Source organism: Xenorhabdus vietnamensis, from assembly GCF_002127535.1.
In the GTDB taxonomy this organism is placed as follows: Bacteria; Pseudomonadota; Gammaproteobacteria; order Enterobacterales; family Enterobacteriaceae; genus Xenorhabdus; species Xenorhabdus vietnamensis.
Window position 1 is genome coordinate 58,924 of the sequence record NZ_MUBJ01000004.1, and the last position, 57,671, is coordinate 116,594.

The following is a 57,671-nucleotide window of genomic DNA, read 5'->3' on the forward strand; positions in this document are numbered from 1 at the left end:
TTTCATGTCACGTTGCCAGAAAAAGCCAGTGAACTCATTACCCGTCTGACTGATAATTTCCAGATTTTAAAACCCGCATCTTCAAGTTAATTGCGTATATATCTATTAAACTCCCTTGATTTTGGAATTTTTTTACAGGCTATTTTAATTATCCTACTAAGAGATTGAATCTTATAGGATATGGTGATCGACACAGGATATTATTTCAAGGATTGATAATGAAAAAAACAGATTCTTGATGTGGGAGTCATTGAACCCTCTGTTGACAAAGTAAAGTAGCCTTAATCTTCCTGAAAGTTTTATTCTTAGATCATCAGTTACGTTGTGCTATGGAAATAAAAATTGGAATATTATTTTTTAACATTTTGATTTTAAATAATATTATTGATATTTGGGGTGAAAATTGTTAATTGCAAATAAATTTTTCAGATCATGGGTATAAGTTATACCCATGATCTATGAATAATTATTAAGCGATAATACCACATTTCCGTTATCTTCGATTATTTACTTCTTTTTATTTATTTTTTTATGCATAAATGGTGCATAAATTGACAATAAATTCATTTTTATAAATTGTGAAAAACATCATAAAAGTAAATTCATTGTGATTTTATTGTATTGACTTTGTTAAAGCTCAAAGGGATTATGAGATTAATTACTAATCAATAAGGATAAAGAAGATCTTGCGATAATGTCATTGAAATGTATCAAACTAATGAGTTGATAATCTAAGTAGAACCATTAATTAAAAATTAAATTCAATGATATATAAATTTACTTTTCTTTTTATATCCTAATTATTTGAGGAATAACAAATGACGAACACGATTCAAAGAAATTGGTTTGACCAGTATATGGTTCCCTGTTTTTCACCAGCAAATTTTATTCCTGTCGTTGCCAAAGGCTCGCGTGTCTGGGATCAAAATAGTAAGGAATACATTGATTTTGCTGGTGGAATTGCTGTTAATTCATTAGGGCATGCTAATGATGAATTAAAGAATGCATTAAATTTTCAAATGGAAAACATCTGGCATATTGGTAATGGCTATACAAATGAGCCGGTTTTAAAACTGGCTAAATCTCTGGTTGAAAATACATTTGCAGATAAAGTTTTTTTCTGTAATTCCGGTGCGGAAGCGAATGAAGCTGCATTAAAAATTGCCAGAAAATATTCTCTTGATAAATATGGCAATCATAAGACCGAAATTATTTCATTTGAGAACTCCTTCCACGGCAGAACATTATTTACTGTGACTGTGGGTGGACAGCCTAAATACTCTCAAGACTTTGCTCCATTGCCACAGCAAATTACTCACCTGCCATTCAACGATATCGACGCTATCAAGGCTCACATATCAGAAAAAACCTGTGCTGTGATTGTTGAGCCGATCATCGGAGAAGGTGGTGTGATTCCTGCCGAGCCTGCATTTTTGAAAGCGCTCCGGGAATTATGTGATCAACATCAGGCATTGCTGATTTTTGACGAAATCCAAACTGGTGTCGGCCGGACTGGGTATTTGTATGCCTACGAGGAAACTGGCGTAGAACCAGATATTCTGACCAGTGCCAAGGGACTTGGTGGTGGATTCCCAATCGGTGCCATGTTAGTTAGGCAACATATTGCTGAAGCTTTCCAGCCGGGGACACACGGGACAACATTTGGTGGAAATCCGCTGGCAGCAGCCGTTGCCGGTAAAGTCATTGAGTTAGTGAATCAGCCGGAGTTTCTGGTGGGGGTGCAAGAACGCCACCATGAATTCATGGAGCGCATGTCTGAGCTTAATCAGCGTTATCAGGTATTCCATGAATTACGTGGAAAAGGGTTATTGCTGGGGGCTGAATTGGATAAGAAATATCAGGGCAAAGCGAAGATCCTGACTAATATCGCTGCGGAAGAGGGATTGATTGCCTTGATAGCTGGCCCCGATGTGTTGCGTTTTGCTCCTGCATTAAATATCGAACAGCAGGATATCAACGACGGTTTCATCCGCCTTGAAAACGCTCTCAAGCGATTTGTTCAGGAATAAAGCCTATTTGAGGTGATATCATGATGCTATTTAGATCCGTTCAACATAAAGATTTGGGGGATATCCTCAATCTTTCGTCCCGTGCTGGCGTTGGCCTGACGACATTACCAAATAATCAGGAATATCTGACGGCACGGATTTCACGCAGCATTGATTCTTTCAACGATGCTAGGGGACGAGCACAACAAGGATTTTTATTTACCTTGGAAGACACGGAAGAGCATCGTGTTGTTGGTGTCAGTGCGCTGGAAGTTGCTGTTGGGCTGGAAGAGCCTTTCTACAATTTCCGCGTACATAAATCAGTACGAGCTTCCCGCGAATTAGGGGTTTACAACACGTTTGAAACGCTGATTGTCGGTCAGGATTACACCGGATGCAGCGAATTGTGTACGTTGTTCCTTAACCCTGATTATCAAGGAGGAGGTAATGGCGTTTTTCTTTCCAGAAGCCGATTTTTATTCATTTCCGCATTCAGGCATCTTTTCCCAAAATCTATTTTTGCGGAAATGCGTGGAGTTGTGAATACACAAGGTGAATCTCCGTTTTGGAATGCTCTGGGGCAACACTTTTTCAACGTTTCTTTTGAGCAGGCGGATTATTTAACTGGAATTGGCACGAAAAATTTTATTGCAGAATTAATGCCATTCTACCCGATTTATGTCCCGCTATTATCTGAAGATGCCCGTCGGGTTATCGGTCAGGTGCATGAAAATACTATACCGGCCCGTACCATTTTAGAAAAAGAAGGATTCTCTTATAACGGCGCAGTCGATATTTTTGATGCTGGTGCCATCTTGGATGCGGAAATTGACAATGTACGTACGGTCAAAGCCAGCCGGCTTGTACATGTTAAAAAAATTACAGATTTTTCCCGTCCGCAGAATGGCATACAGTGCATTGTTTCTAATCTGCATTTCCAGAAATTCCGGGCGTTACTCTTGAATTTTTCCCATCCCGTGGAGGGTGATGAACTTTATCTGACCTCCGCAGAGATGGACACACTTCACGTGAATGATGGCGATCCGGTGCGTTTTGTTTCTCTTTTCTCTTAAGTGTTTTCACATCTTGGGTGTTTTCACAATTAAGTGTTTTCGCAATTAAGGGTTTTCATAATGAATCATCAAGCAAATTACATTGGCGGTGATTGGATAGCAGGGCAGGGTTTGCCTGTCACTAAATACTCTCCTGTTGATCAACAGGTTTTATGGCAGGCGAATGGGGCTTCTGCCCGTCAGGTGGATAATGCTTGCCAATCAGCCCGTAAGGCATTTCCAGAGTGGTCGAGACTGGCGGTTGAAAAACGTATTGCGATTATTCAAGCATTTGCTGAGTTACTAAAACAGGAAAAAGAAAATATCGCCCGTGTGATCAGTGAAGAAACCAGTAAGCCGCTGTGGGAAACACGGACAGAAGTCCAATCCATGATAGGTAAAATTGCCATCTCCATAGAAGCGTGGGAAGAGCGGACAGGATATTCTGAAATACCCATGCCAGATGGTAAGGCAATATTGCAGCATCGTCCTCATGGCGTCATGGCCATTTTCGGCCCCTATAATTTTCCGGGCCATTTGCCGAATGGGCATATTGTTCCTGCGTTGATCGCGGGTAATACATTAGTGTTCAAACCCAGTGAATTAACACCAATAACAGCCGAAAAAACCGTAGAGTTATGGATTAAGGCGGGGTTGCCGATAGGCGTTTTGAATCTGGTGCAGGGAGGCAAGGAAACTGGTGGAGCGTTGTTGGACAGCCGTGAAATTGATGGTGTGTTGTTTACTGGTAGTGCAGCAACGGGATTCCACTTCCATCGTGTACTGGCGGGTCAGCCAGAGAAAATGCTGGCGTTGGAAATGGGGGGGAATAATGCGCTGATTGTGGATGATTATGATGATATTGAAGCGGCAGTTTATACCATTATCCAATCCGCTTTTATCTCCGCAGGACAGCGCTGTACATGTGCCCGCAGATTGCTGGTGAAACAAGGAGAGAAAGGAGATGCCTTAATCCAACGATTGCTTGATGCCGCGGGTCAGATTGTCCAGGCACATTGGGATGCTGAGCCTCAGCCTTTTATGGGCGGTGTAATCTCTTTGGCGGCAACGGAAAGTTTGTTGGAAGCTCAGTCCAGATTACTGGCCTTAGGTGGAATCTCGTTGCTTACCTTAAACCAGCCCGAACCGCATTCAACGTTTATGACTCCCGGTATCATTGATATGACCAGCGTCAAAGACGTTCCTGATGAAGAATATTTTGGCCCTCTGCTGACTTTAACGCGCTATGCCACTTTCGACGAAGCCATCTCGATTGCGAATAACACACGGTTTGGGCTGGCTTCTGGGTTGATTTCTCCTGATTCCTCCTTGTTCAGGCGATTATTGCAGGAAGCGAGGGCAGGGATTGTGAATTGGAATAAGCCGCTTACGGGGGCATCCAGTAAAGCACCATTTGGTGGTATTGGAGCATCAGGGAATCATCGCCCTAGTGCTTATTATGCTGCAGATTATTGTGCATGGCCGATGGCATCCCTGACGGCTGACAATTTGATTCTGCCGGACACCCTAGCTCCGGGCCTTGATTTTTTCCAGTCTTAATTTTTCATTAATAAATAGGATGTCAGAGGTGATTATGTCGGGAATTGAAGCGAATTTTGATGGCCTGGTAGGAATGACCCACCATTATGCCGGGCTATCAATGGGAAATGAGGCCTCCATGAATCATCGGGGGCAGGAATCCAATCCCCGTAAAGCCGCACTTCAGGGATTGATGAAAATGAAGGCACTGTCTGATATGGGATTGGTGCAGGGGGTTCTGCCCCCGCAACAACGTCCTAATCTCCCGGTATTGCGGCAGCTGGGGTTTACGGGCAGTGACGAACAGGTACTCAATAAAGCAGCGCAATATTCCCCATTATTGCTGTCCAACCTCAGTTCTGCTTCTTCCATGTGGACTGCAAATGCAGCAACGGTTTCTCCTTCAGCAGATAGTGCGGATCAGCGTGTCCATTTTACGGTGGCAAATTTAAATAATAAGTTACATCGTTCTCTGGAAAGCATCACTACTTCACGTGCCCTGAAAGCGACTTTTCCTGATCAAAATTATTTCACCCATCATGATCCTCTGCCACAACATGCGGATTGGGGAGATGAAGGGGCAGCGAACCATAATCGTTTTTGCGGCGAATATGGCGAAGCAGGCGTACAGTTATTTGTCTATGGACGCAAAGCATTACAGGAAGGTATTGCGCCTGAGCGCTATCCAGCACGGCAGACGCTGGAGGCGAGTCAGGCTGTTGCCCGCCTGCATCAGCTTGAAAGTTCCAGAACCGTATTTGCCCAACAAAATCCTGTTGCCATTGATAGTGGTGTTTTTCACAACGATGTTATCGCAGTCAGCAATCGTAATGTGCTTTTCTACCATCAGCAGGCTTTCTTGAATCAGCGATCGGTATTGAGCGAGTTAGGGGAAAAAATGGCTCAGCTCGGGCATACCTTGACTGCGATTGAAGTTCCTACTGAGCAAATCAAAATTCAAGATGTGGTGGAATCTTACTTGTTTAACAGTCAATTATTAAGCCAGCCAGATGGCAGCATGATGTTGATTTTACCGGAAGAGTGCCGCCAAAATCACAATGTCTCAGCTTATTTACAAGAGTTGATTGCGCGAGGAAATTCCCCTATCAGTAAGCTCCATTTCTTTGATTTGCGGGAGAGTATGCGCAATGGCGGTGGGCCAGCTTGTTTGCGGCTCAGGGTTGTTTTGAACGAACAAGAATTGGCGGCAGTCAATCCTGCTACCTTAATGACACCAGAACTTTATCAACGCCTGACGGTATGGGTTGAGCGCCATTATCGTGATTCTTTGTATGCGGCTGATTTAGTTGATCCGCAACTGTTAAGCGAAGTCTATTCTGCCCTTGATGAACTGACGCAGATCCTCAAGCTTGGTTCGATATACGAGTTTCAGCGCTAATCAGGAGATAAAATGGATTTATTGGCCTTATTACTTGAAAATAAACTGTTTGAAAACAAAATCGAAAACAATTTGTGTTTTCCGCCAACAATTAAATCATCGTGGTTGGCGGAAGGCGTGTTGCAGCTATTACCACGATCACAAGAATTACCACTGCCACAAGAATTACAACAGTCACAACAATCATCTTCACAAGAGAAAACAGTGGATACGCTGATTATCTCAGCCGGAATTCATGGTAACGAAACAGCACCTGTGGAAATACTGATCCAGTTATTATCACAACTGGCGCAGGGACACTTACCGTTGCAGCATAATCTTCTGTTGATATTCGGCAACCTACCTGCCATGCGTGAAGGGCGGCGATATATTGATAATGATCTCAACCGCATGTTTGGCGGCCGTTACCAAAATTTTCCTTCGGGGAATGAATCGAAGCGCGCAATGGAATTGGAGTCTGTTATCCGTCAGTTTTTTAATGAACCAGCGGTTATGGCATCAACCAGACACAGACACCTTGATCTTCACACCGCCATTCGAGGTTCCTGCCATGAGCAATTTGCTTTACTGCCCTACCAGCCGCGTGAATATGCCGCTGATTTCTTACAATGGTTGGAAGATAGCGATATTGATGCTCTGGTATTTCATAATAAGGTAGGAGGTACGTTCAGTAACTTTACCAGTGAATATTTCAATGCAGACAGTTGCACGTTGGAAATAGGTCAAGTACTTCCTTTTGGACAAAACGAGTTGGCAAGGTTCAGTAATATTACTGCGGCCTTGCAGGATTTAATCGCTGGATTGTTTTCAATTAAACGAGAGAAACCAACACTTGAATGCTACCGTGTGGTTGATGCAATTATCAAACAACACGACAGTTTTCAGCTCAATATTCCGGAGGATACGAAAAATTTTACTCAGTTACCGGAAGGTTTTGAAATCGCCCGCCAGCAAAATCAATCTTGGAAAATCACGTCTCCCGCAAACTTTATTCTGTTTCCTAATGCTCATGTTGCTATTGGGCTGCGGGCAGGCTTGTTGTTGGCGAAAGTAACATAATCAATTCATAAAAAAACAAGCCGTAGAGGTTATTGATGACGAAACCATTAAAAACACCTGTGGAACAATCCACAGGTGCGCAGAAACTTCATCGTGGATTAGGTAAACGTCATATCCAGTTGATCGCAATTGGAGGTGCTATTGGTACGGGATTGTTTATGGGCACTGGGAAAACTATTGCCGTATCAGGGACTTCAATTATCCTGACTTATCTTTTGATTGGCTTTTTTGCCTTTATGGTAATGAGGGCAATGGGGGAGTTATTGCTCTCTAAACTGGATTATAGGACGTTTGCCGATTTTGTAGCTGATTATCTTGGGGATAAAGCCAGCTATTTTCTGGGATGGACCTATTGGATGAGCTGGGTTGTCAGTTGTATTGCTGATGTTGTGGTATGCGGCGGGTATATTCAGTATTGGTTCCCCGATAGTTGGCTCTGGCTAACGGCACTGTTTACCCTGGGGTTAATGTGCTTATGTAACTTTTTTTCAGTGCGGCTGTTTGGTGAGGCGGAATTCTGGTTTGCCATGATTAAAGTCGTAGCGATAGTTGCCTTGATTATCGTTGGTATTAGCATGGTTTTTGTGGGATGGACTTCACCGAATGGCGTGACAGCTTCTGTTCGTCATTTGACGGAACCTGAAGTATTCCTGCCTAATGGCGTATTCGGATTTCTGGCGGGTTTTCAGATTGCCATTTTCTCTTTTACAGGTATCGAGCTGATTGGCACTGTGACGGCTGAAACCAAAGAGCCAGAGAAAGTTTTACCGAAAGCGATCAACAGCATTCCTATTAGGGTAATCATTTTTTACGTACTTTCCATCATGTGCATTATTGCTGTTACTTCGTGGCCACATATTTCACCAGATGTCAGCCCATTTGTGACATTGTTTGCACTGGCCGGATTGCCGGCAGCAGCAGCGGTGATAAATTTTGTTGCGTTGACTTCGGCTATGTCTTCAGCGAACAGTGGGTTATATGCCTGCACCCGAATGCTTTATGGATTGTCGACGGAAAAATTGGCGCATAGTAAATTTGGGCAACTTTCTATAAAAAGCGCAGTACCTGTTTTCAGTTTGATGTTCTCGGTTTTTTGCATGGCAAGTGGTGTATTCTTGCTGTTTATCATCCCCAATGTAATGAAATTATTTACTATTGTGACTACAGTAGCAGCCATTATGGTTATTTACAGCTGGTGTATGATATTGCTTGCTTATCTGGCTTACCGAAAGAAACGGTCTGACCTGCATGAAAAATCCATCTATAAAATGCCGATGGGGATTCCCATGACTTGGTGTACTTTGATATTTTTTGCCTTCACGGTGGTGATTATGATATTTGATTATGACACCCGTATTGCATTATATGGTACGCCAGTGTGGTTTGTAATATTGGAATTTTTTTGGCGCAGAAGGAAAAGTCGGGAGAAAATGGCAAATTAATATATACCCTTTGTCTTTCAAGTTGCTTATTTGTTGGCTGTACTTACCCCGGTCACATAGTTATCTATGCTCCGGGGAATTCGTTCCCTTGCCGCCGCGACGCATCTTGAAATCCATTAGGTATAGTAAATAAAAAGGGATAAAAATAATCTATACAAGCTTAACTTGAAGATGCAGGTTTCAGTATTTGAAAATTATCATTTAATCGGCAAACGAGTTCTTGTATTATGAATTTCATTGTATTGCATCTAATACTGTTGAGAGCATATAAATTGCTTTACAACCTTAAGCGTAAATTTGTGCTGCAATAAAAAATTTCAACACATTAAATACACAACTAATTTTCATGTCATTGAGCATGGTTTGAGTTGAGACAGAAATCATGCATATTCAAGGACGAACGGTATATATTGATTTTTAGAACTGTTATTTTAATAAAGAGGCATGTGAAATATTTTATTTATTAATCCAATTTTATTCTAAATTATATCTATGACAATGCTTTTGTAATAACAATATATTGAATATATGACTGGATTTGTTCGCAATGCTATCGCAGCGCCCATACTTTATTAACTAAAAAAGCATGGGTGGCTGCATTATATACTATATGAATTTCAGGTTTGTTATGTTTTAAATAAAGAGGGCTGTAACCTGATTTTCATAATTATTCATTTAACCTGAATTGCTTGACTGTAATGTTTCGTGCAAATGAAGCCAGACCGGTGTATCTGGATGAAGGTTAAAGATAGCGGTTGACCAGCGCACAGTGGTCTCCTTGTTTGGCTCGGTCTGCTGTTCTCGATATAAAATCACAGCCCCATTCTCCCGCTCTTCCAAGACAGACAGTGAATCCACGACAATATGTAATCCCGGGCGGCTTGCACGTTGAGCAACAAAAAAACGGCTCAGAGACTCATGCTCAAGCGTTGTGCCTGTTATCGTGATCATTGAATAATCCTGGCTGAAACGGTCAAGGAGTGTCTGCACGTTTCCTTCACCTTTGCCAAGCCAGTTCTCAATGGCAATATGAGCCTCCAACACTTCATTAAAATAATGGTTCATTAGTTATTCTCTTCTGATAAAAGATTAAGTTTTACGTTCCGGTTGTTGATGTTCAAGCTGAGCAGGAGTGGGATAAGAGCACCGGCTGCTGCTGTATAAAATGTCCACATGTAAGCTTCCCGCAGGGCGAGATGGCTGATAAGCAGATTGAGTAACAAACTCAATAGTGCTACACCAAAGCAGAAGCTGAGCTGACGGTTTATGTTCCACAATGCACTTGCTTCGGGCATGGCTGTGGCTGATATCTCAAGGAAAGCACTACTCTGGGCGGTGCTGCTGCACAGACTCCCTCCCATCCCCATCAGTGCAAAAGCCATCACCAGCAGGTAGTTCTGCCCGTCGTGGGTCACCACCGAAAGTAACAGAATGCCGATCACCTGCAGCAGACAACCGGTCATGATGAGAGGTCGTGGTCCCAAACGGTTAAATGTTTTGCCTGTAACCGTGATCGCCAGAAACGAAGCCAGCGACCAAGGGATCATCAATGCCCCTGTCTCAGCGGCAGACATACCGAGAAATGTTTGCAGATAAATAACGCCAACCAGACTTACCCCCATAAACATGCCAGGCACGAACTGATAAACCAGCATTGAAAAGCGCATCAACGGATCAGAAAGGAGGTGAAAGCTGAAAAGTGGTGCAGGATGCCGACTACTGCGAATAATGAAAAAGGCCAATAAAATGGCACCTGATAAGAAAAATGCCGTGCCTTTTGCAGTGCCTCCTGCATCACTTATTTTTGTCATTCCCAGTAAAATGAGAAACAGGCTAGCACATCCGATTACAAGACCAGAGAGATCGAGTATTTTATTTTTTTCAGACGTAATCCCGTCCTGTAACCATATGAAAGCCAATATCAGTGTCAGCAGGGTTGGCGGCAGGCTGGCAAAGAAGACCCAACGCCAGTTGAGTGTTTGGACCAGCACGCCACCCACGGCAGGAGATAATGCCGGGGCCAGCAGCGCTACCAGCATAATGACAGATGAAAGTTTAGCCCGCTCATGTTTTGCATAAAGCTGCCATGTCAACGCCTGACCAACGGGTATCAACAGTCCACCGCCAATACCCTGCACGACCCGACAGAAAACCAGTTCCTCAAGTGAATGTGCAAATCCAGATGCCGCTGTTCCCAGTGCAAATAAGGCCAACGAAAGTAAGAATACCCGCCGGGCACCTGCACGCTGTGTCAACCACGCACTGAGAGGGATAATAAGCGTGAGCCCACATATGTAGCCATTACTGATCCATGCCAACTCAGCCACTGAAGCATGCATTTCCTTACCTATCGTGGGATAAGCAACATTGGAGATAAACATATTTACTAAGTCGAGGAAAAAGCCAAGAAGGTAAACAACCGCGACTTTATTACGATAATTCATACTCTCTTCCCTGTTAAAAACGAATAATATAATTCCGGTAATGGGAAGGATAAAGCGCTGCCGCAGTGATACACTGTCAAAAAATATTTGACAGTAAGCAGAGAATTTATGCTCAACTTACAGCGTGTAGCCATGTTTGTGGCCGTGGTAGAGGCGGGGAGTTTCACATCAGCAGCAGCCACGCTCAGACAAACGAAGGCAGTAGTCAGTTTTAACATCCAGCAACTGGAGGCGGAGCTTGGTGTGTCGTTGTTGTTGCGCACTACCCGACGTCTGGCACTGACGCAAGCGGGGGAGGCTTTTTACCTGCGTAGTGTTCATCTTCTGAAAGAGACAGAAGATATCGTGAACGATGTGCAATTCAGTCATCGAGGATTTGGTGGTGAGCTACGAATAACCAGTACACCGGAATATGGCACTACAATGATTATCCCTGCTTTAGTGGCATTCGGGCAGGCACACCCAGAGCTGAGTATTCGCCACGTTTCGTCTTCCTATCATGCCGATCTCATTTCAGAGCACTTCGATGTTGCTATTCGTCTTGGTAAACTGGCTGATTCCAGTTATCACGCAGCGCTAATAGATAACTTTTCAATACTCCCGGTAGCCGCGCCGAAATGGATTAAAAATAATCCAATAGATTCGCTTAATACATTGGGTAAGGCAGAATGGGTTATTCATACTCGTCTCCAGTCTCCTCTACGCTGGCAAGTAACGGGTCCGGAACAGCAGAAGATCGATTTTTCCATCACTGGGCCCGTCAGGTTCTCAACTGACAGTGCTTCTGCGCTGATGAGTTTTATACTGGAAGGTTGTGGTGTTGCATTGTTACCGGAGTGGCTCGTCCGACTCGCTCTGGCAAGCGGGGAACTACAGCACTTGCTGCCCGATTACCATTTCCCCTCGCAGGGCGTGTATGCAGTTTATCCCAATACGCGCCATATCTCTGCTAAGGTACGTGCTCTGATTGATTTTCTTCAGAGACGTTCAGGGTACATCATAAAAAAATAGCCCCATGCTATTGGCGTGGGGCATATTTTATGCAACCAGAAAATTATGCGTTTTCTTGCTGAGTTGCCTGAATTGCAGTCAGTGCAACGGTATAAACGATATCATCAACCAGTGCGCCACGGGACAGGTCGTTAACTGGCTTGCGCATACCTTGCAGCATTGGCCCGATGGAGACCAGATCCGCAGAGCGCTGTACCGCTTTATAAGTGGTGTTACCGGTGTTCAGATCCGGGAAGATAAACACGGTAGCCTGACCAGCAACTGGTGAGTTTGGCGCTTTGGATTTCGCCACGTCTGCCATGATTGCCGCGTCGTACTGTAATGGGCCATCAATGATCAGGTCTGGGCGTTTTTCTTGTGCCAGACGGGTTGCTTCACGAACTTTTTCAACATCACTGCCTGCACCAGAGTTACCGGTGGAGTAGGAGATCATCGCAACGCGAGGTTCGATACCAAACGCTTTTGCAGAATCTGCGGATTGGATAGCGATTTCAGACAGTTGTTCCGCGGTTGGATCTGGGTTGATCGCACAATCACCGTAAACCAAAACTTGCTCTGGCAACAACATAAAGAAGACAGAAGATACCAGTGAGCTGTTTGGTGCAGTTTTAATTAACTGCAATGGTGGACGAATGGTGTTGGCAGTGGTATGAACTGCACCGGAAACCAGACCGTCAACTTCGTTTTGCTCCAGCATCATTGTGCCCAGAACCACGTTGTCTTCCAGTTGTTCGCGGGCAACTACTTCGGTCATGCCTTTGCTCTTGCGCAGCTCAACCAGACGTGGAACATAACGTTCACGTACTGCCGCTGGATTAACGATCTCAATCCCTGCGCCCAGCTCAACACCTTGAGCAGCAGCCACACGACGGATTTCTTCTGGATCGCCCAGCAAGATACATTCTGCGATGCCGCGTTCAGCACAGATAGCTGCTGCTTTAACGGTACGGGGTTCATCCCCTTCTGGCAGGACAACACGCTTGCCTGCCTGACGAGCCAGCTCGGTCAGCTGATAGCGGAATGCTGGTGGAGACAGGAGATTTGGACGCTCTGATGTTGCTGCTAGAGAATCGATCCATTCGCTGCTAATGTGTTGTGCAACGTAGTTCTGTATTTTTTCGATGCGCTCATGGTCATCGGCCGGAACTTCCAGACTGAAACTTTGCAGGTTCAGGGAAGTCTGCCATGTATTGGTTTTCACAGTGAAAACTGGCAAACCCGTGTTGAATGCGCGTTCGCACAGTTCACGGATAGGCTCATCAATTGAGTAACCACCAGTCAGCAAAACAGCACCGACGTCAATACCATTCATGGCAGCCAGACACGCAGTGATCAGTACGTCAGGGCGGTCAGCAGAAGTCACTAGCAGAGAACCCGGACGGAAGTACTCAAGCATGTTAGGAATGCTGCGGGCGCAGAAAGTCACGGACTTGATGCGACGGGTTGCGATGGCACCTTCATTGATGATGTCAGCTTTCAGGTGCTTGGCCATATCAATCGCACGGGTAGCGATCAGATCGAAACTCCATGGAATGCAGCCGAGAATTGGCAATGGACTATTTTTGAAAATGGTTTTCGGATCGATGTGCGCAATAGTCGCTTTGGTTGATTCGTCAAAAATTTCAGACAAATCTGGGCGGGTGCGGCCTTGATCATCAACAGGTGCATTCAGTTTGTTGACAATAACACCGATAATGTTTTGGTTCTTGATACCGCCGTATTCAGCACGGCTCAGTTCGATACGCTCTTTCAGCTGCTCCGGGCTGTTGGTGCCCAATGCAGTCACGAATACGATTTCAGCATTCAGGGTCTTAGCGATTTCATAGTTCAGAGATTGGGCAAACGGATGCTTGCGGGTCGGAACCAGACCTTCAATCAGAACAACTTCTGCATCTTTGGTATTTTCGTGGTAGTGAGCCACGATCTCTTCCATCAACACGTCTTTTTTGTTAGTGGTCAGCAGTGATTCCACATGTGCCATATCCAGAGGTTCTGCAGCATGGATGCTGGAGTGTGAACGGATAATGGAGGTGGTTTGATCCTGAGAACCAGTATGGCGTGGTTGTGCGATAGGTTTGAAAACGCTCAGGCGAACGCCTTTTTGCTCCATGGAGCGAATAACACCCAGACTGACACTGGTTAAACCAACGCTGGTGCCAGTAGGGATTAACATAATTGTACGGGACACGGAAACCTCTTTAACGGTTGCTCGTCAGTCAATAAATGTGACTCAGTGCGATATATTCAATGCTATATGAATAGACGAAATGTGAACCATGAGCCAACGTAATATTTATTAAGGAAATATTAATCAATGTACTTATAGAACGTACTCATGAACACAGAGTCGCCAGCATTGCTGGCGGCTCTTGAAAATCATACGGCTTATGCAGTCAGGCGCGCCGAATCCTGAGCAATGACCAATTCTTCATTAGTTGGGATAACCAGAGCAGGACGGCTGTTATCTGTAGTGATAACGCCTGATTTGCCGAAGCGGGCAATAAGGTTACGTTCGTGATCATACTCGAAACCCAGCAGAGCGACTTTTTTCATGGTCAGTTCACGAACCAGTGAGGAGTTTTCACCGATGCCACCAGTGAAGATAATTGCATCCAGACGGCCTTCCATCAATGCGCTGTATGCGCCGATGTATTTAGCCAGACGGTGGCAGTAAACATCCATAGCGCGTTTAGCATCAGCTTTGGTTTCGTAGTTATCTTCTACGTAACGGCAATCGCTGGTGACTTCGGTCAGACCCTGGAAGCCAGACTCTTTGGTCAGCAGAGTGTTGATCTGAGCGACACTCATGCCCATTGCATCGTGCAGATGGAATACGATAGCGGGATCGATGTCACCACTGCGGGTACCCATGACCAGACCTTCCAGTGGAGTCAGGCCCATGGAGGTATCAACGCACTGACCGTTGACAATTGCAGAAACAGAACCACCGTTGCCCAAATGGCAGGTGATGACATTCAGCTCTTCAACTGACTTGTTCAGCATTTTGGCTGCTTCACGGGAAACGTAGAAATGGCTGGTACCATGTGCGCCGTAACGACGGATGCCATGTTCTTTGTACAGGTTGTAAGGCAGTGCGTACAGGTATGCTTCTTCAGGCATAGTCTGGTGGAATGCAGTGTCAAATACTGCAATGTTTTTCTCAACCAGATGAGGGAATGCTTTTTTCGCTTCTGCAATACCGATCAGGTGAGCAGGGTTGTGCAGTGGTGCGAATGGAATAGCCTCTTCAATACCTTTAATCACTTCATCGGTGATAACCACGGAAGAAGTGAACTTCTCACCACCGTGAACAATACGGTGACCGATAGCTGAAATCTGTGCAGAAAGTTCTGGTTTTTCAGCCAAAATAGTATTAACAATGAAGTTCAGCGCTTCGCTGTGTGCTGCGCCGGCACCTAAAGCAGCTTCGTTTTTCGCGCCATCCATTTTCCATTTAATACGAGCTTCAGGCAGGTTAAAGCATTCAGCCAAACCAGAAAGATATTCTTCACCATTAGCAGGGTCGATGATAGCGAATTTCAGGGAGGAGCTACCGCAATTAAGAACCAGTACCAGCTTACTTGACATGAAAATACCTATGATCTTGTTGTGATCTAATCTTAAAATGAGAACAATGTTAAAAAATAAAATAATTTATTAACAAACCGAATCCAATTGTTGCGAAAAAGGTCAAAATTCCTGTTTTGCTGCTGCAACAACATAAAAGTCTGTGTAGGATACAGTTTGCTAGCAATAAAGACAAAATATACTTAATAGTATTAATACTACAAAAAAGATTTTATCTTTTGTAGATATTTTTTAAAAACTATACCTTTAATTGATTGAGGTCATGATGAACACGACGCCACCTGTTAGCCAAGGTTGGTTCAAGCGAATGCAATTAGGGCAGCAATATCTGAAAATCTGGCCACTGGCAAAGCAGCTTTCGCCTATTTTTCCTGAAAATCGTGTGATTAAGGCAATTCGCTTTGGTATTCGTTTTATGCCGCCATTGGCGATTTTTACTTTGACATGGCAAATCGCTTTAGGTGGTCAATTGGGGCCATCGGTAGCGACAGCACTATTTGCCTGTAGTTTGCCGTTGCAGGGATTATGGTGGCTGGGAAAACGCGCGGCAACACCGTTACCGGAAAGATTGCTGAAATGGTTTTATGAAATTCGGGACAAATTTGCTCAGGCAGGGATTGCAATGGCACCTGTGGAAAGCGCACCGACTTATTTTTCACTGGCTGAGTTGCTTAAACGGGCATTTAAGCAATTGGATAACTCTTTCCTTGATGATATTTAAATCGTCGGAGTCCTGATTCTGGCGGTTGCTGAATCAATTAACTAATAAACCCCCGTTCAGATCAATAAATGGTTGTTTTGCACTACTCATAAAAAATGGGTGGTGCGATGATGTGGTTAAGATAGATCCCTTTCCTAAAGGAGTTCCACGATGGAAATGACCCATGCTCAACGTTTAATTCTCTCTAATCAATACAAACTCATGTCCATGCTGGAGCCTGAACATGCTGAACGTTATCGTCGTTACCAAACCATTATCGAGCGGGGTTTTGGTTTACAATTGCGTGAGTTAGATCGCGATTTAGGTGAGTTATCCGAAGAGACTTGTCGGGCTATCATTAATATTATGGAAATGTATCATGCGCTGCATATTTCATTAAGTAATCTTAAAGATAGACAGGAACTGGATGAGCGCCGCATGACATTTTTAGGCTTTGATGCGGCTACAGAACCGCATTATCTTGCTTATGTTCGTTTTATGGTGAATACAGAGGGGCGCTATACTCATTTTGATTCCGGCAGTCATGGCTTTAATGCCCAGACGCCGATGTGGGATAAGTATCAGCGTATGTTGGCGCTTTGGTTCTCTTGCCCTCGGCAATACCATCTGAGCGCCGTTGAGATTGGGCAGATTATTAACGCATAGCTGCGTTTGAAGGAGTCGGGTTTGGTACTGAAATGTAGAGGTTTTTTATTCGATTTGGATGGTACTCTGATTGATTCATTGCCTGCGGTTGAGCGAGCATGGATTCAGTTTGCCGATAAGATGGGTATCGATAGAGATGAAGTATTGAACTATGTTCATGGTACTCCAGCGATATTATCCCTGCGGCATTTTATGCCAGATGCCAGTGAAGAAGCGATCACCAGCACTTTCAAATGGATTGAAAAAATTGAAACAGAAGATACAGAAGGCATTACTGCTTTGCCCGGTGCCATTGCCCTGATTGATAAATTGAATGCACTGGACATTCCGTGGGCAATTGTGACATCGGGGACTGTTCCTCTTGCCTCTGCGCGCCACAAAGTGGCAGAGTTGCCAGAACCTGCGCATTGGGTGACGGCTGAGTCTGTCACAAATGGAAAACCAAACCCTGAACCTTATTTGCTGGGCGCTAAAAAATTGGGGCTATTGCCAGAGGAGTGTGTGGTTTTTGAAGATGCGATTGCAGGGATTCATGCCGGACTGGATGCAGGCTGTCAGGTTGTTGTTGTCCACGATTTGCCAGAGATGCCACGCCGTGATGAAGTCCATTTGACGATTAATAATCTGGAAGATATTGAGATTGTCAAATCTGGCGGTTATGTATCGATTTATATCCAATAACGTTTTATCCCTAATAACTTTTTATTCCCAATAGCCTTCAAGTTGCAGCATTGTTGGCTACAACTTGAAGTATGAAAAACATACACCACAAATCAGGGCGATTCTTGATCATAACGTGGGATTTTCCCTGAGAAAAATGGTCTACTTACTTTGTTAACGTTTGTACCCGTAGTCTTTTGATATATGCCCAAATCTGCTAATCGGCAGATTGGTATTGCAGATGAATCATATTTAAAAGATATCGTTGATAGAGGTCAGATTGAGTAGCGAATTGTTGTGGGTATTGACCCTGTTGTTGATAGCTATTGTGCTTTTTACCACCAATAAAGTCAGAATGGATGTTGTGGCTTTATTGGTGATCATTGCATTTGTCTTGAGTGGCACACTGACGTTAGGCGAAGCCAGTGTCGGTTTTAGTGATCCCAATGTGTTATTGATTGCCGCCTTATTTGTTATTGGTGAAGGACTGGTGAGAACCGGGGTTGCTTATCAAATGGGCGATTGGTTGGTTAGTGTTGCCGGTAACAGTGAAAGCAAAATGTTGGCTTGGTTAATGTTATCGGTTGCCGGGCTGGGCGCTTTTATGAGTTCAACTGGGGTTGTGGCAATATTTATTCCCGTTGTCTTGAGCGTCGCTGCCAGAATGAAAATCTCTCCGGGGCGATTGATGATGCCATTAGGGTTTGCAGGCTTGATCAGTGGCATGATGACTTTGGTGGCAACACCACCCAATATGGTCGTTAATAGTGAGCTGGTGCGCGAAGGTCTGCGGGGCTTTGATTTCTTCTCCATTACACCGATTGGCATTTTAGTATTGATAGCCGGTGTGGTTTACATGTTAGTTGCTCGCCGCTGGTTGGGGGGTAAAAACCACCAGACAGTGGACGAACGTTATCATCGGACATTCCGTGATCTGATACGCGACTATAAATTATCTGGCCGCGCTCGCCGTTTTTCTATCCGCCAGGGTTCACCCTTGATCGGACATACATTGGACGAATTGGGGCTGCGTGCCTGTTATGGTGCTAATGTCATTGGCATTGAGCGTTGGCGTAAATTTCGTCGGGTGATGGTTGCTGCAACTGGTGATATGGAATTACGGGATCAGGATGTCCTGTTGGTGGATATGTCGGATAGTGATGTTGATTTGCGGGAGTTTTGCAGTGAACAGCAACTAGAGCCGATGGTATTGCGTGGGGAATATTTTTCCGAGCAGTCCCGTGATGTCGGTATGGCTGAAGTTTCCGTGATCCCTGAGTCTGATCTCTTGGGGCAATCATTGCGTGGTATGAAATTTCGTACGCGTTATGGGCTGAATGTGGTGGGAATTCGTCGTGGCAGAAAAGCACTGGAAGGGAAGTTAGTGGATGAACCTTTGTTGCTTGGTGACACGCTGCTGGTGATTGGCGATTGGAAATTGATCCGTGCATTGAAAACGAAAACTCCTGATTTTATTGTGTTGAATCTGCCTATTGAAGTAGAAAGTGCAGCTCCCGCTGCTTCACAAGCGCCCCATGCCTTATTCTGCCTTGCTCTGATGGTTGCTATGATGTTGACCAATGAAATCCCGAATTTTATTGCTGCGTTAATTGCCTGTCTGCTAATGGGAAAATTCCGTTGTATTGATATGGAGAGTGCTTATCGTGCCATTCATTGGCCGAGTATTATTTTGATTGTCGGTATGATGCCTTTTGCGTTGGCATTGCAAAAAACGGGAGGAATTGATCTCATTGTTCGCGGTCTGATGGATATCGCAGGCAATATGGGGCCACGAGTGATGTTAATGTGCCTGTTTATACTTTGTGCTGCTATAGGTTTGTTTATCTCCAATACGGCGACAGCGGTGTTAATGGCACCGATTGCGATTGCGGCAGCGAATGAAATGGCTGTTTCTCCTTTGCCCTTTGCCATGATTATTGGTGTGGCTGTTTCCGCAGCATTTATGACACCCGTTTCATCTCCCGTTAATACCTTGGTGCTTGGGCCAGGCGGATATCGATTTGCCGATTTCCTGAAACTCGGCGTGCCTTTTACATTGATTGTTATGGGGATTAGTGTGGCAATTATTCCAATACTTTTCCCATTCTAATGTTTCTATCTGGCAGCTCCTGTATCAATATGGAGCTGCATTGTGGTTATAGATTAACATTGCTGAATTATGATGGCTGGATGATTACAATTGGGTGATCGTAGCTGAATAATTACAACCGTGACAAAGCATCACCTATAAACTTATTTCATCAAGTGAGAGGCTGAAGCTCGGTACGAATACATCCATGAAATAATCCATTTCTTCGCTGCGACGTTCTGTCAGTGTTTTATCCAATCGGTTTTTGGCTTGATTGAACTCAGTATTGCCTGCTGAGAGTTCTTCCAGACACTTCAAGTAAGCACATAACGCATCAGCTTGCTTGATAATACAGATTTCTTCTTCAGTATGATGATGTTCATCTAAGATAGAACGAAAGTCATCCTGTAGTTCAGGGGGTAGCATATGCAATAGCTTTTGCTGGGCTATTTTTTCTATCTTTTTATATTCATGGGCAATTTGGGGATTGTAATACTTAATAGGGGTTGGTAAATCCCCGGTAATAACTTCGCTGGCATCGTGATACATTGCCAGCAGAGCGATCCGTTCAGCATTGACATTACCATTGAATTTACGATTTTTGATTATTGCCAGAGCATGTGCGACAAAAGCAACCTGCAAGCTGTGTTCTGAAACATTTTCTGTACGCACATTTCGCATAAGAGGCCAACGGCTAATTAATTTTAGGCGGGATAATTGGGCGAAAAAATGACTCATAATTTCCTCTTGTAGCGGAATAACATGACTAATTGTGGGCGGAATGAAAGAGGAAGTAAACCTATTAAATATCAATTTAATCAAAAATATTCTTTCTATTTCCCAATTTATAACATAAAAATAAAGGAAATATTAATATATGAAAAATTCATTTCTGGAAATATAGAATGTGGGAAATAAGTTTTTGATACTAAAATAGTAACCTATCCCATTAGTTTATTAATACTCTCGGGATAGGTTTTGAAGAATGAATATTATGGTTATTGACGATAGTTACCGATAAAGCGGGCAAATTTTTCAATGGCCACTTGCAAGTCAGTGACATGCGGTAGTGTGACAATGCGGAAATGATCAGGATCTGGCCAATTAAATGCAGTCCCTTGAACCAGCAGAACTTTTTCTTGTAGTAAGAGGTCTAATACCATTTTTTGGTCATCATGAATATTGAAGCGTTTGGTGTCTATTTTCGGGAACATATATAGAGCACCCATTGGTTTCACACAGGAGATTCCAGGAATCTGGTTAATCAGTTCCCATGCACGGTTGCGCTGTTCATAGAGCCTGCCACCCGGAAAAATAAATTCACTAATACTTTGGTAGCCGCCTAATGCTGTTTGAATCGCATGCTGCATTGGCACATTGGCACAAAGGCGCATTGAGGCCAGCATTTCTAACCCTTCGATATAATCTTTGGCTTGCTTTTTAGGGCCGTTCAGTACCATCCAACCCTGACGGAAACCAGCTACACGATAGGTTTTGGACAGACCATTAAAGGTAACGGTAAAGAGATCGGGAGCTAATGATGCAATGGAATGATGCTGGGCATCATCGTACAGAATCTTGTCATAAATCTCGTCGGCAAAGATAATCAGATTATGCTGACGGGCAATTTCTACTATTTCCAGCAATAATTCTTTGCTATATACCGCACCGGTTGGGTTGTTCGGGTTAATAATAACGATACCACGAGTACGCGGGGTAATTTTACGGCGGATGTCATCTAAATCAGGAAACCAGCCTTGTTGCTCATCACATAAATAATGGACGGCATTACCACTGGAAAGTGAGACTGCCGCAGTCCAAAGAGGGTAGTCAGGGGCAGGAACCAGCATTTCATCCCCGGTATTCAACAGGGCCTGCATCGATTGAACAATCAGTTCAGAAACACCGTTGCCAATAAATATATCTTCAACGGTAATATCCAGCATATTTCTAGCTTGGTAATGCTGCATGATCGCTTTACGTGCGGAATATAACCCTTTTGAATCTGAATAACCCTGGGCTGTTGACAGATTACGGATGACATCGACTAATATTTCATCAGGCGCTTCGAATCCAAATGGCGCCGGATTTCCAATATTTAATTTCAGTACCTTATTACCTTCTTCTTCGAGTCGCTTAGCTTCTTTGAGGGTATTCCCCCGGATGTCGTAGCAGACATTATCTAATTTGCTGGATTTGTTAATGGAAAACATAGGGCGCCTTGACCTCTGACAAAATTGGATACTACCCGGCATAAAAAGTATGGTGATCAATGTACTCTTCTCGGTCTGTATTTTGAAGAGACTTTGATATCTTTGGTTAAAACGGTTGTTTAAAGAATAAATGAATAAGTTTGCTCTCTTATTTATTGTGTTTTCTTGGATTTTTATTTTGTTTATGGTTGTTATGTTGGATTTTTGTTTTTATTAAAGGCTTTTTTTTGGTTGACAAGGAAATGGCGAGATGACATTTTGGCAGGCGTTTTTTGACTCATACATTTATGTAAACTTCAAATTGTCAATAAAAGTAAGGAGGTTTGTATAATGTATTCTTATAATTTATCTTTAATTGACGTAAAATTAATTTAGGTTTTTATCACATGATACTTCGGCAACTTTTTATGGATTTTTATCCATAAAGTTCTCAGGCCTATTCAAAGGAAATGTTAATTCATTAAAAATACTAATATTATATAGCGGTATTAAGCATTGCTAATTCAGATTGCGTTATTCTTTGAAGCAAGTCAGAAAAAAGGTATTTATACTGGAAATTGATGATTATGTGATGTAAATAGAGTTTTCTCTCTGATTTATTTTTGGATTGCATAAATTTTGTTAAGAAAGGAGAAAATAAAACCCATAATGAGTCGATTAGAAAGAAAAAATGCAGTAAACCTTTGCCCTATTTAATAGAGTAGAGTAATGTCACAATCGGTATTATTTTATTTGATACTGTTGAAGTAAAAACACCAGGTTAGTTAATTGATAAAATTAGAACCAGAACATAAGAAGATACACAATGATAAATGCAAATCGTCAGATAATAAACCTCGATCTCGATCTGCTAAGAACTTTTGTTGCCGTTGCTGACTTAAATACTTTTGCAGCAGCAGCAGCAGCTGTTTCTAGAACGCAGTCAGCCGTGAGTCAGCAAATGCAGCGGTTGGAACAACTTGTGGGGAGAGAATTATTTGCTCGCCACGGCCGCAACAAGCTGCTGACAGAACATGGGCTTCAACTTCTTGGTTATGCACGTCAGATTCTTCGTGCTAATGACGATGCAACTGCATCATTGACTTACAATGATGCAGATGGTGAATTGAGAATAGGCGTATCAGACGACGCTGTTGATACATTACTTCCTTTCTTATTGAACCGTATTGCCTCTGTCTATCCACGCGTAGCGGTTGATGTGCGCATTAAGCGTGCTCAATTTATCGAAAGCATGTTGGATAACCATGAGATTGATTTGGCATTAACCACAGCAAAAATTAACCACCATCCTAAAACGATCTTACGTTCTTCGCCTGTTTTATGGCATTGCGCACCAGATTTCCAATTACAGACGAACGAGCTTGTTCCGTTGGTTGTGATGGATGAAACTAACCCTTTCCGTCAACTTGCTCTGGAAACGCTGGATATGGCAGGTATTTCATGGCGCATTGCATATGAAGCTGCCTCCTTGTCCGCTGTCCGTGCGGCTGTGAACGCAGAAGTAGGTATTACCGCTCGCCCTCTGGAAATGCATAATGCAGACCTTAGAATTTTAGGTGAAATTGAAGGTTTACCACGCCTGCCGGAAATCCAATTTTTCTTATATCGTAGCAGTAACGAGCAGAATGAATCTGTCTTAACTGTTTTTGATGCAATAGAAAATAAGAAAACACCTTATACCGTGACGTCAGTTGAATCCAATACATCTGATGAAACCAGCGAAATAGATGAATCTATTGACTCTATTAAACCTATCAAATCAACTGACGCAGTTGATGAAACTTTCGTTGAAGATATAGACGAGTAAATATTATGTGTTTATAGGCTAATATTTCCATTTTATTTGTGGAGATATTAGCCTGTTGTTAATTACTTATTAATAATCCTCTCAGGTTTTCATTCCTATTTCTGATATTTCCAATGAGAAATATACCCTATTAATTTTCCTATATCTTTCGAATTTTAGTTAAGAGAATGTTGCTTCGTTAACAAAATTTATTTTTCTAACTTGATAAAATAAATCTGTTTTCAGAAATAGCTTTCTTATCACACATCAATAGTTATTTTTAGAAACAATTTATTAATATTTGAATGAGTTGCGTTCAGGTGTTGAATGTTTTTCAATGAAATTGTGCACTTGATCATAAAAATACCCCAAGCAGTGCAGTGGAAAGACAGGTTTTTCCTGCGATAATGGTGTAGTAAAGTCGAGTTATCGGTTAAACTGATTATGTCTAGATTGTTTTTTTTATACGACTGACACGTTTTAGCGATATACCAGCACAATCTGTTAATCAATGGTTTGCTGTTTGTAAATAAATGAATGAATACTTTTGCCGTTATGGCAAAGATTGTTGAGAGGAATAAAAACCAAGACGATCCAAGCGATGAGTTATATTGATTAGCGCTGTTTCAGATTTGGTTGTTATCCCTTCCCATGAATCGATGTGGTGCAACACTGCCGGAAAAAAGAGCAGACACCTTGACACCACTTTTGATGAGTAAGCAACGAGTATGTCTACATCCACTGGAATTTTGGCCCATCACTGGGCATTTGCGGTTTTCCTAATAGGTGCTCTTGGTTTATGTGTGCTCATGTTACTGGGCGGATACTTCATGGGCGGCAGAGCGAAAGCCAGAGCAAAGCACGTACCTTATGAATCAGGTATTGATTCTGTCGGCAGTGCTCGTTTGCGTCTGTCGGCGAAATTTTATCTGGTTGCCATGTTCTTTGTTATCTTCGACGTTGAAGCCCTTTATTTGTATGCATGGGCCGTCTCAATCAAAGAGAGCGGTTGGCTAGGCTTTGCCGAAGCAAGCATTTTCATTTTGGTGTTATTGGCAGGCTTGGTTTATCTGGCGCGTATCGGAGCGTTGGATTGGACACCAGCACGTTCAAAACGTCATGTCAGTAAACCGAGTGCTGACACTTATACCAACAACAGTCATATGCAGTAATAGCGAGGCATAAAGATGGATTATACGCTCACCCGCATAGATCCGAACGGTGAGAATGACCGTTATCCCCTGCAAAAACAGGAAACTGTCAGCGATCCCCTAGAGCAGCACGTTCACCGTAGTGTCTATATGGGAAAATTGGAACATGCTCTGCATGATATGGTGAATTGGGGAAGGAAAAACTCCCTGTGGCCCTACAACTTCGGGCTTTCTTGCTGTTATGTGGAAATGGTGACGTCATTTACCGCTGTTCACGATGTTGCTCGTTTTGGTGCAGAGGTATTGCGAGCATCTCCCCGTCAGGCTGATTTCATGGTGATTTCTGGTACCTGCTTTGTCAAAATGGCTCCCGTCATTCAACGTTTGTACGATCAGATGCTGGAACCGAAGTGGGTCATTTCAATGGGAGCCTGTGCGAATTCCGGTGGTATGTACGATATTTACTCCGTAGTTCAAGGGGTTGATAAATTTATCCCCGTCGATGTTTATATTCCTGGCTGTCCCCCCCGCCCAGAAGCCTATATGCAGGCACTACTGTTGTTGCAGGAATCTATAGGCAAAGAACGACGCCCATTGTCATGGGTTGTTGGTGATCAGGGGGTTTACCGCGCAAATATGCAATCAGAAAGAGAACGGAAGCGCGGTGAACGTATTGCAGTGAAAAATCTGCGTACTCCAGACGAAATTTAAGGCTTTTAGCCATATAGCGTAACCAGAGCAATGTGTTGCGATCACAAAAACCCTGATCAAGCGTTGTGGTGAAGAATGATGACAGATCAGATAGCGCAAGAAAGCGCACGACCTGCTTGGGAAACACGAGATCATCTTAATGATCCTGTTGTGAGTGAGCTTAATCGTCAATTTGGCCCGGATGCCTTTACCATCCAGCCGACCCGTACCGGTATGCCTGTTGTTTGGGTCAAACGGGAAAAGCTATTGGAAGTAATAACATTCCTGAAAAAATTGCCCAAACCTTATGTCATGCTGTTTGACTTGCATGGTGTCGATGAGCGTCAGCGCTCTCACCGAGAAGGCTTACCTGCTGCTGACTTTTCGGTGTTTTATCACTTGATTTCCATTGAGCGTAACCGTGACATTATGTTGAAAGTTGCGCTCATTGAACAAGACCTGAATATCCCAACGATCACGTCAATTTTCCCGAATGCCAATTGGTATGAACGTGAAACGTGGGAAATGTTCGGTATTACATTCAATGGCCATCCGAATTTACGCCGTATCTTGATGCCACCGACATGGGAAGGCCACCCGTTGCGGAAGGAATATTCTGCGCGAGCCACGGAATTCGATCCTTTCATATTGACGAAGCAGAAAGAAGATCTGGAAATGGAAGCCCTGACTTTCAAACCAGAAGAGTGGGGCATGAAGCGCAGTACTGATAATGAAGACTTCATGTTCCTTAACCTCGGCCCAAACCATCCTTCTGCTCACGGTGCATTCCGCATTGTCCTGCAACTTGATGGTGAAGAAATCGTTGATTGCGTACCTGATATTGGTTACCACCATCGTGGTGCTGAAAAAATGGGTGAACGTCAGTCATGGCACAGTTATATCCCTTATACCGATCGTATCGAATATCTGGGGGGATGTGTTAACGAAATGCCTTATGTGCTGGCGGTTGAGAAGCTGGCAGGCATTGAAGTACCAGATCGCGTGAAGACAATTCGTGTCATGCTGTCTGAGCTGTTCCGTATTAATAGCCACCTGCTTTATATCAGCACCTTTATCCAAGACGTTGGTGCGATGACTCCCGTCTTTTTTGCATTTACTGATCGTCAAAAAGTTTACGATGTGGTTGAGGCGATCACTGGATTCCGTATGCATCCAGCGTGGTTCCGAATCGGTGGTGTTGCCCATGACTTACCACGCGGCTGGGAAAAACTTTTACGTGACTTGCTGGATTGGCTGCCGAAGCGTTTGAATTCTTATGTCAAAGCAGCATTAAAAAACAGTGTGCTTAAAGGGCGTTCTGTCGGAGTGGCGGCCTACAATGCTAAACAGGCTTTAGACTGGGGAGTTACCGGTGCAGGGCTGCGTGCAACCGGCATTGGCTTTGACGTGCGTAAATGGCGTCCTTATTCCGGTTATGAAAATTTCGATTTTGAAGTACCAACAGGCTACAACGGCGATTGCTATGACCGTGTCATGCTGAAAGTGGAAGAAATTCGTCAGAGTATGCGCATCCTTGAGCAGTGCCTCAACAATATGCCAGAAGGCCCATTCAAGGCTGATCATCCACTGACCACCCCACCACCGAGGGAACGGACTTTGCAGCACATCGAAACCATGATTAACCACTTCCTGCAAGTGTCATGGGGACCCGTCATGCCTGCCAATGAATCATTCCAGATGATCGAAGCGACTAAAGGTATCAACAGTTATTACCTGACCAGTGATGGTAGCACCATGAGCTATCGTACCCGTATCCGTACACCAAGTTTTGCTCACTTGCAGCAAATACCATCGGTAATCCGCGGTAGTCTGGTTTCTGACCTTATCGTCTATCTGGGCAGTATCGATTTTGTTATGTCTGATGTGGATCGCTAACGATGCAAAGTGAATTTAACGCAAACAAGCAAGTACGTCTTGATGTGGTTAACGTAACGGACGCTCAGACACCGAATGAATTTGTGCTGAGTGTGGAAGAACGTAATGCCATTGAGCAGGAAAAACACCACTACGAAGATCCGCGTGCTGCGTCAATCGAAGCACTGAAAATTGTACAAAAGCAGCGTGGTTGGGTGCCGGATGGTGCCATTTATGCCATTGCTGAAGTTTTGGGTATTCCAGCCAGTGATGTGGAAGGTGTGGCGACGTTTTACAGCCAGATTTACCGGCAGCCAGTAGGTCGTCACATTATCCGTTATTGTGACAGTGTTGTATGTCATATCACGGGCTATCAGGGCGTTCAGGCAGCGATAGAGTCTCACCTGAACATTCGTCCGGGGCAAACCACGACAGATGGACGCTTTACATTGTTGCCGACCTGCTGTTTGGGGAACTGTGACAAGGGGCCAACCATGATGATTGATGAGGACACTCACAGTTACGTGAAACCCGAAGAAATTGAAAAATTACTGGAGCAGTATCCATGACAACGCATTCAGGAGTGAAAGAAATTATCCGCGCAGCGGAAACTCATCCCCTGACATGGCGGTTGCGTGATGACCAGCAACCTGTCTGGCTGGATGAATACCGAAGCAAGAATGGTTACAAAGGAGCCGAAAAAGCACTGAAGGGCATGGCTCCTGATGAAATTACCGCGCTGGTTAAAGATGCTGGCTTAAAAGGTCGTGGTGGTGCGGGTTTCTCGACAGGCTTGAAATGGAGCCTGATGCCAAAAGACGAAAGCATGAATATCCGCTACTTGCTGTGTAATGCAGATGAGATGGAGCCGGGCACTTACAAAGACCGACTATTGATGGAGCAACTGCCTCATCTGTTGGTGGAAGGCATGCTCATCAGTGCTTTTGCGCTGAAAGCCTATCGTGGCTACATCTTTCTGCGTGGTGAGTATGTCGAAGCGGCTGTTCATCTGCGCAGGGCAATTGAAGAGGCTAAAGCTGCGGGGCTACTTGGCAAGAATATTTTGGGCAGTGGTTTTGATTTTGAACTGTTTGTTCATACCGGCGCGGGTCGTTATATCTGTGGTGAAGAAACCGCACTGATTAACTCTCTTGAAGGGCGCAGGGCAAACCCACGTTCAAAACCGCCATTTCCTGCGACTTCTGGTGTATGGGGAAAACCAACGTGCGTCAACAACGTTGAAACCCTGTGCAACGTTCCTGCAATTCTTGAACATGGAAAAGAGTGGTATATCGGTTTGAGTGAAGGCAAAAGTAAAGATGCTGGCACCAAACTGATGGGTTTTTCTGGCCGCGTCAAAAATCCGGGTGTTTGGGAACTGCCTTTTGGTACGACAGCCCGTGAAATTCTTGAAGATTATGCGGGGGGAATGCGTGATGGCCTGAAATTCAAGGCATGGCAGCCAGGAGGGGCAGGAACCGATTTCCTGACAGCAGATCATTTGGATCTGCCGATGGATTTTGAGCATATCGCCAAAGCGGGTAGTCGTTTGGGAACTGCACTGGCAATGGCAGTAGATCATGAAATCAATATAGTTTCCCTGACCCGCAATCTTGAAGAATTCTTCGCTCGTGAATCCTGTGGTTGGTGTACACCATGCCGTGATGGCTTGCCGTGGAGTGTCAAAATCCTCCGTGCTATTGAGAACGGTAAAGGCCAGCCCGGTGATATCGAGACTTTAGAACAACTCTGCCGTTTCCTCGGCCCCGGCAAAACTTTCTGTGCCCATGCCCCCGGAGCTGTAGAACCTTTGCAGAGTGCTATCAAATATTTCCGCGAAGAATTTGAAGCGGGAATTGCGACTAAAGACTATGGCAATACCAGCCTGATTGCGGGTATTCAACCAAATCTGCTTAAACAGCGCTGGTAAGGCTTGTTTGCAAACTTGGTCTGAAAAATTGTTTGCAGAAACAATATAGTTTGCAGAAACAATATAGTTTGTAAAAACAAAATAGTTTGCAAAAACAACGCTGAAGCAAAATTTTGATTAACGCCTGCCACGGCAGGCCATTGGGAAGCATGCTGACTATGGCTACGATACATGTAGACGGCAAAGAATATGATGTAAACGGGGCTGATAACCTGTTGCAAGCCTGTCTCTCATTGGGGCTTGATATACCTTATTTTTGCTGGCATCCAGCGCTGGGAAGCGTTGGCGCTTGCCGCCAGTGTGCGGTGAAGCAATATCAGAACGCGGAAGATACGCGTGGTCGTTTGGTGATGTCTTGTATGACGCCTGCGGCAGATGGCACGTATATTTCCATTGATGATGAAGAAGCAAAACAGTTCCGCGCAAGTGTTGTGGAATGGCTGATGACCAACCACCCTCATGATTGTCCGGTTTGTGAGGAAGGCGGAAACTGCCATTTGCAGGATATGACGGTAATGACCGGGCATTCATTCCGGAAATATCGTTTTACCAAACGCACTCACAAGAATCAGGAACTGGGGCCATTCATTGCTCATGAAATGAACCGCTGTATCGCTTGTTACCGTTGTGTCCGCTACTACAAAGATTATGCGGATGGAGCGGATTTTGGCGTTTATGGTGCTCATGACAACGTCTATTTTGGTCGTCCTGAAAGTGGCACATTGGAGAGTGAATTTTCCGGTAACCTTGTTGAAATCTGCCCGACAGGGGTATTTACCGACAAAACACATTCAGAACGCTATAACCGTAAATGGGACATGCAGTTTGCACCAAGTGTCTGCCAGCAGTGCAGCATCGGCTGTAACACTAGTCCCGGAGAACGCTACGGTGAGTTGCGTCGGATTGAAAACCGCTACAACGGTACTATCAACCACTATTTTATGTGTGACCGTGGACGCTTCGGTTATGGTTATGTCAATCGTGATGACCGTCCTCGCCAGCCGCAACAGTTGCGTGGTGATCAGTGGATTTCACTGAATGCTGAGCAGGTTATGCAAGGAGGTGCAGACATCTTGCGTCAGGCGAAGAATGCCATTGGTATCGGTTCGCCGCGTGCCAGCATTGAAAGTAACTTTGCCTTGCGGGAATTAGTTGGGGCGGAAAACTTCTACAGCGGCATTTCAGCGGAAGAACAACATCGCCTCGATATGATGTTGGAAATTCTCCAGCAAGGTGGTGTTTATACGCCATCTCTGCGTGAAATTGAAGGTTACGATGCCGTATTGATTTTAGGGGAAGATCTGACACAGACCGCTGCCCGCATGGCATTATCTGTACGTCAGGCTGTGAAGGGCAAGGCTCGTGAAATGGCGGCAGCCCAGAAAGTGGCTGATTGGCAAATTGCGGCTGTTATGAATATCGGTCAGCACGCCAAATATCCTCTGTTCTTGACCAGTGTTGATGATACTCGATTAGATGATGTTGCAGCATGGAATTACCGTGCCCCGGTTGATGATCAAGCGCGTCTGGGCTTTGCTGTCGCACATGCCCTGAACAGCATTGCACCTGCTGTCAATGATTTACCGGATGACTTGAAATCGAAAGTGGAGATTATTGCACAGGCACTGCGTGATGCGAAAAAACCATTGATTATCAGTGGCAGTAATCCGGGCAGTAACACTTTGATTCAGGCAGCCGCAAATATCGCATGGGCACTGAAAGACAAAGGAGCCAACGTCGGGCTTTCTTATGTTGCCGCGTATGCCAATAGCTTGGGTCTGGCGATGATGGAAGCACAGCCATTGGATGTTGCTTTGCAGCGCATTGCCAAAGGGGATTCAGATACCGCTATTGTGATGGAAAACGATCTTTATCGTCATGCACCAGCGGACAAAATTGACCGCGCGCTGGATAGCCTGAAAAACCTGATTGTGGTTGATCATCAACGCACGGCTATCATGGACAAGGCTCATTTGATTCTTTCGGCGTCTAGCTTTGCTGAAAGTGATGGCACATTGGTGAATCAGGAAGGTCGTGCTCAGCGCTATTTCCAAGTTTATGAACCTGCATTCTATGATAAATCCATTGTTATGTTAGAAAGCTGGCGTTGGATGCATTCTCTGTATACCACCTATACACAATGCCAGACTGACTGGACTCAGCTTGACCATGTAATCGAAGCCTGTGTAAAAGTCATGCCGCAGTTCAAAGACATCGTAAATGCAGCACCTGATGCCACATTCCGTATCCGTGGGCAAAAATTGGCTCGCTCACCTCATCGCTACAGCGGTCGTACCGCCATGCTGGCAGATGTCAGTGTTCATGAGCAGCGTCAACCGCAGGATATCGACACCGCATTTGCCTTCTCAATGGAAGGGAACAACAGCCCATATGCACCACGTCAGCAAATACCATTTGCATGGGCACCTGGCTGGAACTCGCCACAAGCGTGGAATAAATTCCAGGCTGAAGTCGGTGGCAAGCTGCGTTTCGGTGATCCTGGGGTTCGTTTGATTGAAACGGTTGATGGTGGATTGAACTATTTTGATGCTATCCCAACTGCATTCGCTGCACAGAAAAATCAATGGCACGTTGCGCCTTATTTCCATTTGTTTGGCAGTGATGAGCTGTCACAACGTTCAGATGTATTGCAGGAGCGTATGCCTGAGCCGTATGTGATGATCAATCATAGGGATGCGGAGCATCTGAATGTGAAAGAAGGGGCGGTGATGACATTTGATTGTGAAGGGCAGCAACTGCGTTTGGCAGTGCGCTTAAGTGGCAATCTGGCTCAAGGGCAAGTCGGCCTTCCTTTGGGAATGCCGGGTATACCACCGGTTCTGGCAGGCAAATCAGTCAATAACTTACGGGAGGTTGCATAATGAGTTGGTTGACTCCCGATGTGATTGAGATTCTGATTACTGTCCTGAAATCGGCCGTCATTCTGTTGGTTGTGGTTATCTGCGGGGCATTCATGAGCTTCTTTGAACGCCGCATTCTTGGCCTGTTCCAGAACCGTTACGGGCCAAACCGTGTGGGTTGGGGTGGTTCATTGCAGCTCGTCGCAGATATGATCAAAATGTTCTTTAAAGAAGATTGGGCACCACGTTTTTCTGACAGAGCCATTTTTACTTTGGCTCCTGTCATTGCATTCTGCTCACTGCTTCTGGCGTTTGCCATCGTGCCAATAAGTCCTACGTGGATGGTAGCAGACCTGAACATCGGCATTTTATTCTTCATGATGATGGCAGGATTGGCGGTTTACTCCGTGCTGTTTGCCGGATGGGCGAGTAACAACAAATATTCTCTGCTGGGCGCGATGCGCGCATCAGCACAGACATTGAGTTATGAAGTTTTCCTTGGTCTGTCCATGATGGGAGTCGTGGCACAAGCTGGCTCCTTCAACATGGTAGATATTGTCAACTCACAGCAACATGTGTGGAATATCATTCCTCAATTCTTTGGCTTCCTGACTTTTGCCATTGCAGGTGTTGCAGTGTGTCACCGTCATCCGTTTGACCAACCGGAAGCAGAGCAGGAATTGGCTGACGGTTATCACGTTGAATATTCCGGTATGAAATTCGGTTTGTTCTTTGTGGGGGAATATATCGCTGTCGTGACGGTATCAGCCTTAATCGTCACGTTGTTCTTTGGTGGCTGGAATGGGCCTCTCTTGCCTCCGTTCATTTGGTTTACGTTGAAGACAGCATTTTTCATGATGATGTTCATCTTGATCCGTGCTGCACTGCCGCGTCCTCGTTATGACCAGGTGATGTCGTTTGGCTGGAAAGTCTGTCTGCCGTTAACGTTACTCAATATGCTGGCGACTGCCGCAGTTATTTTATACAACGCTCAATAATAAAGGGGTGATTGAACCATGACATTGAAAGAGTTAGTGGTCGGTTTCGCCACCCAGGTACGCAGTATTTGGATGATAGGGCTTCATGCCTTCCATAAACGCGAAACAAAAATGTATCCGGAAGAGCCGGTTTATCTGCCACCCCGTTACCGTGGGCGCATCGTTTTGACGCGTGATCCTGACGGTGAAGAGCGTTGTGTTGCGTGTAACTTGTGTGCAGCGGTATGCCCAGTGGGATGTATCTCACTGCAAAAAGCAGAGCATAAAGATGGTCGCTGGTATCCTGAATTCTTCCGCGTCAATTTCTCACGTTGCATCTTCTGCGGCCTGTGTGAAGAAGCTTGCCCGACTACCGCTATTCAGTTGACTCCGGATTTTGAACTGGGTGAATTCAAGCGTCAGGATCTGGTGTACGAGAAAGAAGATCTGCTGATTTCAGGGCCGGGTAAATATCCTGATTATAACTTTTACCGTAAGACAGGTATGGCGATTGACGGCAAGGATAAAGGTGAAGCCGACAATGAAGCCAAACCTATCGACGTTAAAAGCTTGTTGCCATAAGGAGCGATATTCATGGAATTTACATTTTATGTCGCAGGGCTGGTTGCCATCCTCGCAACACTCAGAGTAATAACCCACACGAATCCAGTGCATGCACTGTTGTATCTGATTATTTCCTTGTTGGCACTGTCTGTCGTATTTTTTTCGATGGGTGCCTATTTTGCTGGTGCTCTGGAGATCATCGTTTATGCGGGCGCAATCATGGTGTTGTTTGTCTTCGTTGTGATGATGCTGAATTTAGGAAAGTCAGTTGTCGAGCAGGAGCGGCTATGGCTGCAACCCCGGGCTTGGATTGGCCCGTCAATCCTGTCTATCGTGCTGTTGATTGTGCTGGTTTATGCCATCAGTACTCTGCCATCCGCTGGAATCAGTGGTGAAGTGGTCAGTGCCAAAGAAGTCGGCATTAGCTTGTTTGGCCCTTATGTACTGGCTGTCGAGCTGGCATCTTTGCTGCTGTTGGGTGGATTGGTCGTGGCTTACCACATTGGCCGTGAAAATCGGCAAGGGGAAGTGATCAGCAATCGTGCGGAGGACCAACAATGATAGCGTTACACCACGGCCTCATTCTTGCGGCTATTCTGTTTATATTAGGCTTCACTTGCCTGATTATCCGCCGCAATCTGTTATTCATGCTGATCGGGCTGGAAATCATGATCAATGCTTCAGCGCTGGCATTTGTCGTTGCTGGTAGCTATTGGCTCCAGCCTGATGGCCAGGTAATGTACATTCTGGCCATTACTCTGGCAGCAGCCGAGGCGAGCATCGGTTTGGCACTGTTACTACAGTTGCACCGTCGTCGCCAAAATCTGAATATTGATACAGTCAGTGAGATGCGCGGATGAACTTACTCTACTTAACAATTCTGCTGCCACTGCTGGGATTTTTGCTATTGGCATTTTCCCGTGGCCGCTGGTCTGAAAACTTGTCAGCCACCATTGGAAGTGGTTCTGTTGGGCTGGCAGCATTGGTCACATTTTGGGTAGCGATTGACTTTCTTACTCAGGATGGGGCAGGGGGGCTGGTCTACAGCCAAACATTGTGGAACTGGATGGCTGTAGATAATTTCAGTATCCCCATTAATTTGGTACTGGACGGGTTGTCACTGACGATGCTGAGTGTTGTGACCGGCATTGGTTTCCTGATCCACATATACGCTTCTTGGTATATGCGCGGTGAAGAAGGATATTCCCGTTTCTTCGCCTATACCAACCTATTTATCGCCAGCATGGTGGTATTGGTACTGGCAGACAATATGTTGCTGATGTACCTCGGTTGGGAAGGGGTTGGTCTGTGCAGTTACCTGTTGATCGGTTTCTACTACAAAAATCCTGCCAATGGTGCAGCAGCAATGAAAGCCTTCATTGTGACCCGTGTTGGTGACGTATTCCTTGCCATTGGCATGTTTATCCTTTACGACCAGCTCGGTACGTTGAGCTTCCGCGAATTGGCGGTATTGGCTCCACAACATATCGAAGCCGGTTCTACTGCGATTACTTGGGCAACCCTGATGATTCTGGGGGGCGCTGTAGGTAAATCAGCTCAGTTACCTTTGCAAACATGGCTGGCGGATGCGATGGCAGGCCCAACGCCGGTTTCTGCTCTGATCCACGCCGCTACGATGGTTACCGCTGGTGTTTATCTGATTGCCCGCAGCCATGCGTTGTTCTTGATGGCACCAGATATTCTGCATTTGGTCGGGGTTATTGGTGCAGTCACCTTGCTGCTGGCAGGTTTTGCTGCGCTGGTACAGACAGATATCAAACGGGTGCTGGCTTACTCCACCATGAGCCAGATTGGTTACATGTTTCTGGCGTTGGGGGTACAGGCGTGGGATGCTGCTATCTTCCACCTTATGACCCATGCATTCTTCAAAGCATTATTGTTCTTGGCTTCTGGCTCGGTGATTCTGGCCTGTCATCATGAGCAAAACATCTTCAAAATGGGTGGGTTGAGCAAGCGGATTCCATTTGTTTATCTCTGCTTCATTGTGGGTGGTTCAGCATTGTCAGCATTGCCATTACTGACCGCAGGTTTCTACAGTAAAGATGAAATCTTGTGGGGCGCTTTGGCAAATGGTCATATGAACCTGATGTTGGCAGGGCTGGTTGGCGCATTGATGACTTCACTGTATACCTTCCGCATGATCTTTATCGTGTTTCACGGTGAAGAAAATACCAAGGCTCATCCAGTCAAGGGCATTACTCATACCTTGCCATTGTCAATATTGCTGGTGCTGTCCACTTTTGTTGGCGCGCTGATTGTGCCCCCTCTGGCGGGTGTTTTACCCGAAAGCAATGCAGGGCATGATGGCAAAGTGACATTGGAAATCATTTCTGGTGTGGTTGCCGTTGCCGGTATCTTGCTGGCGGCAGCGTTGTATCTGGGCAAACGTCGCGTGGTCAATGCCACTGCGAACAGCGCTCCGGGGCGTTTCTTCTCCACATGGTGGTTCCATGCATGGGGTTTTGATGCGCTGTATGACTGGGTATTTGTGAAACCATTCAAAGGTATCACCCGTCGGCTGCAAAACGATCCTTTGAACTCACTGATGAACATTCCAGCTATATTGTCACGTTGGGGCAATAAAGGGCTTCGTTGGAGTGAGAACGGACAAGTCCGTTGGTATGCTACCTCTCTGGGGTTGGGTGCAGTGCTGGTTTTAGCTCTGCTGCTTTTGGTTTAATTAAGGGACATATTGCGCCATGCTACTACCTTGGCTAATTCTTCTGCCCTTCATCGGAGGCCTGCTATGTTGGCAGGCAGAGCGCTTCGGCACCCGTATGCCGCGTTGGATAGCGCTTCTGGCGATGGGACTGACGCTGTTACTTTCCCTGCAACTGTGGTTGCAGGGTGGTTATACACTCACCAACCCACAGGGTATTCCACAGTGGCAATCAGAATTTTTTCTTCCGTGGATCCCTCGTTTTGGCATTAGCATTCATCTGGCATTGGATGGTTTATCATTGCTGATGGTGGTGCTGACGGCATTACTGGGTCTGATGGCGATCCTTTGTTCATGGAATGAAAACCAGCCATACCAAGGCTTCTTTCACCTGAACTTGTTGTGGATACTGGGTGGTGTGATGGGAGTTTTCCTTGCCATCGACCTGTTCTTATTCTTCTTCTTCTGGGAAGTGATGTTGGTACCGATGTACTTCCTGATTGCACTTTGGGGGCACAGAGGCTCGGAAGGTAAAACCCGTATCACTGCAGCAACGAAATTCTTCATCTATACTCAAGCCAGTGGTTTGGTGATGTTGATTTCAATTCTCGCATTAGCTTTCATTCATCATGATGCAACGGGTGAATGGACATTCAACTATGAAAAATTGTTGCATACCCCGATGTCATATACCGTTCAATACCTGCTGATGCTGGGCTTCTTTATTGCATTCGCCGTGAAAATGCCGGTTGTTCCTTTGCACGGCTGGTTGCCTGATGCACATAGTCAGGCACCAACGGCAGGTTCTGTTGACCTTGCGGGTATTTTGCTGAAAACAGCGGCATACGGTTTGTTGCGTTTCAGTTTGCCTTTGTTCCCGCAAGCCTCTGCGGAATTTGCTCCGATTGCAATGTGGCTGGGTGTCATTGGTATTTTTTACGGTGCGTGGATGGCATTCAGTCAGACCGATATCAAGCGCCTGATTGCTTATACCAGTGTTTCCCACATGGGTTTTGTTCTTATCGCCATTTATACGGGTAGCCAATTGGCTTATCAGGGAGCGGTGATTCAGATGATTGCGCATGGTTTGTCAGCCGCTGGGCTATTCATTCTGTGTGGTCAGCTATATGAACGTCTGCATACCCGAGATATGCGCCAAATGGGTGGGTTATGGTCAAGAATTCAACTCTTGCCTGCAATATCTTTGTTTTTTGCGGTAGCAACATTGGGTATGCCGGGAACCGGTAACTTTGTTGGTGAATTTATGATCCTGTTCGGCAGCTTCAGTAAATTTACCCTGATTACTACGGTATCTGTGTTCGGTTTAGTTTTTGCCTCCGTTTATGCGCTGTATTTGATGCAGAAGGCTTATTACGGTACGCCAAAAACTGATAAACCATTACAGCGGATGGATGGGCGTGAAATTTCCATTTTGCTGCTGTTGGTCGTCTTGTTGGTGATTTTGGGCTTTTATCCGCAGCCAATCCTTGATACCTCAGCCGCAGCAATGAGTAACATCCAGAATTGGTATTCAGCTTCACTTTTAACTACAAGGCCGTAATTCGCCATGACAATAACTACTGAACAATTGATCGCACTGTTGCCGCTATTGATCGTCGGGTTGACGGTGGTGGTTGTGATGCTGTCCATTGCGTGGCGACGCGATCATTTCACCAATGTCACCTTGACGGTGATTGGTTTAAACTTAGCCCTGCTCTCTCTCTATTTTGTAGGACTACAGGAGCCAATGGATGTCACACCATTGCTCCATGTGGATCGCTTTGCAATGTTCTATTCTGCCCTCGTGCTGATTGCGAGCCTTGCAACAACGACATTTGCCTACTTGTGGTTGGAAAATTATCCCGATAACAAAGAAGAGTTTTATCTTCTGGTGCTGATTGCGACGGTTGGGGGAATTCTGCTCTCTTCTGCCAACCACATGGCATCACTGTTTATCGGAATTGAATTAATCACTTTGCCACTGTTTGGTTTAGTGGGTTATGCGTATCGCCAAAAACGCTCGTTGGAAGCGAGCATCAAATATATGCTGCTGTCTGCGGCTGCATCTTCATTCCTGCTGTTTGGTATCGCGCTGCTGTATGCAGAATCCGGTGATTTGTCTTTCGCATCATTGGGTAAGAGTCTGAGTGACAGCAAACTGCATGAACCGTTGGTTTTGGCTGGTCTGGGCATGATGATCGTGGGGCTGGGCTTTAAACTTTCCCTTGTGCCTTTCCAATTGTGGACACCAGATGTTTATCAAGGTGCACCAGCTCCGGTATCAACCTTTTTGGCGACGGCAAGTAAAGTTGCTATCTTCGCAGTGGTTATGCGCTTATTCCTTGAGGCGCCAGTCACTGATAGCACAACTCTGCGTATTGCACTGACCGTGATTGCCATTGCATCTATCCTGTTTGGTAACCTGTTGGCATTGACACAAAGCAATATCAAACGTCTGCTGGGTTACTCATCCATTGCTCATCTGGGGTATTTGCTGGTGGTATTGATTGCCATCAAAGATCACACACTGGCAGAAGAGACAGCGGGGGTTTATCTGGTTGGTTATTTGCTTGCCAGTATCGGAGCGTTTGGTGTAGTCAGCCTGATGTCCAGTCCATACAGAGGGCCGGATGCTGATTCATTGTTCTCATATCGTGGCCTGTTCTGGCATAAACCGATATTGTCGGCAGTTATGACTATCATGATGTTGTCATTGGCGGGAATACCATTAACATTTGGTTTCATCGGTAAATTTTATGTCATCGCGACAGGTGTTGAGGCAAAATTGTGGTGGTTGACCGGAGCAGTTGTTGTTGGTAGTGCCATTGGCCTTTACTACTATCTGCGCGTGATGGTGAGCTTGTACCTGCCGGCACCGAAAGCCCTGAATCGAGATACACCACACAACTGGGCATTCACTTCAGGCGGGATTGTTGTACTACTTACCGCATTGCTGGTGTTGATACTAGGTGTTTGGCCACAACCATTGATCGATATTGTTCAACAGGCGAAAAGTGTCTTGTAAGGCAATAACTTAAAGAAACTATAAAAAACCCCGTCAACAGTGACGGGGTTTTTTATTATATTCTTATTAATAATTAATGACAGATAATTTTGATTTATATCTGGTTAACGGGTTCAGTAATAAATCACTATGAAAAATTAATTTCTGAAATTGATTTTTTTATTTTCTATTTCAACCTATTGCCTATCAAACATAATGGATTTTTCTATGAAATGAAATATGGTTGTCATAAAGGCGGATTTATTTCTCTGAAAAATATCATGTATTATGATGCTATTAATGTAGGTTTAAAACCCCGAGGTTGTCATTTTTGCATATTAGGCTAACGCTAAAATTATGGGCTTTTGCTGTGATTAGCATATTATAAAAAATATTTCGTGAGTCAAGGCCATTTTTACTAGATACTATTATCCAATAATTCGGATATTCTTTAAGGTTAAATGTAAAATATCTTGCATGATAAAAAGCAGCGATTGTACCTATATGGCCTCTTGTAAAGCCATTCCTATTCCTAGGAGGACATACCTGTTTTGCTGCCTGGGCCGTTCCGATAGAAAGAGTTATTAAAATGATTATAAAACTCAAGTTTTTTTTGTATTTCATGGCTTGTTACCTCTATTTTGAAATCATTAAGGGCTTGCATTTAGATTAAATTGAAATTTTTGTGTTTTATTCAATGAATGATTAACAAGATTTAAAAAATACTGATTTAGTAATGCCGATAGGGTTAAGATATTTAGTTAATATTAAAATCACAATGTTTTTTACTCTACGAAATACTTGATGTAAAGAACTTGGTATAAATTATCTGGATTGATGGAGTCGCTGAGAATAATTAACTACTCTTGCTTTCCGAAGAATATTACTATTCTGGAAAATTGTCTAGCCGACCACCAAGAATATAGGTTATTAAAGGAATTTAAAGGAGCTTATCTTTAACCGTATAAATATATTGACTTTTTTCTGATAAATTTGATTGTCAACATAACTCCTCCACTGCACATACATCTATATCCCTCTGTAAGTACAGTTATTTTTATTTTTATGTTAAGGTGGCTTTTCATGTGGGATGAGTGAATTTTGAACACAAAACGCCTGCAAAGTGTATGACCCTCTATTGGGATTATATGTAATTTTATGAAATCTCTACGAAATATTGCTTATTGGAGTAAATAGGAGATAGTGTCGGACACTAATTTTGAAGGATAATTATGAGTCAAGATAATACTGGTCAGTTAAAGACTAAAACTTCCATTAACCCACCAGTCTTCTTCTTCTCAGCGTTTTTAGTCATTGCACTGGTGACATTCGCTGGTTTGAAACCCGAACTTGCCGACCGATGGTTTAAGGCTTTGCAACAGGATATCTTTGTTAATGCCAGTTGGTTTTATATCCTTGCGGTTGCTTTAATTTTACTTTCGGTTACCTATCTGGGTTTATCCAGATACGGCAACATAAAACTGGGTCCTGACCATGCTGAACCAGATTTCAGTTATTTTTCCTGGTTTGCGATGCTTTTTTCTGCGGGTATGGGAATTGGACTTATGTTCTTTGGCGTAGCCGAACCAGTGATGCATTATTTGTTGCCTCCGGTGGGAACACCTGAAAGTATTACTGCGGCGAAACAAGCAATGAAGTTAACTTTCTTTCATTGGGGTCTTCACGCTTGGGCCATTTATGCCATTGTTGCTTTGATTCTGGCATTTTTCAGTTATCGGCATGGCTTGCCTCTAACCTTGCGTTCAGCACTGTATCCGATTATTGGCGATAAAATTTATGGGCCGATTGGTCATGCAGTGGATATATTCGCTGTCATTGGCACTGTATTCGGCGTTGCTACTTCTCTAGGATATGGCGTTCTTCAAGTAAATGCAGGCCTCAACCACTTATTTGGATTGCCGATCAATGAAACTGTACAGGTTGTATTGATCGTTGTTATTACCGCCTTAGCAACTATTTCTGTTGTTTCCGGTCTGGATAAAGGCATTCGTATCTTATCCGAATTGAATCTGGGTCTGGCATTTTTATTATTGATCTTGGTAGTTGTTTTGGGGCCAACCGTACTGTTGCTGAAATCCTTTGTGGAAAACACGGGAGGCTACCTTTCGGAAATTGTCAGTAAGACATTTAATCTTTATGCCTACGAACCAAAATCCAGTAACTGGCTGGGGGGATGGACATTACTCTATTGGGGATGGTGGTTATCGTGGTCTCCATTCGTTGGTATGTTTATCGCAAGGGTTTCTCGGGGTCGGACTATCAGGGAGTTTGTGACCGGTGTCTTATTCGTACCAAGCGGTTTTACTCTGATGTGGATGACGGCATTTGGTAATAGCGCCATTGACCTGATTTCTAATAAAGGGGCGAAAGAGCTGGGCAACACAGTACAGCAGGATGTTCCTCTGGCACTGTTTAATTTCTTGGAATATTTTCCATTTTCTACCATTCTTTCATTTATTGCGATGGCCATGGTCGTCATGTTTTTTGTCACTTCAGCGGATTCAGGCGCAATGGTAGTTGATACATTAGCTTCAGGTGGTGCCCAACATACACCAATCTGGCAACGGATCTTCTGGGCAGGGCTGATGGGTGTTGTTGCTATTGCACTGTTAGTTGCCGGTGGTTTGTCCGCTCTGCAAACAGTAACGATTGCCAGTGCGCTTCCTTTCTCCATCATCTTATTGATATCTATCTATGGATTGCTCAAGGCATTGCGGGTTGATGCATATAAGAAAGACAGCCAGCAAATGACCACGATTGCACCTACAGCCAGTCGAAATCCTATTCCGTGGCAGCGGAGATTGAGGAATATCGTCTATTATCCTAAGCGTTCGCAGGTGAAACGTTTTATGAACGAAGTCATCCAGCAGGCAATGGGAATGGTGGCTGAAGAATTGGAGAAACAAAACAAGATTGTTGTGATCACTGATGAAATGGATGACCGAATTCATTTGGAAGTAGATTTTGGCGACAACTTTAATTTTGTATACGAAGTTCGTTTAAGAAGTTATATACAGCCCACATTTGCTCTTGCTGGTTTGGAGGAGGATGATAGAAATGAAGAGCAAAAATATTACCGTGCGGAAGTTTATCTCAAAGAAGGTGGACAAGACTATGATCTGATGGGTTGGACTCAAGAACAGATCATCCACGATATTTTGGATCAATACGAGAAGCATATTCACTTCTTGCACTTGGTTCGTTAGCAAATGGCTCGTTAGAAAATAGTTTGTTAACAAAAAATCAAATCCTCAGTCCCCAGACTTACAATCTGGGGATTTTTTTATCTTATGATTAATTGATAGTGTGATTTACCCCGTATTATTGCGTTTTTCATCTTTTTCCATCGGTGTGTTTGCTTTGCAGTGACTATCCTTTTATTTATTGGTTTATTGCATAGAGGGGAATTGAATGCTGAAAACCTTACTGAATTATGACGTTATCCAATGGATGTACAGTGCAAAAGATTGGCGTGATGCTATCGCTATAGCATGTCAACCACTCATTGATGATGGTGCAATTGAGCAGAGTTATGTTGATGCAATTTATCATTCTCATGAAGAAATTGGTCCTTATTATGTGATTGGCCCAGGCATTGCGATACCACACGCAAGGCCGGAGCAGGGGGCTAATCGTCTTGCTCTAAGTTTAACGGTATTTCATCAAGGCGTGATATTTGGTTCTGAAAGCAATGACCCAATTAAGTTATTGATTGTATTTGCGACGACAAACAGCAATAGCCATATTGAAATGCTCGCTGAACTAGCTGAATTATTTGATGATCAACAAAAAATGAACCAATTGATGCATTCCGGCAGCCAAGACGAGATTTTTTCTATCGTTCAGGGTTATTAATCAAGTTTTCATTGCATGGTGGAATATTATGAAAATTACAGTCGTTTGCGGTAATGGTTTGGGTACAAGCTTAATAATGGAAATGAGTATCAAAAAAATTCTGCAAGAGTTAGGTGTAAAGGCCAGCGTAGAACATATCGATTTAGGATCAGCCAAGGGCACGATTAGCGATATTTTTGTTAGCACAAAAGACATCGCTGAACAGCTGATAATGCAGGATGTGAATGGAAAAATCATTGTATTGGAAAATATGCTGGATAAATCTGCAATGAAAGCGCGCTTATCTACGGCACTGGTTGAAATGGGTAAATTATAACTGGAGGCGGGCATGGATTTCTTTCGTTTCTTGATGAACGATGTATTAGCTGAGCCTGCTGTTTTAGTTGGGCTTATCGCTTTAATTGGCTTAATTGCCCAGAAAAAGACTGTAACGGAATGTATTACAGGAACAATAAAAACCATTTTGGGATTTATCATTTTGGGAGCAGGAGCGGGAGTCGTCGTTAATTCCTTGGGAGAATTTTCCACTATATTCCAACATGCTTTTGGGATTCAGGGAGTAATACCAAACAATGAAGCGATTGTATCGATTGCCCAGAAAAGTTTTGGCAGAGAAATGGCATTGATCATGTTCTTTGCCATGATTATTAATATCCTAATTGCCCGTTTAACACCGTGGAAATTTATTTTCCTGACAGGGCACCATACCTTATTTATGTCGATGCTGGTGGCGGTCATTCTATCAGTGGCCGGAATTGACGATATATTACTAGTGGTAATTGGTTCATTTGTCGTTGGTATCTCAATGGTATTTTTCCCCGCCATTGCCCATCCTTACATGAAAAAAATTACCGGTACTGATGATGTCGCACTTGGGCATTTCTCGACACTTTCTTATATTTTAGCGGGATTTGTCGGTAGCAAATTGGGGAATAAGGCATACTCTACAGAAGAAATGAACATACCGAAAAGTTTATTGTTTCTGCGTGATACACCTGTTGCCATTTCTTTTACTATGGCGATTATTTTCATTATCACCTGTTTGTTTGCTGACGACGACTTTGTCCTGCAAGTCAGTGGTGGAAAAAATAGCTTCATGTTTGCCGTGATACAATCCATCACATTTGCGGCGGGAGTTTATATTATCCTGCAAGGCGTCAGAATGGTGATTGCTGAGATCGTGCCTGCTTTTAAGGGAATTTCCGATAAATTAGTGCCGAATGCCAAACCAGCACTGGACTGCCCGGTGGTATTCCCTTATGCACCCAATGCGGTTCTGATTGGCTTTTTGAGCAGTTTTGTCGCCGGCATTATTGGCATGTTAATGCTTTACATGCTCAATATGACCATGATTATTCCCGGTGTAGTGCCTCATTTCTTTGTCGGCGCAACCGCAGGTGTTTTCGGCAATGCTATGGGTGGAAGAAAAGGCGCAATATTGGGTGCTTTTGCACAAGGGATGCTTATTACTTTTTTGCCTGTATTCCTGTTGCCAGTATTAGGAAGTATCGGTATCGCCAACACTACATTCAGCGATGCTGATTTTGGCGTAGTGGGTATTTTATTGGGAATTATTGTTCGTCACTGAATTTAGGGCAAGATGGTATTTATCATATTGATACTATGGCATTTATGAATCGTGACTAATGCATTGATGGAGATTTGATAGATATCTTAATATTTTGATGAAGTTATTGTCTCAAATAAATAGAACAATTGAGTATAATACCAGGGTGTCTTTTCGTTTTTAATAAAATAGCCGAGGGTTGAATGATTGAAGTATGGTGTTTATTGAAATATTTAGAAAATAATGATTTTGAATTAGATGAAAAATTCATGATTTTTTCGATGACATGGTAGGTTCTGTAAAATTGATAAAAGTATCTATAATTCAATATGAACTGTTATGAACCGATAAAATTAATATATTCTTCTGTATTCTTTTCATTAACGGTGATTACTTAGGTTGATACTTCTAGCCGACAGAGTGTACAATAAACAATCTTAAAATAAAGAAAGTCGAATAAATTATTTAGATGTTGAATTAAGCTGTTATCAGCTATTCCACTAGAAATTGAATTTAAAATGAGAGGAAATAAAATGGCAAAAGGAAATTTTCTGACAGTTGGAGATAAAACAACGTGTAACGGGGCTATTCTAACAGGAACCAGCAACATTAAATTTTACGGAAAGCAAGCAGCCATTGAAGGTTCGACTGTGACTTGTGGGAGATATTCAGGTAATTATGCCATTGTGGGTGGGGTTGGTTCTTTTTTGGATAAAGGAACAAAATTAGCAGGGACTTTGGATAGTCGAACTACTTGTCCTTGTAATGCTGGTCTTATCCATTCTATCCCTGATAGTTACCAAAAATAGACTTATTTTATGATAAATAAAAAAATAAATAAAATATATGTGGCTAGTCTCACTTTATGGTAACTATGTTAAATTATTAAAGGTTGAAATCAAAAATAATATAATGAGATTAAAATACCCTTGTCCATGTTGTAATAATACTCTCGATTTTATAGGTTAATATGATATTTGTCCTATTTGTAAATTGGAAGATAATTTTATTTAAGCTCAAGATGCTGATTGTTCTGGAGAGGACAATTCTATGAGCTTAAATGGCGTCAGAAAAGCTTTTAAACAAGGTAGAAAGATTGAATAATTTTATGTACTGTTTGTTAGTATATTAAGATATCAAAGGTAAAAAGTATGGAAAGCTATAAACAATACACTATGGATAAAGCTGATTTAATATTACATCCTATTATTGGCGGGGAGTTGATATTACTAAATTACGTCGGGTTTGCGCAAGAAAGTAGATTTGAATTTTTAAGGAAAATCGAGGGGTGGGATCGAATGAATGATTATGAAATATTAAAATTCATCAATTTCAGGGAATATTTTTCCAGCGATATTTTTATCATTAATGAAGACTCTTATACAAAAGATAAAGTCTATTTAATGGATGTAAATAATATTGATGATTTTGTTAGGAATTATTTCAAATTGAACTCTAGTTGTTTTTTTGATGGTGATACATTTTTTATATCTTCTCTAAATAAGGTTCTGATTGAGTTTCAACATGACGGTTATGTATTTTTGCATAAACTACCCATTTTGCTGAATGAGCATAGTAAATATAAAATTTCGGATAAAACAGTATGTTACATTTGATTTTTTACTCAGTAAACCCTAGAGGGAATACTGCTAAGGAAATAATCAGAATCATAAAGGAATAGCGTACAGGAAACAATAATTGTCACTATCATGACAAATTTTCGTTATAATCACTGAATTATTGTTATAATAGTAACAGGAATAACACTAATGTTTTCTCTCTACACCGCCTATGATGTGCAACATGAATTAAAAAATTTTATCAAGCGGCAACGTAAGCAACAAAAAATCTCTGTCGAAAATTTAGCCGAACGTTCTGGCGTGCCTTATAGCACCATCAGAAAGTTTGAGCGTACAGGCAATATCTCATTACGACAGTTTCTTATGTTATTGGAAGCGATGGGGGAGTTACATCCATTGCATGAACTTACTAAAGAACGTAAGCGAGAACCAACCACAATTGCCGAGGTACTGAAAAATGCTTAATACTCCATTGAATGTTAAAAGGAAGCTTTCTGATGGTAGCAGCATTCTTGTAGGACAATTGGCGGAAAATAGAGAAGGCGTGTATTTTCAATATGATGATGAATATCTCGCCATTCATCCGAAATCACTCTCTCCTTTTTTGATTAAACCAGATACTTCATTACAAAAAGCGCCTAAAGAGCCTCATTATGGATTGCATGGGGTTTTCGGCGACAGTTTACCTGATGGTTGGGGGCTATATTTAATGGATCGGGTGTTTCGTGCAAATGACCATAACCCTAAAATGGTGACTGCCTTAGAACGGCTTGCTTATATTGGTGAGCAATGTTCTGGCGCACTTTATTATGAGCCTGTTATGTCTTTTTCTGATTCTAATGAAAGAGATATCGATTTCATTACGCTTGGTAAAGAGGCTGTTAAAGAATTTGAAGGTACAGGATCTGATTTTCTTAATTCCCTTATGGATGCAAGTGGCTCCGGTGGTGCTCGCCCCAAACTCAATGTGACAAAATGTGCTGATGGTCGATTTTCAACCCATGCCGATGCCATTGGGGAAAAACTGATTATTAAATTGACGTCTGATCGATTTTCTTTGAAGCATTCAGAAAGTCTTGTTGAATATGCTTATATGAAAATGGCTAGAAATGTTGGGATTGAAGTACCTGCTTTCGAATTACTGGATGCGGGAAATGGGCATTTTTGGTTACAGCAAACTCGGTTTGATTGTTCGGCACAGGGCCGCTATCACATGATTTCAGCTTGTGGATTGCTGGATGCCTCATTTAAGGAACCCTCTTTGGATTATGTTGATTTGGTCAAAGTGACGAGGCATCTGTGTGGTGTAAAAGAAGCCCAAAAATTGGTGAAGCGTGCTTTGTTTAACTATCTTACTGTTAATCAGGATGATCATGCTAAAAATTTTGCTTTTTTGGCCGATGATGCCGATAACTGGCGACTTTCCCCATTTTATGATGTGGTATATATGCCGTCACCTTATAACGAACATATGACTTCGTTTAACGGTAATGGCAAGGCAATTACCTCCGTAGCATTGGCGCAATTGGCAGGACAGGCAGGTTTCTCCAGCGTAGCTTCTTTGATGGATATGCTTGAAGAGATTTACGATGAAACTCGTCGTTTTCAGTCAATTGCTAATGATTTGGGAATCGATAAATCATTAGCAGCTACCATTGATCAGCATATGGAACATAAATGGTCGGAGCTAAAAATATGACACAATAGTGTCAATAATGGCTAAAAATTTCCAATATTTGTCTCTATAGTAATATTTTTTGAGCTATCTTTACGTTGCTTAAGGTACTCTTTTGGGGAAGAGGAATTTTCATTACAACCATTTCTTCACAAATTCTTTCAACGGTATTGGGCGGTCAAAGTAATACCCCTGCAAATAATCGACAGAGTTGTTTTTTAGCTGATTAACCTGTTTCTGGTCTTCAATCCCTTCCGCTACAATTTTCAGATGCAATCGTAGAGCAAGGTCAATAATATTTTCTACAATATGTTTTGAAATCATATCGGTATTCATTTTACTCACAAAGTTATGTCCTATTTTTACTAAGTTAACATTAAATTTTTGTAAATAATTGTAATTAGAGTAACCCGTACCAAAGTCATCGAGAGCGATTAATACACCTAATTCATCCAATTTATTGAACAAACTAATTGTATGTTCATCTGGTTCCAATAATTCCCGCTCGGTAATTTCTAAAATTATCTTGATAGAGTCTTCTGGAAATGATTCCAGAAAATTCTGGCAGTCATCAACTAAACGGACGTCTTTATAATGCCTTGCGCTGATATTGAAATTAAAATGAAAATGTGCGGGTAATTGATGGGCAATAGGTGCGAAATAGTCCCGTACTTGGATGATTAGGTTATGAGTTAAGGGAATGATAAGATCTGATTTTTCAATTTGTGCGATAAATTTATTTGGTGTCAACAGCCCATGAGTCGGATGTTGCCAGCGAACCAGAATCTCACATCCAATAATTTCATTGTTTTTGCTGCAAATAATTGGCTGAATGTAGGGAATGAATTGCTTGTTTTTAATCGCTTTTTTCAGACGATATTCCGGAATAGTGATGGTTTTTGTGTATTTATAAAAAAATACCGCAGATATGAGAGTCAGTAGAAATAGTGGAATAAATACATGTTCTAATTCCACATTTGGTTGGATATTGTCCTGACAATTGGAAAATATTCTCCAGAATATAAATCCTGTGCTGACAGTGATGGTAATGAATAACATCACAGACATCCGATACAGAGATCGCGATGATTTCAGGTTCAGCCCCATCATTTCTCCTTTTTGATAAAGCTCATTATTTAACAGTAGACTTTTTATCTAAATGCACAAAGGTTTATTAACTTTTCGATTACAAAAAGGTTTTTTTGAAAAAAATAATCTCGGCTATGTTACAGGAAGAATTTAGTGACAGGAAATAGCTATATGACTATACGACAGGATTTGAGCAAGAGATTTTGTAATTGGTCGTAATGATCAAAATAAACGAATCTTGCTGCCATCCGTGGCAAGATTATTATTTGATTTATATCAGTATATTCTCAGGTTACCATTAATAAATAGTGTTGTATTAAATTCAGTTCGTTAACTGCATTGTATTGCTATTATGGCGCGGTTATAACAATGGCAACCCGGCGGTTTTCCGCCCGGCCTTTTGAGTTTCTGTTATCGGCGATAGGTTGGCTGGACCCTAATCCACGGGTTGTCAGATTAGCACGCTGTATACCTCCCTGAGTCAGTGCATCTGCAACTGTATTGGCTCGTTTCAAAGATAATTGATTGTTGTAACTCACTTCTCCGTAGTTGTCAGTATGACCATCAAGACGTGCATGGTGAATGCCAACTTTGGATAAAACACTTGCGAGTTCTTTTAATTTTACTTTGCCTTCTGGACGCAAGTGAAATTGGTTATTACCAAACAAGACTTTTTCTGACATACCAAATAGCCAGCCTTCATTGGTTTGTTGAAATCCTTGCTGTTTAAGTGCGGCGATTTGTGCGGTTGTCAATGCGCCTTTGTTCTGGCAGCCGCCGAGAAAAAGAATGCCAATTAATGTACAGCCAAATAAAAAATAACGGTTTCTGCTCATAGGGAGTTCCTTGATAAGTAGTTATGTTGTATCAGCGGAATGCCAGCCGCCGCCTCGTTGTTTAATGTGATACATCGCCGCATCAGCTTCAGAGAGTAGTTGTTCCGCCGTTAAGTCACCGTTGGATAATGCGATGCCAATGCTGAGTGTGATACGCAGATGTTGACCGTTAGGAAGGAGAATGGGGGTATCCATAGCATGGATAATATTTTTCGCGACACACTCTGCATTTTCTAAATTTGCAGAAGGCAATAGGATTGCGAATTCATCTCCACCAAGCCGGGCAACGGTATCTGTTTTTCTTACCCTTCTTGTCAAGGCAGCAGCGATAGTGACAAGAACGTGATCGCCGGCAGCATGCCCATAGATATCGTTGACATATTTCAGCCTGTTACCATCAATAAATAATATCGCTGCGCTTTGACGCATAAATTTATCGTTCATGACGGTTGAAAGAACCCGTTCAAAAGTTGCCCGGTTTGGCAAGCCGGTCAGGGAATCATGTTGTGCCTGCCAGGTCAAAACGGCTTTTTCTGTTTGCAGATGGTGTTGCCACTCTTCCAATTCTTCTAGCAGATGATTGAAAACCTGGCTTAATTCATGCAATTCAACAATATGTGCAGAAGGTACACGTCGTGAAAATGTTCGCCGCTGTCGTACATCATGGGCAACGACGGTAATGTTTTGCAAAGCTCTGACAATGCCATCGTGCATGCGCAGAGATAGGTAAAGTGAAATTACGGCACTGAACAGCAGGCAGGCAAATAGCACCAGTAAGGCCTGATAAATGAATTTGATGATATGGTCGCTGTTACCAATTAACCAGATTGATCCTACCTTTTGCTGATGGTGATAAATGGGCAGGGTAAGGGGTTCAGGAAAAATCCAGCGTTCAACCAATTTTTTCAAATTACCGGTACGAGGCTCCTGACTGGCTTGCCAGCTTGCCAACACTTGTTGCTTTGCATCAAAAATCTTAGCTTCTGTAAAACCGTCATGGGCAGCAATCATTTCCAGTATTTCGTTTGCTGCGGTCTTATCCTGAAAAACCACTGCCGCTTGTGCTGTATGGGCAATGGTCGTGGAAATTAGTTTTAAATTGTTTTCGGCATACTTCTGCATAGCAAGCAATGCCAGTAAAGATAAAAACAAACCGACTACGGATAGTATGATAAAAGTAATAATCAGATGGATCCGATGAAAAGCCTGGCGCAGAGTAGGGCGTGGTAGCATCAGAGAATAACGTCTTTTCATACAGATTATTCCACCTTGCGTGCCAATTGCAGGACATTCGGATGTACGCGTACGCCGCTGCGCGTCAGAATATCAAGGTTGAGGCTAAATGTTGCCTGAGTGTTGTTAATGTTGAGACAGAATGCACTGCCGATTTCACAGTTCGGGTTATTTTCAGAGATGGTAAGTAATGGTTTGCCATTTTGCCTATTAGCCACTTGTTGTTGAAGCTGTGGTTCGATTTGACCATAGTAAATGGCATCACATTTTTCTATTAATTGTTCTACGTTGAAAGTCAGCGTTTCTACTTGCAGTTCTGTGTGGTCAGAAATCATATTAGTGTGGGTTAAGACGCTAATATAATTGGATGGGGGAACCAGACATAAACGCAGGGGATCTGATGTAGCAGGCCAATGTGCATAGCTGAGAATTCCAGAGACTACCCGCGCAACATTCTCTTCATTGAGTTTTATTTTTTCTTTGGTGTCAGGCATAGCCATTACTGTTGAATTACATATCACAGTGATTAAGTACAAGGTCATTAATACCCGTAGAAATAATATGGAGATACAGTGTTTAAAAACCGTATATTTAAAAACAACATACCTAAAAACAATACGTTTACGAAGATGATGAATCCGTTCAATCAATTGCATAACGAGTCCCAATATTCGCCTTTCATATGGTGCAGATAATCGTGTTTGGTGTAAGTAATAATGTTGAGGTTCTTGATAAAGTCTGTTTCCAGTTACAGCCTATCTCATTAATCGAATGAAATAGGCTGTAAATTAATTACTTCCAAATAAATATTATTTAGTACTTATATAATAATATTTAAATATGGTTTCATTGGTAATAAATGGATTTTTTTATCTCTATATTGATGCGTTTTTATTGATATCTATTATATGTCCATGATTATCATAAGTGATACTGGAAACTTTGCTCTGCTTTAAGATATCTAATAAATTTTGTTTCAAAATAAAACTCTGCGCTATTTCAGTATGAGTTAAAACAGGTCGATGACAGCGACGTTCGATCCTGAATCGATGTTGATTGTATTTTGCCCATCCAATTAGTAAGAGTGCATTAAATATGGCGATGGCAATATAAAGAACAATGGAAGCCAATTCTGAAGTCACTGTTGAAGTAAATGGTTTTGGGCCGCTATGGGAGAAATGAGATAATCCCATTGTGAATAAATAGATAAAACCAGCCCAAGCCAGAATCGTCAACAGAATATCAATTAAGCGAGGCAATAGCCTTTGTTCAGTAAAAATCAGTGGATCTTTCATGATTCTATTCTCTCTATTCCTCTGTCAGGACTTTCCCAGCGAGCACGTTTTCTGTGAACTTTGAGCATTACTTTGGGGAACGATACCAGGGTCGTAAATAGGTTTAGCATCCAATAGACCATCGGATACCAAATTACCCAGAAAAGTGATGAAGCAACGTGTTTTTCATAGCGCCGTTCAATCACTAAGCTGACGGTAAACTGGAGCAGGCAGGTAGCAGCCAGAACTAATCCCGTATATCCGGGGGGAAATAGCGTATAGACACGAATGTTTTCCGGTAACGTGATGAACATTCCGAGAAAAAATAAAATGATGGAAAGGGCAAAGGTAAAAGACCAAATAACGGAGCAGCAGAATTCGGCAAATAATACCCACATGCGACGATATTTCCATGACCACAATTTACGCAGATTTTTCAGGAAAACTTCAGCTCCACCCTGCGCCCAGCGTAACCGTTGTTTCCATAATCCCCTCAGAGTTTCAGGCATCAGGATCCAACAAATGGCGCGGGGTTCGAAAAAGATAGACCAATGGTGTAACTGAAGTTTCCAGCTTACATCAATGTCCTCCGTGATCATGTCATTACTCCAATAGCCCACGTCAGCAAGTGCCCTACGATTAAACGCAGCGACAACACCTGAAACGGTAAAGACTTGGCCATAAACCCGTTGAGTACGTTTGATCAGGCCAATGATGGAAGAGAATTCTCCAACCTGAACACGCCCAACTAACGTGGAGCGTGTGCGAACACGGGGGTTGCCTGTAACAGCACCAACGCGGGGATGATCAATCATGGGCTTGACCAGCCAAACTGCAGCATCGTGATCCAGCAGGGCATCACCATCAATACAAACCAGATAATCACTTTTAGCAGCAGCGGCACCTGCCTGAAGGGCTGTGGCTTTTCCCTGATTCTGTTCCAGATGTATCACCCGCAAGGCTTGATGTTGTTTCGCCATGGCATTGAGTTCATCAGCGGTACTGTCAGTTGAACCATCATTGATTGCGATGACTTCAATACTGGGGTAGCGCTGGTTCAAGGCTGCCAGCAGTGTTTCACGAACATTTGGCCCTTCGTTGTAGCAAGGGATTAAAATTGAAATCAGAGGTTCACCTTCAAGACAGGGAGCTTCTTTATCAACAATTTTCCAGTGCCTTTCCCGATAGAACCAAAAGTAGATTCCCCCTGAGATCCAGATGGCCGACATAAATAATGGCCAGAAAAAGACAAAGTTCAGCATGACTTCGCCAGTAAAGGTGACGGCGATACCAAGTGGGATGCTCAATACAAGGCAGAGCACTATAAAAGCAAGAATACGATCAATCATTAAGTGGATACCATTCAGGAGAAAGAACAGGACGAACTTCATTCATTTCTGGTTGGTTATTGAGAAAATCATCAGGGTAGTAACCGAAACTTTGTGCACCATTGAGCTGCAATTGGCGCATCCATTCTGCTAATTGATGTCCGGGTATCGCTCTTTTATCCACAGGCTTGCGCCAATCTACGGATTGGAGTTCAAAGACAGTTTTATCCAGTGCCTGTGGGCGTTGTGCAATGATTTTCACCAAGCGGGATAACCATTGATTGCTTTTTGACAGCGGCACCTTTTCCATCAATGGCATTGCCATCGGAGCGACCCAATCATAATGAGTGAGGAAATCATCCAGATTTTGGGCAAACCACTCTTCGCTGTCTGGCTCCAGAATTGGCATGACAAAAATATTGCGTGCCGTTTTTATCTGATAGCCACGTATTGACTTAAGTTCTTGGGTTAATTCATGAGTAAAGTCAATCAGATATTGACTTTTGAAACGTGTCCAACGGGCGAATTGTTCCGGATCTTGCCGAATTTCTGCAATTGAGGCAGGCAATCCTGCGGCTTGATAAGCGTTGATGGCATCTGAGCCAGCATCTTCAAAATCAGACATAACTGCGTCATCGTGATACAGGATGCCCTGAAAAATGGCATGGGAAGCCAAATCCTGATAAATCTCTTTGATTCTTTGACGATTGTCTGGGTTATAGGGAGATAAGCGCCGATATTGAGTCGGGTTCACAAATAACTTGTTGTTGCTTTCGTTGTAGCTCATTACCCGCGGGAGTGACGGCTCCAGCTCAAATGCCAGAACAGGCATCCACGCATAAACGTTAATGTTCAGACGACTATGCAGTTGCCAAGCGACGCGGTTAAATAGATCGGCGCGCATTGGCAGCCAACGATTAGGAAAATAGAGTTCACGTATATTGCCATCGCCTTTAGGGTCGGCAAAAGCTTGCAGGAAAACGGTATTGACACGGAGATCGGCAATGCGCTGTACAAGTTTGTCAAGATTACTGGCTTGTTGAACGGGATCAGGATCATAAACATAGTCCAGATCAATATGGACAATTCGTAAGCCCCGTTTAGTCTGCACCTGAATCACTTGCTCAGCGAACGATTTCAAAGAAGGATTATGGGTCAGCAATATTCGGGGAACATTATCAAGATCGTTTGCGTTTGCCAGCCCATTATCCAAAGTCAATGCCATCGTGTAGCCATAGCGTTTGGCTATTTCCAGTGTCACACCGTTATCCATGCCATAAGGCCACACCCAAACTCGTGGTTGCTTGCCAGTGGCAGTGGTAATTTTTTGGGTAATAGCGGCAATATCTTTTTCCATTCGCTGACGAAACGCTTGATCACTCTCATATTTACCTGTTTTCGGATCATAAATACGAACAGCGGCGGCAGGCTCAGTGTTGCCTTGTGGGTTAGCGATGGCACCATAATGATGCTGATAAGTATGCGAACCTATTTCCACTAAACCGGATCGAGAAATTTCAGCCACTTGCTCCCAAGTAGTAAAGCGTTTTCTCGGTACTATCAATCCACCAAAATTAACGGGTTTTCCGGCTGGTGCATCAACCCAGACGCCGACAGGAGCCAGAATGGCTGGCCAATTATAGGCTTTAAGCAATGGAAACACGCGATGGTAAAAACTGCTATAGCCATCATCGAAAGTCAGCAATACAGCTTTGGAAGGCAATGGTGTTCCTCCCTGATTGGCTGTGAGGATCTGATCGACTGTCACCGGTTGGTAGCCATTTTCCCGCAACCATGCAAATTGATCGTTCAATGCGCTGGTACGAACGGACATAAAGCGTTGATCTGCGCCACTATCTTCAACATCATGATAAGCCAGCACCGCAAAACTATTTTTGGGCCAGGGGCGTTCACTCATGGAAAGAGGTCGTTGCGCTGGTGGAACGAAATCAGGTTTTTCTGCATATGCCATCGTGCGCAATTGAGGAATAAACAAGCTAATCAGCAGTGCTGATATCATCAACCAGTGACGAAAAATGTTGTTTGTCATAAAACATCCTTTAGAACCTATAAATTAAATCAAAAGTAGCTTGCAGATTACTTTCCCGTTTACCGTCGTAAGGACGTTTATCCAACGTAATCCTTACCCCTGCATCAATGACGTCATTCCATTTGATGCGTTGACCATATCCCACCATTGTGATGAGGCCACTGCCGTACCCTTGCTGCCAATATTGTCCGATCCCTGCCACAGCTTGCTGGCTCCAGACGGTTTGATAATGCCGATACATGATGTGATCTGCTTCCAATGCAGGGAAGAATGTAAAGTCGCTTCTGGGATTGAAATAAGGTGTATTTTGCTGAGTATTATGAGCTGTACCCAGCTCTAGTTTTGCATCAAGCTTAAGATAAGGAGTGGTATATAGACGTTGAAGACCGTCAATTCCATATTCAAAGCGATGATTGCCATCCGAGAAGAATGACGGAGCAAAACGCGCAGTCCATTGGCTGCGTTCGCTATATCTCCAGCGAGCATAAATCTGCCCGCCATTGGCGTGGATATTATTGCTCAATGCGTGCAGAGGAGTATTGCGGGCGAGGCGTTCTACTGAGCCACCCAGACGCCATTGATCATTAAAATCATGCCATCCGGCAACTCGCAAGCCTATTTTGCTGCCATGATGATAATTACGCGCAGAAACTTCACTTTCCAGCCAGAAATCCCGTGAGCGCCACTCCACACCACCGCGCAAATCACGATTTATCCCCCTGCTCTCTGGAAATTGGCTGCGATTGTAAGCGCCACCAGCAAATAAGCGCCAATTATCATCAAGGGGAGGGCTATAAAATACAGCATCAATATCTGAACTGTGTTTGCCACTTTTGGGGCTATCTGAATTAATGCCTTGATTGATTTTAATTCTCAGCTCTGACATGTGATGCACATTACGCAAACGATTAAAACGTTTAGCAAGCATATTTTCTGGTGCACGGGTAATAACATCATCGGCCAATAAATCCATCTGGTGCCATTCTTGCAGAGCAAGAGCGGTATAGCCTTGTTGAACTTCCAACGACAAATTGCGGTGATCGAGTCCTTCAATTTGCTTTAATTCACTCTCAGCACGGCGCGCCCAACCACGATCCAGCCAGATAGCCGCCAAGTCGATCCGTAGTTTCTGATTGCCGGGAGCGGTACGAGCCAGATGAGTAAAGCGCTTTTCTGCTTCTGGAAGATTCTCACGCAATTGTGCCGATTCAGCTAAAAATTGCTGCCCTTGTAGCCAATCATCATTGGGAATCCGAATGGGTGATCCAAAGACATTGAGCATATAAGGATTGCGTTGCTTGATATTGACGGCAAGCTGTTGAGCCGCATCCAGATGCTCACTTTCTACATCGGCATAGAAAAGGACCATATCATCTTCAGGGGGGATATTGGGCCGTGATATTTTTCCAAACGGCAAGGTATTTTCATTAGGATAGCTTATGGAGGAATGGTTCATTGAGGAATAGTTCAGTGAGCGCAGGATATCCCGTGCCTTTTCTGGCTGGCGCAGGTTCAAATACGCTGCTGCCGCCCATTTCTGAGCATACTCTGGAACAGGCAGACTTTTTTTCTGCTTGGCTTGTTCTTGCAAGATAAGATATTCATTAATGACTTCTTGCATCCAATGGCGAGAAAGAAGGGCACCGAGCCGATCAATACGTGCTCGTTGGTAATCTTGTTGTGCATCGGTTAGGTTATGCCATTGATTGAGCATATCCTCGTAGCGTGCAATTGCTTTATCAGCAATGTCAAACCGCTCTTTCTCGCTACGATT

48 protein-coding genes (1 of these 48 running past the window's edge) are annotated in these 57,671 nt (G+C 43.4%); 33 read left to right on the forward strand and 15 right to left on the reverse strand.

The window, feature by feature from the left end; all coding sequences use genetic code 11:
* Positions 1–818 precede the first annotated feature (818 nt).
* Genes Xvie_RS05450 through Xvie_RS05475 form a run of 6 tightly spaced genes read left to right on the forward strand, consistent with a single transcriptional unit; the run spans position 819 to position 8,500 of the window.
* Complete coding sequence (locus Xvie_RS05450; RefSeq protein ID WP_086108345.1) at positions 819–2,030, forward strand: aspartate aminotransferase family protein; 1,212 nt, start codon at positions 819–821, stop codon at positions 2,028–2,030.
* 20 nt (positions 2,031–2,050) lie between these two features.
* The gene (astA, locus tag Xvie_RS05455) at positions 2,051–3,082 is read left to right on the forward strand and encodes an arginine N-succinyltransferase (RefSeq protein WP_086108346.1); all 1,032 of its coding nucleotides are present in this window, start codon (positions 2,051–2,053) and stop codon (positions 3,080–3,082) included.
* Between the two features lie 60 nt (positions 3,083–3,142).
* Positions 3,143–4,621 carry a succinylglutamate-semialdehyde dehydrogenase gene (gene astD, locus Xvie_RS05460; protein ID WP_086108347.1) on the forward strand — a complete coding sequence of 493 codons (1,479 nt, stop codon included), beginning with the start codon at positions 3,143–3,145 and terminating at the stop codon, positions 4,619–4,621.
* 34 nt (positions 4,622–4,655) lie between these two features.
* Positions 4,656–5,999, forward strand: coding sequence for an N-succinylarginine dihydrolase (gene astB, locus Xvie_RS05465; RefSeq protein ID WP_086108348.1), 1,344 nt, complete (start codon positions 4,656–4,658; stop codon positions 5,997–5,999).
* A gap of 12 nt (positions 6,000–6,011) precedes the next feature.
* Complete coding sequence (gene astE / locus Xvie_RS05470; protein WP_086108349.1) at positions 6,012–7,058, forward strand: succinylglutamate desuccinylase; 1,047 nt, start codon at positions 6,012–6,014, stop codon at positions 7,056–7,058.
* Positions 7,059–7,093: 35 nt separating this feature from the next.
* Positions 7,094–8,500: an amino acid permease gene (locus Xvie_RS05475; RefSeq protein ID WP_086108350.1), complete on the forward strand. Its 1,407-nt coding sequence runs from the start codon at positions 7,094–7,096 to the stop codon at positions 8,498–8,500.
* 675 nt (positions 8,501–9,175) lie between these two features.
* On the opposite strand, the gene Xvie_RS05480 is transcribed toward Xvie_RS05475, so the two are convergent.
* Positions 9,176–9,565 (reverse strand): DUF4440 domain-containing protein, encoded by a 390-nt coding sequence (locus Xvie_RS05480; RefSeq protein WP_086108351.1) that lies wholly within the window; start codon positions 9,563–9,565, stop codon positions 9,176–9,178.
* Positions 9,565–10,944, reverse strand: coding sequence for an MFS transporter (locus tag Xvie_RS05485; RefSeq protein WP_086108352.1), 1,380 nt, complete (start codon positions 10,942–10,944; stop codon positions 9,565–9,567). The genes Xvie_RS05480 and Xvie_RS05485 overlap by 1 nt, the downstream gene beginning before the upstream one ends.
* 108 nt (positions 10,945–11,052) lie before the next feature.
* Between Xvie_RS05485 and Xvie_RS05490 the strand changes: the two genes are divergently transcribed.
* Positions 11,053–11,955 carry a LysR family transcriptional regulator gene (locus tag Xvie_RS05490; RefSeq protein WP_086108353.1) on the forward strand — a complete coding sequence of 301 codons (903 nt, stop codon included), beginning with the start codon at positions 11,053–11,055 and terminating at the stop codon, positions 11,953–11,955.
* A gap of 43 nt (positions 11,956–11,998) precedes the next feature.
* Here the strand turns inward: Xvie_RS05490 and pta are convergent, their stop codons facing one another.
* Positions 11,999–14,143, reverse strand: coding sequence for a phosphate acetyltransferase (gene pta / locus Xvie_RS05495; RefSeq protein WP_086108354.1), 2,145 nt, complete (start codon positions 14,141–14,143; stop codon positions 11,999–12,001).
* Between the two features lie 197 nt (positions 14,144–14,340).
* Positions 14,341–15,543 carry an acetate kinase gene (gene ackA / locus Xvie_RS05500; protein ID WP_086108355.1) on the reverse strand — a complete coding sequence of 401 codons (1,203 nt, stop codon included), beginning with the start codon at positions 15,541–15,543 and terminating at the stop codon, positions 14,341–14,343.
* A 265-nt stretch (positions 15,544–15,808) separates the two neighbouring features.
* On the opposite strand from ackA, the gene yfbV reads away from it, so the two are divergent.
* The 4 genes from yfbV (at position 15,809) to Xvie_RS05520 (ending at position 19,679) form a co-directional block, all read left to right on the forward strand.
* Positions 15,809–16,264: a terminus macrodomain insulation protein YfbV gene (gene yfbV, locus Xvie_RS05505; protein ID WP_086108356.1), complete on the forward strand. Its 456-nt coding sequence runs from the start codon at positions 15,809–15,811 to the stop codon at positions 16,262–16,264.
* A 150-nt stretch (positions 16,265–16,414) separates the two neighbouring features.
* Positions 16,415–16,909 carry a YfbU family protein gene (locus tag Xvie_RS05510; RefSeq protein WP_086108357.1) on the forward strand — a complete coding sequence of 165 codons (495 nt, stop codon included), beginning with the start codon at positions 16,415–16,417 and terminating at the stop codon, positions 16,907–16,909.
* Positions 16,910–16,930: 21 nt separating this feature from the next.
* Positions 16,931–17,590 (forward strand): sugar phosphatase, encoded by a 660-nt coding sequence (locus tag Xvie_RS05515; RefSeq protein ID WP_279625674.1) that lies wholly within the window; start codon positions 16,931–16,933, stop codon positions 17,588–17,590.
* 259 nt (positions 17,591–17,849) lie between these two features.
* A complete protein-coding gene (locus Xvie_RS05520) occupies positions 17,850–19,679 on the forward strand; it encodes an SLC13 family permease (RefSeq protein WP_086108359.1) in 1,830 nt (609 codons plus the stop codon).
* A 135-nt stretch (positions 19,680–19,814) separates the two neighbouring features.
* Here Xvie_RS05520 and yfbR read toward each other — a convergent pair whose 3' ends face one another.
* Positions 19,815–20,396, reverse strand: coding sequence for a 5'-deoxynucleotidase (yfbR, locus tag Xvie_RS05525; protein ID WP_086108360.1), 582 nt, complete (start codon positions 20,394–20,396; stop codon positions 19,815–19,817).
* A 260-nt stretch (positions 20,397–20,656) separates the two neighbouring features.
* Complete coding sequence (locus tag Xvie_RS05530; protein WP_086108361.1) at positions 20,657–21,871, reverse strand: pyridoxal phosphate-dependent aminotransferase; 1,215 nt, start codon at positions 21,869–21,871, stop codon at positions 20,657–20,659.
* An 805-nt stretch (positions 21,872–22,676) separates the two neighbouring features.
* On the opposite strand from Xvie_RS05530, the gene hexA reads away from it, so the two are divergent.
* The 14 genes from hexA (at position 22,677) to nuoN (ending at position 39,410) form a co-directional block, all read left to right on the forward strand.
* Complete coding sequence (hexA, locus tag Xvie_RS05535) at positions 22,677–23,678, forward strand: transcriptional regulator HexA (RefSeq protein ID WP_086108362.1); 1,002 nt, start codon at positions 22,677–22,679, stop codon at positions 23,676–23,678.
* A gap of 707 nt (positions 23,679–24,385) precedes the next feature.
* Positions 24,386–24,829, forward strand: a complete 444-nt coding sequence (locus tag Xvie_RS05540) for an NADH-quinone oxidoreductase subunit A (RefSeq protein WP_086108363.1) — start codon at positions 24,386–24,388, stop codon at positions 24,827–24,829.
* Positions 24,830–24,844: 15 nt separating this feature from the next.
* Positions 24,845–25,519, forward strand: coding sequence for a NuoB/complex I 20 kDa subunit family protein (locus tag Xvie_RS05545; RefSeq protein ID WP_045971450.1), 675 nt, complete (start codon positions 24,845–24,847; stop codon positions 25,517–25,519).
* Positions 25,520–25,594: 75 nt separating this feature from the next.
* The gene (gene nuoC, locus Xvie_RS05550) at positions 25,595–27,394 is read left to right on the forward strand and encodes an NADH-quinone oxidoreductase subunit C/D (protein ID WP_208612520.1); all 1,800 of its coding nucleotides are present in this window, start codon (positions 25,595–25,597) and stop codon (positions 27,392–27,394) included.
* A gap of 2 nt (positions 27,395–27,396) precedes the next feature.
* The gene (gene nuoE, locus Xvie_RS05555) at positions 27,397–27,942 is read left to right on the forward strand and encodes an NADH-quinone oxidoreductase subunit NuoE (RefSeq protein ID WP_086108365.1); all 546 of its coding nucleotides are present in this window, start codon (positions 27,397–27,399) and stop codon (positions 27,940–27,942) included.
* Positions 27,939–29,303 (forward strand): NADH-quinone oxidoreductase subunit NuoF, encoded by a 1,365-nt coding sequence (nuoF, locus tag Xvie_RS05560; RefSeq protein ID WP_086108366.1) that lies wholly within the window; start codon positions 27,939–27,941, stop codon positions 29,301–29,303. The genes nuoE and nuoF overlap by 4 nt, the downstream gene beginning before the upstream one ends.
* Positions 29,304–29,452: 149 nt before the next feature.
* Entirely contained in the window at positions 29,453–32,185 is a 2,733-nt protein-coding gene (gene nuoG / locus Xvie_RS05565) for an NADH-quinone oxidoreductase subunit NuoG (protein ID WP_167376237.1), read from the forward strand.
* Positions 32,185–33,162, forward strand: coding sequence for an NADH-quinone oxidoreductase subunit NuoH (gene nuoH / locus Xvie_RS05570; RefSeq protein ID WP_086108367.1), 978 nt, complete (start codon positions 32,185–32,187; stop codon positions 33,160–33,162). Before nuoG ends, nuoH begins: the two co-directional genes overlap by 1 nt.
* An 18-nt stretch (positions 33,163–33,180) precedes the next feature.
* Positions 33,181–33,723, forward strand: coding sequence for an NADH-quinone oxidoreductase subunit NuoI (gene nuoI, locus Xvie_RS05575; RefSeq protein ID WP_045958195.1), 543 nt, complete (start codon positions 33,181–33,183; stop codon positions 33,721–33,723).
* Between the two features lie 12 nt (positions 33,724–33,735).
* Positions 33,736–34,266, forward strand: a complete 531-nt coding sequence (gene nuoJ / locus Xvie_RS05580) for an NADH-quinone oxidoreductase subunit J (RefSeq protein ID WP_086108368.1) — start codon at positions 33,736–33,738, stop codon at positions 34,264–34,266.
* Complete coding sequence (gene nuoK / locus Xvie_RS05585; RefSeq protein WP_045971435.1) at positions 34,263–34,565, forward strand: NADH-quinone oxidoreductase subunit NuoK; 303 nt, start codon at positions 34,263–34,265, stop codon at positions 34,563–34,565. Before nuoJ ends, nuoK begins: the two co-directional genes overlap by 4 nt.
* Positions 34,562–36,406 (forward strand): NADH-quinone oxidoreductase subunit L, encoded by a 1,845-nt coding sequence (nuoL, locus tag Xvie_RS05590; protein ID WP_086108369.1) that lies wholly within the window; start codon positions 34,562–34,564, stop codon positions 36,404–36,406. The genes nuoK and nuoL overlap by 4 nt, the downstream gene beginning before the upstream one ends.
* 19 nt (positions 36,407–36,425) lie before the next feature.
* Positions 36,426–37,946, forward strand: a complete 1,521-nt coding sequence (gene nuoM, locus Xvie_RS05595; protein WP_086108370.1) for an NADH-quinone oxidoreductase subunit M — start codon at positions 36,426–36,428, stop codon at positions 37,944–37,946.
* A gap of 6 nt (positions 37,947–37,952) precedes the next feature.
* Complete coding sequence (nuoN, locus tag Xvie_RS05600; protein ID WP_086108371.1) at positions 37,953–39,410, forward strand: NADH-quinone oxidoreductase subunit NuoN; 1,458 nt, start codon at positions 37,953–37,955, stop codon at positions 39,408–39,410.
* 276 nt (positions 39,411–39,686) lie between these two features.
* On the opposite strand, the gene Xvie_RS05605 is transcribed toward nuoN, so the two are convergent.
* Positions 39,687–40,013 carry a hypothetical protein gene (locus tag Xvie_RS05605; protein ID WP_086108372.1) on the reverse strand — a complete coding sequence of 109 codons (327 nt, stop codon included), beginning with the start codon at positions 40,011–40,013 and terminating at the stop codon, positions 39,687–39,689.
* Positions 40,014–40,621: 608 nt separating this feature from the next.
* Here Xvie_RS05605 and Xvie_RS05610 point away from each other — a divergent pair.
* The 8 genes from Xvie_RS05610 to Xvie_RS05645 all read left to right on the forward strand — a co-directional run bounded on the left by Xvie_RS05610 (position 40,622) and on the right by Xvie_RS05645 (position 48,111).
* Entirely contained in the window at positions 40,622–42,616 is a 1,995-nt protein-coding gene (locus Xvie_RS05610; RefSeq protein WP_086108373.1) for a BCCT family transporter, read from the forward strand.
* A 205-nt stretch (positions 42,617–42,821) separates the two neighbouring features.
* On the forward strand, positions 42,822–43,265 hold the full coding sequence (locus tag Xvie_RS05615; protein WP_086108374.1) for a PTS sugar transporter subunit IIA: 444 nt from the start codon (positions 42,822–42,824) through the stop codon (positions 43,263–43,265).
* Between the two features lie 28 nt (positions 43,266–43,293).
* On the forward strand, positions 43,294–43,581 hold the full coding sequence (locus Xvie_RS05620; RefSeq protein ID WP_086108375.1) for a PTS sugar transporter subunit IIB: 288 nt from the start codon (positions 43,294–43,296) through the stop codon (positions 43,579–43,581).
* A gap of 12 nt (positions 43,582–43,593) precedes the next feature.
* Positions 43,594–44,853: a PTS ascorbate transporter subunit IIC gene (locus tag Xvie_RS05625; protein ID WP_086108376.1), complete on the forward strand. Its 1,260-nt coding sequence runs from the start codon at positions 43,594–43,596 to the stop codon at positions 44,851–44,853.
* 512 nt (positions 44,854–45,365) lie between these two features.
* Positions 45,366–45,641: a PAAR domain-containing protein gene (locus Xvie_RS05630; RefSeq protein ID WP_086108377.1), complete on the forward strand. Its 276-nt coding sequence runs from the start codon at positions 45,366–45,368 to the stop codon at positions 45,639–45,641.
* A 342-nt stretch (positions 45,642–45,983) separates the two neighbouring features.
* A complete protein-coding gene (locus Xvie_RS05635) occupies positions 45,984–46,448 on the forward strand; it encodes a hypothetical protein (protein WP_086108378.1) in 465 nt (154 codons plus the stop codon).
* A gap of 153 nt (positions 46,449–46,601) precedes the next feature.
* Positions 46,602–46,877 carry a helix-turn-helix domain-containing protein gene (locus Xvie_RS05640; protein ID WP_086108379.1) on the forward strand — a complete coding sequence of 92 codons (276 nt, stop codon included), beginning with the start codon at positions 46,602–46,604 and terminating at the stop codon, positions 46,875–46,877.
* Positions 46,870–48,111: a type II toxin-antitoxin system HipA family toxin gene (locus Xvie_RS05645; protein WP_086108380.1), complete on the forward strand. Its 1,242-nt coding sequence runs from the start codon at positions 46,870–46,872 to the stop codon at positions 48,109–48,111. Before Xvie_RS05640 ends, Xvie_RS05645 begins: the two co-directional genes overlap by 8 nt.
* Positions 48,112–48,222: 111 nt before the next feature.
* On the opposite strand, the gene Xvie_RS05650 is transcribed toward Xvie_RS05645, so the two are convergent.
* The 8 genes from Xvie_RS05650 to pgaA all read right to left on the reverse strand — a co-directional run.
* Positions 48,223–49,062: an EAL domain-containing protein gene (locus tag Xvie_RS05650; RefSeq protein WP_244175473.1), complete on the reverse strand. Its 840-nt coding sequence runs from the start codon at positions 49,060–49,062 to the stop codon at positions 48,223–48,225.
* Positions 49,063–49,526: 464 nt separating this feature from the next.
* Complete coding sequence (gene yfiB / locus Xvie_RS05655) at positions 49,527–50,012, reverse strand: outer membrane lipoprotein YfiB (RefSeq protein ID WP_086108382.1); 486 nt, start codon at positions 50,010–50,012, stop codon at positions 49,527–49,529.
* Between the two features lie 21 nt (positions 50,013–50,033).
* The gene (dgcN, locus tag Xvie_RS05660; RefSeq protein ID WP_244175475.1) at positions 50,034–51,266 is read right to left on the reverse strand and encodes a diguanylate cyclase DgcN/YfiN; all 1,233 of its coding nucleotides are present in this window, start codon (positions 51,264–51,266) and stop codon (positions 50,034–50,036) included.
* 5 nt (positions 51,267–51,271) lie between these two features.
* Entirely contained in the window at positions 51,272–51,739 is a 468-nt protein-coding gene (gene yfiR / locus Xvie_RS05665; RefSeq protein WP_244175477.1) for a regulatory sequestration protein YfiR, read from the reverse strand.
* 381 nt (positions 51,740–52,120) lie between these two features.
* Complete coding sequence (gene pgaD, locus Xvie_RS05670; RefSeq protein ID WP_086108384.1) at positions 52,121–52,540, reverse strand: poly-beta-1,6-N-acetyl-D-glucosamine biosynthesis protein PgaD; 420 nt, start codon at positions 52,538–52,540, stop codon at positions 52,121–52,123.
* Entirely contained in the window at positions 52,537–53,868 is a 1,332-nt protein-coding gene (gene pgaC / locus Xvie_RS05675; protein ID WP_086108385.1) for a poly-beta-1,6-N-acetyl-D-glucosamine synthase, read from the reverse strand. The genes pgaD and pgaC overlap by 4 nt, the downstream gene beginning before the upstream one ends.
* Positions 53,861–55,897 (reverse strand): poly-beta-1,6-N-acetyl-D-glucosamine N-deacetylase PgaB, encoded by a 2,037-nt coding sequence (gene pgaB, locus Xvie_RS05680; RefSeq protein ID WP_086108386.1) that lies wholly within the window; start codon positions 55,895–55,897, stop codon positions 53,861–53,863. Before pgaB ends, pgaC begins: the two co-directional genes overlap by 8 nt.
* A gap of 10 nt (positions 55,898–55,907) precedes the next feature.
* Positions 55,908–57,671 carry the 3' portion of a poly-beta-1,6 N-acetyl-D-glucosamine export porin PgaA gene (gene pgaA, locus Xvie_RS05685; RefSeq protein ID WP_208612522.1) on the reverse strand. Its footprint extends 780 nt past the window's final position, so only the last 1,764 of its 2,544 coding nucleotides appear in the window; its start codon lies beyond the right edge, outside the window; it ends in the stop codon at positions 55,908–55,910.

Bases quoted from the DNA above. Each gene is read 5' to 3' on its own strand.
- Xvie_RS05450 (WP_086108345.1), top strand. From the start codon at position 819: ATGACGAACACGATTCAAAGAAATTGGTTTGACCAGTATATGGTTCCC.
- astA (WP_086108346.1), top strand. From the start codon at position 2,051: ATGATGCTATTTAGATCCGTTCAACATAAAGATTTGGGGGATATCCTC.
- astD (WP_086108347.1), top strand. From the start codon at position 3,143: ATGAATCATCAAGCAAATTACATTGGCGGTGATTGGATAGCAGGGCAG.
- astB (WP_086108348.1), top strand. From the start codon at position 4,656: ATGTCGGGAATTGAAGCGAATTTTGATGGCCTGGTAGGAATGACCCAC.
- astE (WP_086108349.1), top strand. From the start codon at position 6,012: ATGGATTTATTGGCCTTATTACTTGAAAATAAACTGTTTGAAAACAAA.
- Xvie_RS05475 (WP_086108350.1), top strand. From the start codon at position 7,094: ATGACGAAACCATTAAAAACACCTGTGGAACAATCCACAGGTGCGCAG.
- Xvie_RS05480 (WP_086108351.1), bottom strand. From the start codon at position 9,565: ATGAACCATTATTTTAATGAAGTGTTGGAGGCTCATATTGCCATTGAG.
- Xvie_RS05485 (WP_086108352.1), bottom strand. From the start codon at position 10,944: ATGAATTATCGTAATAAAGTCGCGGTTGTTTACCTTCTTGGCTTTTTC.
- Xvie_RS05490 (WP_086108353.1), top strand. From the start codon at position 11,053: ATGCTCAACTTACAGCGTGTAGCCATGTTTGTGGCCGTGGTAGAGGCG.
- ackA (WP_086108355.1), bottom strand. From the start codon at position 15,543: ATGTCAAGTAAGCTGGTACTGGTTCTTAATTGCGGTAGCTCCTCCCTG.
- yfbV (WP_086108356.1), top strand. From the start codon at position 15,809: ATGAACACGACGCCACCTGTTAGCCAAGGTTGGTTCAAGCGAATGCAA.
- Xvie_RS05510 (WP_086108357.1), top strand. From the start codon at position 16,415: ATGGAAATGACCCATGCTCAACGTTTAATTCTCTCTAATCAATACAAA.
- yfbR (WP_086108360.1), bottom strand. From the start codon at position 20,396: ATGAGTCATTTTTTCGCCCAATTATCCCGCCTAAAATTAATTAGCCGT.
- Xvie_RS05530 (WP_086108361.1), bottom strand. From the start codon at position 21,871: ATGTTTTCCATTAACAAATCCAGCAAATTAGATAATGTCTGCTACGAC.
- hexA (WP_086108362.1), top strand. From the start codon at position 22,677: ATGATAAATGCAAATCGTCAGATAATAAACCTCGATCTCGATCTGCTA.
- Xvie_RS05540 (WP_086108363.1), top strand. From the start codon at position 24,386: ATGTCTACATCCACTGGAATTTTGGCCCATCACTGGGCATTTGCGGTT.
- Xvie_RS05545 (WP_045971450.1), top strand. From the start codon at position 24,845: ATGGATTATACGCTCACCCGCATAGATCCGAACGGTGAGAATGACCGT.
- nuoC (WP_208612520.1), top strand. From the start codon at position 25,595: ATGATGACAGATCAGATAGCGCAAGAAAGCGCACGACCTGCTTGGGAA.
- nuoE (WP_086108365.1), top strand. From the start codon at position 27,397: ATGCAAAGTGAATTTAACGCAAACAAGCAAGTACGTCTTGATGTGGTT.
- nuoF (WP_086108366.1), top strand. From the start codon at position 27,939: ATGACAACGCATTCAGGAGTGAAAGAAATTATCCGCGCAGCGGAAACT.
- nuoG (WP_167376237.1), top strand. From the start codon at position 29,453: ATGCTGACTATGGCTACGATACATGTAGACGGCAAAGAATATGATGTA.
- nuoH (WP_086108367.1), top strand. From the start codon at position 32,185: ATGAGTTGGTTGACTCCCGATGTGATTGAGATTCTGATTACTGTCCTG.
- nuoI (WP_045958195.1), top strand. From the start codon at position 33,181: ATGACATTGAAAGAGTTAGTGGTCGGTTTCGCCACCCAGGTACGCAGT.
- nuoJ (WP_086108368.1), top strand. From the start codon at position 33,736: ATGGAATTTACATTTTATGTCGCAGGGCTGGTTGCCATCCTCGCAACA.
- nuoK (WP_045971435.1), top strand. From the start codon at position 34,263: ATGATAGCGTTACACCACGGCCTCATTCTTGCGGCTATTCTGTTTATA.
- nuoL (WP_086108369.1), top strand. From the start codon at position 34,562: ATGAACTTACTCTACTTAACAATTCTGCTGCCACTGCTGGGATTTTTG.
- nuoM (WP_086108370.1), top strand. From the start codon at position 36,426: ATGCTACTACCTTGGCTAATTCTTCTGCCCTTCATCGGAGGCCTGCTA.
- nuoN (WP_086108371.1), top strand. From the start codon at position 37,953: ATGACAATAACTACTGAACAATTGATCGCACTGTTGCCGCTATTGATC.
- Xvie_RS05605 (WP_086108372.1), bottom strand. From the start codon at position 40,013: ATGAAATACAAAAAAAACTTGAGTTTTATAATCATTTTAATAACTCTT.
- Xvie_RS05610 (WP_086108373.1), top strand. From the start codon at position 40,622: ATGAGTCAAGATAATACTGGTCAGTTAAAGACTAAAACTTCCATTAAC.
- Xvie_RS05615 (WP_086108374.1), top strand. From the start codon at position 42,822: ATGCTGAAAACCTTACTGAATTATGACGTTATCCAATGGATGTACAGT.
- Xvie_RS05620 (WP_086108375.1), top strand. From the start codon at position 43,294: ATGAAAATTACAGTCGTTTGCGGTAATGGTTTGGGTACAAGCTTAATA.
- Xvie_RS05625 (WP_086108376.1), top strand. From the start codon at position 43,594: ATGGATTTCTTTCGTTTCTTGATGAACGATGTATTAGCTGAGCCTGCT.
- Xvie_RS05630 (WP_086108377.1), top strand. From the start codon at position 45,366: ATGGCAAAAGGAAATTTTCTGACAGTTGGAGATAAAACAACGTGTAAC.
- Xvie_RS05635 (WP_086108378.1), top strand. From the start codon at position 45,984: ATGGAAAGCTATAAACAATACACTATGGATAAAGCTGATTTAATATTA.
- Xvie_RS05640 (WP_086108379.1), top strand. From the start codon at position 46,602: ATGTTTTCTCTCTACACCGCCTATGATGTGCAACATGAATTAAAAAAT.
- Xvie_RS05645 (WP_086108380.1), top strand. From the start codon at position 46,870: ATGCTTAATACTCCATTGAATGTTAAAAGGAAGCTTTCTGATGGTAGC.
- yfiB (WP_086108382.1), bottom strand. From the start codon at position 50,012: ATGAGCAGAAACCGTTATTTTTTATTTGGCTGTACATTAATTGGCATT.
- dgcN (WP_244175475.1), bottom strand. From the start codon at position 51,266: ATGAAAAGACGTTATTCTCTGATGCTACCACGCCCTACTCTGCGCCAG.
- yfiR (WP_244175477.1), bottom strand. From the start codon at position 51,739: ATGCCTGACACCAAAGAAAAAATAAAACTCAATGAAGAGAATGTTGCG.
- pgaD (WP_086108384.1), bottom strand. From the start codon at position 52,540: ATGAAAGATCCACTGATTTTTACTGAACAAAGGCTATTGCCTCGCTTA.
- pgaC (WP_086108385.1), bottom strand. From the start codon at position 53,868: ATGATTGATCGTATTCTTGCTTTTATAGTGCTCTGCCTTGTATTGAGC.
- pgaB (WP_086108386.1), bottom strand. From the start codon at position 55,897: ATGACAAACAACATTTTTCGTCACTGGTTGATGATATCAGCACTGCTG.